At 65.5% G+C, this 56,841-nt stretch carries 54 protein-coding genes and 1 tRNA gene (2 of these 55 only partly in view); 20 read left to right on the top strand and 35 right to left on the bottom strand.

All coding sequences use genetic code 11. From position 1 onward, the window contains the following. The 4 genes in view from CH262_RS05200 to ssd are tightly spaced (each overlapping or abutting the next) and all read right to left on the bottom strand, a layout consistent with a single transcriptional unit that may run on beyond the window. On the bottom strand, window positions 1-292 hold the 5' portion of the coding sequence (locus tag CH262_RS05200) for a type II secretion system F family protein (protein WP_032369312.1). The gene continues 281 nt to the left of window position 1, outside the view; only the first 292 of its 573 coding nucleotides appear in the window; its start codon is at window positions 290-292; its stop codon lies beyond the left edge, outside the window. Beyond that, complete coding sequence (locus CH262_RS05195) at window positions 289-1,068, bottom strand: type II secretion system F family protein (RefSeq protein WP_032386014.1); 780 nt, start codon at window positions 1,066-1,068, stop codon at window positions 289-291. The genes CH262_RS05200 and CH262_RS05195 overlap by 4 nt, the downstream gene beginning before the upstream one ends. Then, window positions 1,065-2,249, bottom strand: coding sequence for a TadA family conjugal transfer-associated ATPase (locus CH262_RS05190; protein WP_179274914.1), 1,185 nt, complete (start codon window positions 2,247-2,249; stop codon window positions 1,065-1,067). The genes CH262_RS05195 and CH262_RS05190 overlap by 4 nt, the downstream gene beginning before the upstream one ends. After that, complete coding sequence (gene ssd / locus CH262_RS05185) at window positions 2,246-3,361, bottom strand: septum site-determining protein Ssd (protein ID WP_080731879.1); 1,116 nt, start codon at window positions 3,359-3,361, stop codon at window positions 2,246-2,248. Before ssd ends, CH262_RS05190 begins: the two co-directional genes overlap by 4 nt. Window positions 3,362-3,697: 336 nt before the next feature. Between ssd and CH262_RS05180 the strand changes: the two genes are divergently transcribed. Continuing rightward, a complete protein-coding gene (locus tag CH262_RS05180; protein ID WP_205914341.1) occupies window positions 3,698-4,543 on the top strand; it encodes an HAD-IB family hydrolase in 846 nt (281 codons plus the stop codon). Between the two features lie 365 nt (window positions 4,544-4,908). On the opposite strand, the gene CH262_RS05175 is transcribed toward CH262_RS05180, so the two are convergent. The 5 genes from CH262_RS05175 to CH262_RS05155 form a co-directional block, all read right to left on the bottom strand. After that, window positions 4,909-5,655 carry a hypothetical protein gene (locus tag CH262_RS05175; RefSeq protein WP_032386607.1) on the bottom strand — a complete coding sequence of 249 codons (747 nt, stop codon included), beginning with the start codon at window positions 5,653-5,655 and terminating at the stop codon, window positions 4,909-4,911. A gap of 32 nt (window positions 5,656-5,687) precedes the next feature. Next, complete coding sequence (locus tag CH262_RS05170) at window positions 5,688-7,409, bottom strand: dipeptide ABC transporter ATP-binding protein (RefSeq protein ID WP_027494481.1); 1,722 nt, start codon at window positions 7,407-7,409, stop codon at window positions 5,688-5,690. Further along, on the bottom strand, window positions 7,406-8,377 hold the full coding sequence (locus CH262_RS05165; protein ID WP_032386012.1) for an ABC transporter permease: 972 nt from the start codon (window positions 8,375-8,377) through the stop codon (window positions 7,406-7,408). Before CH262_RS05165 ends, CH262_RS05170 begins: the two co-directional genes overlap by 4 nt. Continuing rightward, window positions 8,370-9,296 carry an ABC transporter permease gene (locus CH262_RS05160; protein ID WP_027494483.1) on the bottom strand — a complete coding sequence of 309 codons (927 nt, stop codon included), beginning with the start codon at window positions 9,294-9,296 and terminating at the stop codon, window positions 8,370-8,372. The genes CH262_RS05165 and CH262_RS05160 overlap by 8 nt, the downstream gene beginning before the upstream one ends. A gap of 164 nt (window positions 9,297-9,460) precedes the next feature. Continuing rightward, the gene (locus tag CH262_RS05155; RefSeq protein WP_027494484.1) at window positions 9,461-11,089 is read right to left on the bottom strand and encodes a peptide ABC transporter substrate-binding protein; all 1,629 of its coding nucleotides are present in this window, start codon (window positions 11,087-11,089) and stop codon (window positions 9,461-9,463) included. A 444-nt stretch (window positions 11,090-11,533) separates the two neighbouring features. Between CH262_RS05155 and acs the strand changes: the two genes are divergently transcribed. After that, window positions 11,534-13,477 (top strand): acetate--CoA ligase, encoded by a 1,944-nt coding sequence (gene acs / locus CH262_RS05150; protein WP_094717138.1) that lies wholly within the window; start codon window positions 11,534-11,536, stop codon window positions 13,475-13,477. A gap of 60 nt (window positions 13,478-13,537) precedes the next feature. Here the strand turns inward: acs and CH262_RS05145 are convergent, their stop codons facing one another. Then, a complete protein-coding gene (locus tag CH262_RS05145; RefSeq protein WP_027494486.1) occupies window positions 13,538-14,908 on the bottom strand; it encodes an MFS transporter in 1,371 nt (456 codons plus the stop codon). A 267-nt stretch (window positions 14,909-15,175) separates the two neighbouring features. On the opposite strand from CH262_RS05145, the gene CH262_RS05140 reads away from it, so the two are divergent. Both CH262_RS05140 and CH262_RS05135 read left to right on the top strand, forming a co-directional pair. Next, the gene (locus tag CH262_RS05140) at window positions 15,176-15,670 is read left to right on the top strand and encodes a phage holin family protein (RefSeq protein ID WP_027494487.1); all 495 of its coding nucleotides are present in this window, start codon (window positions 15,176-15,178) and stop codon (window positions 15,668-15,670) included. Window positions 15,671-15,694: 24 nt separating this feature from the next. Beyond that, the gene (locus CH262_RS05135) at window positions 15,695-16,627 is read left to right on the top strand and encodes an alpha/beta fold hydrolase (RefSeq protein WP_094717136.1); all 933 of its coding nucleotides are present in this window, start codon (window positions 15,695-15,697) and stop codon (window positions 16,625-16,627) included. Window positions 16,628-16,637: 10 nt separating this feature from the next. On the opposite strand, the gene marP is transcribed toward CH262_RS05135, so the two are convergent. From marP to nth, 4 genes are read right to left on the bottom strand one after another with little or no spacing between them, the layout of a single operon-like run. Beyond that, window positions 16,638-17,828, bottom strand: coding sequence for an acid resistance serine protease MarP (marP, locus tag CH262_RS05130; RefSeq protein ID WP_094717134.1), 1,191 nt, complete (start codon window positions 17,826-17,828; stop codon window positions 16,638-16,640). Continuing rightward, window positions 17,825-18,511, bottom strand: a complete 687-nt coding sequence (locus CH262_RS05125; protein WP_094716401.1) for an NUDIX hydrolase — start codon at window positions 18,509-18,511, stop codon at window positions 17,825-17,827. Before CH262_RS05125 ends, marP begins: the two co-directional genes overlap by 4 nt. 23 nt (window positions 18,512-18,534) lie before the next feature. Beyond that, window positions 18,535-19,143, bottom strand: a complete 609-nt coding sequence (locus tag CH262_RS05120; RefSeq protein WP_051365293.1) for a TlpA family protein disulfide reductase — start codon at window positions 19,141-19,143, stop codon at window positions 18,535-18,537. Between the two features lie 50 nt (window positions 19,144-19,193). Continuing rightward, the gene (gene nth, locus CH262_RS05115; protein WP_205912677.1) at window positions 19,194-19,880 is read right to left on the bottom strand and encodes an endonuclease III; all 687 of its coding nucleotides are present in this window, start codon (window positions 19,878-19,880) and stop codon (window positions 19,194-19,196) included. A 173-nt stretch (window positions 19,881-20,053) separates the two neighbouring features. Between nth and CH262_RS05110 the strand changes: the two genes are divergently transcribed. Further along, window positions 20,054-20,323: a hypothetical protein gene (locus CH262_RS05110; protein WP_027494493.1), complete on the top strand. Its 270-nt coding sequence runs from the start codon at window positions 20,054-20,056 to the stop codon at window positions 20,321-20,323. Between the two features lie 255 nt (window positions 20,324-20,578). Beyond that, the gene (locus tag CH262_RS05105; RefSeq protein ID WP_027494494.1) at window positions 20,579-21,253 is read left to right on the top strand and encodes a Crp/Fnr family transcriptional regulator; all 675 of its coding nucleotides are present in this window, start codon (window positions 20,579-20,581) and stop codon (window positions 21,251-21,253) included. Here the strand turns inward: CH262_RS05105 and CH262_RS05100 are convergent, their stop codons facing one another. Beyond that, the gene (locus CH262_RS05100; RefSeq protein ID WP_032392776.1) at window positions 21,254-22,045 is read right to left on the bottom strand and encodes an MBL fold metallo-hydrolase; all 792 of its coding nucleotides are present in this window, start codon (window positions 22,043-22,045) and stop codon (window positions 21,254-21,256) included. 71 nt (window positions 22,046-22,116) lie between these two features. Between CH262_RS05100 and CH262_RS05095 the strand changes: the two genes are divergently transcribed. Together CH262_RS05095 and CH262_RS05090 are read left to right on the top strand one after the other, a co-directional pair. Then, window positions 22,117-22,977, top strand: a complete 861-nt coding sequence (locus tag CH262_RS05095; RefSeq protein WP_094717132.1) for a Gfo/Idh/MocA family protein — start codon at window positions 22,117-22,119, stop codon at window positions 22,975-22,977. Between the two features lie 13 nt (window positions 22,978-22,990). After that, window positions 22,991-24,379 carry a wax ester/triacylglycerol synthase domain-containing protein gene (locus tag CH262_RS05090; RefSeq protein WP_256988734.1) on the top strand — a complete coding sequence of 463 codons (1,389 nt, stop codon included), beginning with the start codon at window positions 22,991-22,993 and terminating at the stop codon, window positions 24,377-24,379. Here CH262_RS05090 and CH262_RS05085 read toward each other — a convergent pair. Both CH262_RS05085 and CH262_RS05080 read right to left on the bottom strand, forming a co-directional pair. Next, entirely contained in the window at window positions 24,360-24,818 is a 459-nt protein-coding gene (locus CH262_RS05085) for a RidA family protein (protein ID WP_027494498.1), read from the bottom strand. The genes CH262_RS05090 and CH262_RS05085 overlap by 20 nt on opposite strands. Window positions 24,819-24,822: 4 nt before the next feature. Continuing rightward, window positions 24,823-24,990: a DUF4177 domain-containing protein gene (locus CH262_RS05080; RefSeq protein ID WP_072691993.1), complete on the bottom strand. Its 168-nt coding sequence runs from the start codon at window positions 24,988-24,990 to the stop codon at window positions 24,823-24,825. Between the two features lie 105 nt (window positions 24,991-25,095). Between CH262_RS05080 and CH262_RS05075 the strand changes: the two genes are divergently transcribed. Beyond that, window positions 25,096-26,103 (top strand): ArsA-related P-loop ATPase, encoded by a 1,008-nt coding sequence (locus tag CH262_RS05075; RefSeq protein WP_027494499.1) that lies wholly within the window; start codon window positions 25,096-25,098, stop codon window positions 26,101-26,103. Then, window positions 26,100-27,230 (top strand): ArsA family ATPase, encoded by a 1,131-nt coding sequence (locus CH262_RS05070; RefSeq protein WP_027494500.1) that lies wholly within the window; start codon window positions 26,100-26,102, stop codon window positions 27,228-27,230. Before CH262_RS05075 ends, CH262_RS05070 begins: the two co-directional genes overlap by 4 nt. Before the next feature lie 20 nt (window positions 27,231-27,250). Here the strand turns inward: CH262_RS05070 and CH262_RS05065 are convergent, their stop codons facing one another. Further along, on the bottom strand, window positions 27,251-27,574 hold the full coding sequence (locus CH262_RS05065; RefSeq protein ID WP_008712729.1) for a WhiB family transcriptional regulator: 324 nt from the start codon (window positions 27,572-27,574) through the stop codon (window positions 27,251-27,253). A gap of 293 nt (window positions 27,575-27,867) precedes the next feature. Here CH262_RS05065 and CH262_RS05060 point away from each other — a divergent pair, with 293 nt between their 5' ends. Next, entirely contained in the window at window positions 27,868-30,219 is a 2,352-nt protein-coding gene (locus tag CH262_RS05060; protein WP_032373793.1) for a penicillin-binding protein, read from the top strand. Between the two features lie 63 nt (window positions 30,220-30,282). Here CH262_RS05060 and CH262_RS05055 read toward each other — a convergent pair whose 3' ends face one another. Continuing rightward, window positions 30,283-30,747, bottom strand: coding sequence for a GatB/YqeY domain-containing protein (locus CH262_RS05055; RefSeq protein ID WP_027494503.1), 465 nt, complete (start codon window positions 30,745-30,747; stop codon window positions 30,283-30,285). Between the two features lie 218 nt (window positions 30,748-30,965). Between CH262_RS05055 and CH262_RS05050 the strand changes: the two genes are divergently transcribed. From CH262_RS05050 to CH262_RS05040, 3 genes are all read left to right on the top strand, one after another. Then, entirely contained in the window at window positions 30,966-31,892 is a 927-nt protein-coding gene (locus CH262_RS05050) for a metallophosphoesterase (RefSeq protein WP_228139376.1), read from the top strand. 17 nt (window positions 31,893-31,909) lie between these two features. Beyond that, window positions 31,910-31,983 (top strand) — tRNA-Pro (locus tag CH262_RS05045). A gap of 80 nt (window positions 31,984-32,063) precedes the next feature. Continuing rightward, window positions 32,064-32,489, top strand: coding sequence for an SRPBCC family protein (locus CH262_RS05040; RefSeq protein ID WP_027494505.1), 426 nt, complete (start codon window positions 32,064-32,066; stop codon window positions 32,487-32,489). A 61-nt stretch (window positions 32,490-32,550) separates the two neighbouring features. Here the strand turns inward: CH262_RS05040 and CH262_RS05035 are convergent, their stop codons facing one another. The 11 genes from CH262_RS05035 to CH262_RS04985 form a co-directional block, all read right to left on the bottom strand. Beyond that, window positions 32,551-33,522 (bottom strand): LLM class F420-dependent oxidoreductase, encoded by a 972-nt coding sequence (locus CH262_RS05035; RefSeq protein WP_027494506.1) that lies wholly within the window; start codon window positions 33,520-33,522, stop codon window positions 32,551-32,553. Window positions 33,523-33,531: 9 nt separating this feature from the next. Further along, a complete protein-coding gene (locus CH262_RS05030; protein WP_027494507.1) occupies window positions 33,532-34,332 on the bottom strand; it encodes an SDR family NAD(P)-dependent oxidoreductase in 801 nt (266 codons plus the stop codon). A 30-nt stretch (window positions 34,333-34,362) separates the two neighbouring features. Continuing rightward, entirely contained in the window at window positions 34,363-36,162 is a 1,800-nt protein-coding gene (locus CH262_RS05025) for a glycoside hydrolase family 15 protein (protein WP_094717125.1), read from the bottom strand. Further along, the gene (locus CH262_RS05020; RefSeq protein WP_032364559.1) at window positions 36,159-36,848 is read right to left on the bottom strand and encodes an HAD family hydrolase; all 690 of its coding nucleotides are present in this window, start codon (window positions 36,846-36,848) and stop codon (window positions 36,159-36,161) included. The genes CH262_RS05025 and CH262_RS05020 overlap by 4 nt, the downstream gene beginning before the upstream one ends. Before the next feature lie 83 nt (window positions 36,849-36,931). Beyond that, window positions 36,932-37,405: a Dps family protein gene (locus CH262_RS05015; protein ID WP_027494510.1), complete on the bottom strand. Its 474-nt coding sequence runs from the start codon at window positions 37,403-37,405 to the stop codon at window positions 36,932-36,934. Window positions 37,406-37,544: 139 nt separating this feature from the next. Further along, window positions 37,545-39,077, bottom strand: coding sequence for a catalase (locus CH262_RS05010; protein ID WP_027494511.1), 1,533 nt, complete (start codon window positions 39,075-39,077; stop codon window positions 37,545-37,547). A gap of 174 nt (window positions 39,078-39,251) precedes the next feature. Next, window positions 39,252-39,887: a hypothetical protein gene (locus CH262_RS05005; RefSeq protein ID WP_094717123.1), complete on the bottom strand. Its 636-nt coding sequence runs from the start codon at window positions 39,885-39,887 to the stop codon at window positions 39,252-39,254. Further along, window positions 39,887-41,578: a GMC oxidoreductase gene (locus CH262_RS05000; protein ID WP_032373786.1), complete on the bottom strand. Its 1,692-nt coding sequence runs from the start codon at window positions 41,576-41,578 to the stop codon at window positions 39,887-39,889. The genes CH262_RS05005 and CH262_RS05000 overlap by 1 nt, the downstream gene beginning before the upstream one ends. Then, a complete protein-coding gene (locus CH262_RS04995; RefSeq protein ID WP_256988714.1) occupies window positions 41,575-43,083 on the bottom strand; it encodes a flavin-containing monooxygenase in 1,509 nt (502 codons plus the stop codon). The genes CH262_RS05000 and CH262_RS04995 overlap by 4 nt, the downstream gene beginning before the upstream one ends. After that, on the bottom strand, window positions 43,080-43,685 hold the full coding sequence (locus tag CH262_RS04990; protein WP_373453763.1) for a TetR/AcrR family transcriptional regulator: 606 nt from the start codon (window positions 43,683-43,685) through the stop codon (window positions 43,080-43,082). Before CH262_RS04990 ends, CH262_RS04995 begins: the two co-directional genes overlap by 4 nt. A 35-nt stretch (window positions 43,686-43,720) precedes the next feature. Beyond that, window positions 43,721-44,899, bottom strand: a complete 1,179-nt coding sequence (locus CH262_RS04985; protein WP_094717365.1) for an epoxide hydrolase family protein — start codon at window positions 44,897-44,899, stop codon at window positions 43,721-43,723. 84 nt (window positions 44,900-44,983) lie between these two features. Here CH262_RS04985 and CH262_RS04980 point away from each other — a divergent pair, with 84 nt between their 5' ends. Genes CH262_RS04980 through CH262_RS04970 form a run of 3 tightly spaced genes read left to right on the top strand, consistent with a single transcriptional unit; the run spans window position 44,984 to window position 46,810 of the window. Beyond that, complete coding sequence (locus tag CH262_RS04980; RefSeq protein WP_032385997.1) at window positions 44,984-45,553, top strand: CGNR zinc finger domain-containing protein; 570 nt, start codon at window positions 44,984-44,986, stop codon at window positions 45,551-45,553. Window positions 45,554-45,602: 49 nt separating this feature from the next. Beyond that, the gene (locus CH262_RS04975; protein WP_032385996.1) at window positions 45,603-45,881 is read left to right on the top strand and encodes a hypothetical protein; all 279 of its coding nucleotides are present in this window, start codon (window positions 45,603-45,605) and stop codon (window positions 45,879-45,881) included. 41 nt (window positions 45,882-45,922) lie between these two features. Further along, window positions 45,923-46,810, top strand: coding sequence for a polysaccharide deacetylase family protein (locus CH262_RS04970; RefSeq protein WP_094714859.1), 888 nt, complete (start codon window positions 45,923-45,925; stop codon window positions 46,808-46,810). Between the two features lie 27 nt (window positions 46,811-46,837). Here the strand turns inward: CH262_RS04970 and CH262_RS28080 are convergent, their stop codons facing one another. The 3 genes from CH262_RS28080 to CH262_RS04955 form a co-directional block, all read right to left on the bottom strand. After that, a complete protein-coding gene (locus CH262_RS28080) occupies window positions 46,838-48,580 on the bottom strand; it encodes an HNH endonuclease signature motif containing protein (RefSeq protein WP_230591107.1) in 1,743 nt (580 codons plus the stop codon). 48 nt (window positions 48,581-48,628) lie between these two features. Then, window positions 48,629-49,030, bottom strand: a complete 402-nt coding sequence (locus CH262_RS04960; protein ID WP_032385994.1) for a DUF6855 family protein — start codon at window positions 49,028-49,030, stop codon at window positions 48,629-48,631. A 149-nt stretch (window positions 49,031-49,179) separates the two neighbouring features. After that, window positions 49,180-51,012 carry a multicopper oxidase family protein gene (locus CH262_RS04955; protein WP_094717120.1) on the bottom strand — a complete coding sequence of 611 codons (1,833 nt, stop codon included), beginning with the start codon at window positions 51,010-51,012 and terminating at the stop codon, window positions 49,180-49,182. 117 nt (window positions 51,013-51,129) lie between these two features. Between CH262_RS04955 and CH262_RS04950 the strand changes: the two genes are divergently transcribed. Then, window positions 51,130-52,200 (top strand): ABC transporter ATP-binding protein, encoded by a 1,071-nt coding sequence (locus CH262_RS04950; protein WP_032364567.1) that lies wholly within the window; start codon window positions 51,130-51,132, stop codon window positions 52,198-52,200. Between the two features lie 49 nt (window positions 52,201-52,249). Here the strand turns inward: CH262_RS04950 and CH262_RS04945 are convergent, their stop codons facing one another. Together CH262_RS04945 and CH262_RS04940 are read right to left on the bottom strand one after the other, a co-directional pair. Then, window positions 52,250-53,272: an aspartate-semialdehyde dehydrogenase gene (locus tag CH262_RS04945; protein ID WP_027494522.1), complete on the bottom strand. Its 1,023-nt coding sequence runs from the start codon at window positions 53,270-53,272 to the stop codon at window positions 52,250-52,252. Between the two features lie 2 nt (window positions 53,273-53,274). Further along, a complete protein-coding gene (locus CH262_RS04940; protein WP_027494523.1) occupies window positions 53,275-54,540 on the bottom strand; it encodes an aspartate kinase in 1,266 nt (421 codons plus the stop codon). 136 nt (window positions 54,541-54,676) lie between these two features. Between CH262_RS04940 and CH262_RS04935 the strand changes: the two genes are divergently transcribed. Both CH262_RS04935 and leuA read left to right on the top strand, forming a co-directional pair. Then, window positions 54,677-56,365, top strand: a complete 1,689-nt coding sequence (locus CH262_RS04935; RefSeq protein ID WP_143547068.1) for an FUSC family protein — start codon at window positions 54,677-54,679, stop codon at window positions 56,363-56,365. 152 nt (window positions 56,366-56,517) lie between these two features. Next, on the top strand, window positions 56,518-56,841 hold the 5' end (the start) of the coding sequence (gene leuA / locus CH262_RS04930; RefSeq protein ID WP_032364570.1) for a 2-isopropylmalate synthase. It continues 1,488 nt past the right edge of the window; only the first 324 of its 1,812 coding nucleotides appear in the window; its start codon is at window positions 56,518-56,520; its stop codon lies beyond the right edge, outside the window.

The raw sequence follows: 56,841 nt of genomic DNA, 5'->3' as shown, positions 1-56,841 counted from the left end.
TCGCTGCATCGGCCCCCAGCTCGAGCAGATCGGCAGCCTTGCGTAGAGCGATACCGAATGCGGGCGGAGCGGAGTGGGCTGCGGCCGCCGCGGCAGTCGAGATCGGGAGTCCGGAACGCAGACACGCTGCGAGAAGGTCGAACGTCGTCGCCACCGCGAGCGGATCGGGTCCGGAGTCGTCGACGGCTTCTGCCGTCGAAAGCCCTGCAACCTCTACTCGCGCCAAACCGCCACGGGCAGCGGGGACGACGATCAAAGCCGTTGCCAGACAGAGCGTGATCGCCCACGTCATGTCGTCACCTTGCCGGTGATCGCATCGGTCCACAGCAGACCTGCGCAGCCGAGAGCGGTGCCGATGAGGAGTAGGATTCCGCCCAGTCCGCCGCCCAGCAATATGGGCAGCGGATCGGCCCCCATCAGTTGCCCGAGCGCGACCCCGAGGACGGGCAGTCCAGCCAACACCAATGCAGTAGCGCGGGCCCCTGCCAGCGACGCCTCGGTGCGTTCCCGGAATCGCCGACGTCCGAGCAGATCCTCGCGCACGGCGTCGAGCAACTCGGCGAGTGCGAGGCCGTGTTCGTCGGCCACCCGCCATGCCGCGGCCAAGCGGTCCAGTTCGGGGTTCAACAGTGGATCCGACGCGGCTATCCCGTCGGCAGCGCGTCCACCGAGCCGCGATCTGGACGCAGCACCGCGCAGCGCCTCCGAGGCGATACCGCCGCACTCGTCGGCAGCCACCTCGCCGGCAGTCGCCGGGTGAGCACCGACGCGCAATTCACCGATGACCACTTCGACTCCGGTTGCCAACCAATCCAATTCGGCCGTCCGACGGGCGCGCACTGTGCGACGGCCATGTCGGTGCCATCCGGTACCGCCCGCCACGAACAGAGCCGCCGCGCCCCACGGACCGCCGATCCAGAACATGCCCACGGCCGACGCCGCGGCAACAGCGACAGGGAGCGCCCACCCAGGAACGCCGACGGCAACTCGACCGCGGCGCGATAGTCGGCGAGAGCGGCTGGGCCACAGCGTAAATGCAGCGGCCAGAACGCACAGAGCGGCCGTCATCGCATCTCGCCACAGCGCCGAGCGAGCAGTTCGTGCAGCCCGCGCTGCCCGGGCACGGCGCCGGAATCAGCGGACCACGCCGGCACAATGTGGACACGGCCTGTCGAATCCACCTCCACCAATCCGATCTCCCGCAATCGCCGCGTACCGTCGGCGCTCCGGTGGACGTGCAGGACGACCTGCACGGCCGCCGCAAGTTGACTGTGCAGGGCGTCGCGACCCATTCCGCCCAGTGCGGCAAGAGCTTCGAGGCGAGCGGGAACTTCCGAGGGCGAATTGGCATGGATGGTTCCGGCGCCGCCGTCGTGCCCGGTGTTGAGAGCCGTCATCAGGTCGATCACCTCGGCCCCGCGCACCTCACCGACGACGAGACGATCGGGTCGCATCCGCAGTGCCTGGCGAACCAATTGCCGAACCGACACCTCGCCCACACCTTCGACGTTCGGAGCACGGGCCACCAGACGCACCACATGGGGATGCGCCGGAGCCAACTCGGCGGCATCCTCCACACAGACGATTCGTTCGGCTGGGTCGACCTCGCCCAGCAGAGCAGCCAGAAGGGTGGTCTTCCCGGCACCGGTACCTCCGACGACCAGAAACGCCAAGCGCGCGAGCACAATCCGCGCGAGCAGATCGTAGCCCTCCTCGGTCACCGCACCGGACGCCCGGAGCGCGGTGAGTCCCTGGGTGGCCGGGCGAAGCACTCGCAACGACAGGCAGGTTCCACCGCTCGCCACCGGTGCCAGCACCGCGTGCAGACGGACCCCGAACGCTCCCTGTCCGACGCCGGGTAATCGGCCGTCGACCCACGGCTGCGCATCGTCCAATCGCCGACCGGCCGAGAGAGCGAGCCGTTGCGCCAGCCGCCTGACCGCGGCTTCGTCGGCGAACTGGACTCCGGTGCGTTCCAGGCCTCTACCGCGATCGATCCACACCTGATCCGGCGCCGTGACCAGGACATCGGTCACCCCTGGCTCGGACAGGAGCGGCTCCAACGGTCCTGCTCCGGTGAGCTCGGTCTGCAGAATACGCAGTGCCGCAAGCATATCGGTGTCACCGATGACTCCCCCGGCCTCGGTGCGGATTGCTGCGGCAACGGTGGCGGGCACCGGAGACTGTGCCGAAGCAGCCAGCCGATCTCGTACGCGGTCGAGCAATTCGGCGGTGACGACTGCGCTCATGCGGCCCACCGCTGACCACCGGGCTTGTGCGCGAACGTATCGAGGACCACAGTGGCCGCCGCCGCCAGCGGTGATCGGCGTCCGAGAGCAAGCCCGCCACGCTCGAGACGCTCGGCCAACCCCGGCTCGGCCCGCATGGACGTCAGCAGCGACAGGTCGAGGGCGGCGGCGATGTCCGCGGCCCGCAGTCCCCCGGGTGCTGGCCCACGAACGACCAATCCGACGTTCGGATTGCGACTCGAGATCTCGTCCGCTACTGCTTCTGCCGACGTCACGGCCCGCAATTCCGCAGGCAGCACCAGTACGACGAGGTCGGCTGCGGCGTACAGGGCGTCCGAGAGGTCATCGGAGTGACGCGGGGCGTCGCACACCACGAGATCGCCTCCAGCGCGCCCTGCGTCGAGCACAGCCGCCGCGGCGACGGCCGAGAGTCCGGTTCGCCGGTCGTCGGTTCGCCCGAGTGCCAGCACCGACAATCCGTTCTTCGATGGCAGCGCGCCGTGGAGTGCGTCGCCGGATACTCGCCCGCCCTCGACGACGAGGCCGGACCATCGCAAACCTGGGGCGTTCTCCCAGCCGAGCAGCAGATCGAGGCCGCTGCCGTACCGGTCGGCTTCGACCATGAGTGTGCGTTGCCCCGTGCGACTGCTGCACAGGCCCAGCGCCGCCGCAAACGTGGAGGCACCCGCACCTCCGCGGGCACCGACGACCACGATGACGCCACCGCCGCCCGGCGATGTGGCGACGGGTTCACCGAGGATGCGAACGAGCGTGTCCTCGTCCGAGGGCAACGACACCACGTGTTCGGCACCGAGCGCTGTGGCCGTCCGCCAATCGTCGAGTGTCGGCGAGGCGGCCGTGACCAGAACGACGCCGGGCCGTCGCGGAAACCCGGCTGCGAGTGCCGACTCGGCAGAAGAAAAATCGATCAAAATTATTCCGGGGAATTCCCAAATCGGGCGCGCCGATCCGATACCGACCAGTAAGTTCTGCTCTTCCACAACACAATCCGCGGCTGCCGCGATTCGGTACACGTCCTGACGCAGTCCGTGATGGTCGATCGACATCGACGCGTACGCGTTCGTCCGCCGTGAAATCGGATCCGTTTTCATGGGCCCAAGCGTGCGTGAGAATTAGCTAGAGCGGCGCGCGACTTGGGGAAATGTGGATAGATCGGGCCCTGTGGATGAATACCGGTACCGCGGTACCAGTTTTCGGCCTACCCCGAAAAAGAGGACGACCCTCGCCAGGGGGGGGAGGAGGCGAGGGTCGTCTGGTTCAGCCCCGGGGGGTCGGGCTGAACACCGCCCGGAATGAACCGGGCTCGTGGAAAATACTACACCCGTGGACGTCCTTGTTTGCAAGTTCAACCGTCTCAATTTGTGGACTTGTTCGGAGCGAGTCGAGAAGAGAAGTTGCGCGACATCCACCGGTCACCACCGGCCACTATGGTGACAATCGTGACCCTCAGCGCAGACACCGACGACGCCCCCGCCGGCCGACGCGCAGCGCGCGTCGCCGCCTTCTTCGACCTCGACAAAACGATCATCGCGAAGTCCAGCACTCTGGCCTTCAGCAAGCCGTTCTTCGACCAAGGTCTGATCAACCGGCGAGCGGTACTCAAGAGCAGCTATGCGCAGTTCTTGTTCCTGCTCTCCGGTGCCGATCACGACCAGATGGAACGCATGCGCGCACACATCGCCGGCATGACCGCCGGGTGGGACGTCGAACAGGTGCGAGCAGTGGTGGCCGAAACCCTGCACGACATCGTCGATCCCCTCGTCTTCGCCGAAGCGGCCGATCTGATCGCGGACCACAAGCTTCGCGGACACGACGTGGTGGTCGTCTCGGCGTCGGGCGACGAGATCGTGCACCCCATCGCCGAACTGCTGGGCGCCGACCACAGCATGGCCACGACCATGGTGACCGTCGACGGCAAGTACATCGGCGAGGTCGACTTCTACTGCTACGGCGAGGGCAAGGTCGACGCCATGAAGTCCCTGGCGGCACAACATGATTACGACCTATCCAAGAGCTACGCCTACTCGGATTCGATCACCGACGTGCCGATGCTGCGGGCGGTCGGCCACCCCACCGCCGTCAATCCAGACCGCGCACTCCGCAAAGAGGCCTCGTCCCTCGGCTGGCCGATTCTGACATTCTCGAACCCCGTTTCGCTGCGCTCCCGCATTCCGAATCCGTCCGGAAAGACCGTAGTAGCCAGTGCTGCAGCAGGTTTCAGCGCCATAGCGGCCGGCGCGATCACCTACGGACTGCTCCGCAGAAAACGATGAGCCCAAACCCTTGATGTGAGCGGCGTCACGGGGTACAAATGACGTACGGAAGAACGGAAGGCCAAGAACGAACCGGAAGAGAAGGTTCGCTTCTCCCGACCGCGATTCCCAGCACGGACACCGGCACCCACGCGGAGCTTGCCACCTAATGGCAGAAGCGCTGTGGGCCTGCGATATTCGTGGGTGATCAGCAAGAACCCTGCACCGGTTGCAGGGATGACCTCATCACCGTCGAGTTCTCGCCGAGGCCACGTGGTAGTCCATCACAGCCCACCTGTGCACGCTTGGTAACCAGGCGCTCCGTGCTAACGGGCGGCGACGTCGACGCAAGTCGGCATCGCCGCCCTTTTACGTGTGCACAACTCCTACTGTGCAGCTTCGGCAATCGAAGTCGCTTCTGCCGCACCAGCTTCGAATGCTCCGAGGCAGAGGATCACCCAACTACCGACGCCCGTTGCCGTGCCCTCGGCGAACCCGGCGGCTCCATCCCGGTACGCGTTCGCTCGACGCATCCAGCTCACCTCGGGCACGCCCAGGTTGTGCGGATCGAATCCCGACGATGCGGCCACCAACCTCGATGCAGCACGCGCGACGATGCCGTCGGCAGTTCCGAAAGGCCGCAGCGTCACCAGTTCACCGTGCACAACTGCGGCGATCACCGGAGCCGGCGCGGAGGTTCCACCCGTCACCAACTGCGCAAGGAGATCGAGCCGCTCGCCGATGCCCGCGTCCGTGCGCGGTCGACCGAGCGAGGACGCGTCGTCGACGAGATCGGCGGCGGCCAACAGATGTAGGCGGGCCAGCGTCTGCAGTGGTGCGCGCTTCCATGTCGACAACGTGTTCTGCAGGGCGTCACCGTCGAGAGCAGCGGCCACTCGCAGCGCACCCGCCAGAAGCGGGTCGCCCTCCTCGCCTTCGCGAGGGAAATCCATCGAACCGCCCTCGAGCGCGGAGGACGAACGAGCTGCCCGGACAGCGGCCTCGGCCGCGGTCGCCGGCCACCCACGACGATTGGCCTTGTGCCGATGCACGGCACCGAGGGCATCGCGTGCCCGTTCGGCGGAATCGACAACTCCGGGCAATTCCAGCAGCGGGGCGAGGGGGTCCGTCACGACAGACGACGGTACCCCCTCACCCACCGCGGCTATGCGCCCAGCTGCACCGAGCCACCCGGAATGGCGGCGAGCAGCTTCTGGGTGTACTCCTGCTGCGGGTTGTCGAAGACGGCATCGGTCGACGCCGCCTCGACGATCTCGCCGCTGCGCATCACGAGCACGTCGTCAGCAATCTGACGGACCACCGCGAGGTCGTGCGTGATGAACAGGTACGTCAACCCGAGCTCGGCCTGAAGGTCGTTGAGCAGGGACAGGATCTGCGCCTGCACCAACACGTCCAAAGCCGACACTGCCTCGTCGCAGATGACCATTTCGGGCTCGAGGGCCAACGCACGAGCGATTGCGACACGTTGCCGCTGGCCGCCGGACAGCTCGTTGGGGAACCTGCGCATCACCGACGACGGCAGTGCCACCTTGTCCAACAGATCACGGACTCTGGCTTCCCGCTCGGACTTCGACCCCACCTTGTGGGTGCGCAGAGGCTCCTCGATGGTGCTGAAGATCGAATACATCGGGTCCAGCGTCCCGTACGGATTCTGGAAGATCGGCTGCACTCGACGACGAAATGCGAACGCGTCCTTGTTGTTCAACCCCGCCACGTCGCGCCCGTCGAACTTCACCGAACCCGCAGTGGGCTCGAGAAGTCCCAGAACCATCTGTGCCACAGTCGACTTGCCAGAACCCGATTCGCCGACGATCGCAGTGGTGGTACCGCGTGCGACTCCGAACGACACATCCTTGACGGCCGTGAACACGGACGACTTGAACGGGTTGCCGCCCCGGAGCTTGAATTCCTTGGTCAGCCCCTCGACCACGAGCACAGTGTCCGCGGCCGGCTCGAATGCCGAGTCGGTCTCCTCGGTGACGGCCTCGACCGCCACCTGCTTGGCATGCTCGACGATGTCCTTGCGCACCACCGACGACTTCAGTCGCTGCGACGCGAGAGACGGCGCGGCGGAGACGAGCTTGCGCGTGTACGGATGCTGAGGGTCCTGCAGGATCTCCAGTGCCGGTCCGGATTCCACGATCCGCCCCTTGCTCATGACGACGAGGTGCTCGGCTCGTTCGGCAGCCAGGCCGAGATCGTGGGTGATCAGCAGAACCGCGGTTCCGAGTTCCTTCGTCAAACCTTCGAGATGATCGAGAATCTGACGCTGCACGGTCACGTCGAGAGCGGACGTCGGCTCGTCGGCAATCAGTAGTTTCGGTCGTGCCGAAAGCCCGATCGCGATGAGCGCGCGCTGACGCATACCGCCCGAGAACTCGTGCGGGTACTGATTGACCCGCTTCTCCGAATCGCTGAGACCCGCTTCCTCGAGCAGCTCGGCTGCCCGAACCCGAGCCGCCTTGCCCTTGGCGATGCCGTTTGCAGCGAGGGCCTCCTCGATCTGGAAGCCGATCTTCCACACCGGGTTCAAGTTGGACATCGGGTCCTGAGGAACCAGGCCGATCTGGCTGCCGCGGATGTCGACGAAATCCTTCTCCTTGGCCTGCGCCAAGTCACGGCCCTCGAACAGGATGCGCCCCGCCGTCACCGTGCCGGTTCCGGGAAGCAGGTTGATGATCGAGTGCGCGGTGGTCGACTTACCGGAACCGGATTCGCCCACGATCGCAACGGTTTGCCCCGGGTAGACCGTCAGCGATACTCCGCGAACAGCCGGGACCGCACCGGAGTTGGACCGGAACGAGACCTCGAGATCTTGGATGTCGAGCAGCGGCTGCTCCACTGCGATGCGTGCTGGATCCGTCATCGCTTCCTCGCCTTCGGGTCGAGGGCGTCGCGCAGGGCGTCACCCATCATGATGAAGCCGAGCACCGTGATTGCCAGCGCTGCAGCAGGATAGAAGAGAATGGTCGAGCCCTGTCGCAGGGTGACCTGAGCGGCACTGATGTCGCCGCCCCAGGAGACCTCGGTGGGAGGCAGTCCGATGCCGAGGAACGACAGCGTCGCCTCGGCCACGATGAACGTACCGAGTGAAATCGTCGTGATGACGATGATCGGTGCCATCGCGTTCGGCAGTACGTGCCTCATCAGAGTTCGCAGTCGCGTCAAACCCAAAGCCTGCGAGGCCATTACGTAGTCGTTGCCCTTCGCCGACAGCACTGCACCGCGAGTGATGCGAGCCATCTGAGGCCAGCCGAACAACGCCAACACCAGAATCACCGTGAAGATCGTGCGATCGGTGAACAGCTGCATGAGGACGATGGCCGCCAGAATCAGCGGAACGCCGAAGAAGATGTCGGTGATCCGTGAGAGCAACGAGTCCGCGATGCCGCCGTAGAAGCCGGCCAGAGCACCGAACACGACGCCGATGACCAGCACGAGGAACGTGACCCCGACTCCGGTCAGCACGGACGCCCGAGCACCGAACAGCACCCGGGAGTAGATGTCGCAGCCCTGTCGGTCGTAACCGAACCAGTGTCCGGATCCCGGGCCCTGCATGCTGAACTGCAGATCGCAGAAGCGCGGATCGGTACTGGTGAACAGGCCAGGCACGGCTGCGACCACGATGACGGCCAGGATGATGATGGCCGAGACGATGAACATCGGACGCGTGCGCAGGTTCCGCCACGCATCCGACCAGATGCTGGCGGGTGCGTCGTCGATGACGACAGCGTCGGTCTGCGACACGTCGATGACCTCGTCGGCCTCGACGAAACGTGCTTGGCGAGTAGCGCGATCGGCGTCGACGCTCTTCGGGGTGATGGGATCAGACATAGCGAATCCTCGGGTCGAGCGCGGCATAGAGAAGGTCGACAATGAGATTGGCGACCAGATAGACGACGATCAGCACGGTCACGAAAGACACGACGGTCGGTGCCTCACCGCGGATGACGGCTTGGTAGATGGTGCCGCCGACTCCGTTGATGTTGAAGATTCCTTCGGTGATGATCGCGCCGCCCATGAGGCTGGCCAGATCTGCACCGAGGAACGTCACGACGGGAATCAGCGAGTTACGCAACACGTGCACGTTGACGACACGGTTACGCGAGAGCCCCTTGGCCGTCGCCGTCCGCACGAAGTCCGCACTGAGATTCTCGGCCACCGACGTGCGCGTCAACCGCACCACGTAGGCGAACGAGACGGCTCCGAGTACGAATGCCGGCAGCAACAGGTTGGTAAAGCTGGTGTTGCCTCCCACTGTCGGCGGCACCCAACCCCACTTGATACCGATGAAGAACTGCGCGAGAAAGCCGATGACGAAGATCGGCACGGCAATGATGACGAGGCTGACGACGAGGACCGTCGAGTCGAACAGCTTGCCCTTGCGCAGACCCGCGATGAGACCGAAGCCGATACCGAACACGGCCTCGATCACGAGGGCCATCGAGGCGAGCTTGGCCGTGATCGGAAACGCTTGTACGAGAACTTCACTGACCGGGCGGCCCGAGAAGGACATGCCGAAGTCGAACGTGAAAATGCCCTTGAGGTACAGCAGGTACTGCACGATGAACGGCTGGTCGAGGTTGTAGCGGGCGCGCAGTTGGTCGGCGACGGCGGGACTGATCGCCTTGTCTCCGGCCAATGCCGCGATGGGGTCTCCTGGCAGCAAGAAGACCATGGCATAGATCAAGAATGTCGCCCCGATGAACACGGGGATCATCTGAAGTAATCGGCGTCCGATGTACCAGAGCATCGGATCACCTCCTTTGGAGGAAGGTGGACGTCACCGCAGAGGCGCAAGGATCAGCTGCAGCGGGGCGTCGAACGTAGATACGGGAGTGAGCGAGCACACGAGAAGGGCGGTAGGTGGAAGACCTACCGCCCTTCTCGGTCTCTACAGCAGTGGAGCGAACGTGATCAGTTCTTCTCGATCTGGTTGTAGATGGGGATTCCGTCCCAACCGATCTTGACGTTGGTGACGTTCTCCGACCAACCACTCGCTGCGTTGCGGTACCAGGTCGGCACTGCGGGCAGGTCGTTGAGCAGGATTTCCTGAGCCTGGTTGGTCAGCTCCTGCGCCTTGGTCTTGTCGGTCTCACCTGCGGACTCGCGGAGCAGACGGTCGAACTCGGGGTTGGAGTACTCACCGTCGTTGGAGCTGCCACCGGTCTGGTAGTTCTGTGCCAGGAAGCCGTACTGCTGCGGGTAGTCACCCTGCCAGCCCGACCGGAAGGCGGTCGCGATGGTGCGGTTGGTGGCTTCGGTACGCAGCTGAGCGAACGTCGGGTACGGCGCACCCTGCGCCTCGATGCCGAGCGTGTTGCGGATGCTGTTGCTGACCGCATCCACCCATTCCTGGTGTCCACCGTCGGAGTTGTACGCGATGGAGAACGTTCCGGACCACGGCGCGATGGCGTCGGCCTGGGCCCACAGAGCCTTGGCACCCTCGGGGTCGTACTCGACGTTTCCGACGTCGGAGAGGTCGCCGGTCCAGCCGTCGATGGCCGGGCTGGTGAAGTCCTTGGCCGGGGTACGGGTCTTGTTGAAGATCTGCTCGGTGATCTGGTCGCGGTTGATCGCCTTGGAGATCGCCTGACGACGCAGCACACCCTCTTCGCCACCGAAGTGCGCGAGGCGGCCCGGAATCGTGAACGTCTCGATCGACGCGGACGGCTGGTTCACCGTGCGGTCGGGAAGATCGGACTCGAAGGTGGTGACGGCCGAGGCCGGAACGTTGTCGAGAACGTCGACGTTGTTCGACAGCAGGTCCGTGTATGCGGTGTCGAGGTTGCTGTACAGAATGAAGCTCACGCCGCCGTTGGCGGGCTTGCGGTTACCGGCGTAGTCGGGGTTTGTGACCAGGTCGATCCGCACGTTGTGCTGCCAAGCGCCCTCCTGGGCGAACTTGTACGGGCCGTTGCCGATCGGGTTCTCGCCGAACGCGGCGATGTCCTGGTACGCAACCTCGGGCAGCGGGTAGTACGCGGCGAAGCCGAGACGATCGGGGAACGCTGCCTCGGGCTGCTTGAGCTCGATGGTGAACGTCTTGTCGTCGACGACCTTGAGACCGGACATGGTCTGCACCGTCGGGTTCTCGGCTGCGACCTCGTCGTAGCCCTGAATCGGATCGAAGAACGATCCCTGCAGCTGCGCATTGGTCGACAGTGCGCCGTAGTTCCAGGCATCGACGAATGACTTGGCCGTGACCGGCGTGCCGTCGGTGAACTGCCAGCCGTCCTTCAACGTGACGGTGTAGTTCTGGCCGTCGGTGGTATCGATCGAGTCCGCGACCTCGTTCTCGACACCGCCCTCGGGGGTGTAGGACACCAAGCCGGCGAAGATCGAGTCGACGACACGTCCGCCGGTGTTCTCGCTCGTATTGGTGGGCACCAAGGGGTTCTGCGGCTCACCGCTCCAGGCGTTGATGATGCCGGAGCCGTCTCCTGACCCTCCGCCGCCGGTCGAATCGCTCGAAGAGCACGCCGTCACCAGCGCCGCTCCGACGACAACTGCGATTGCAGCTGACGCGATGCGTGTTTTACGCAAGGAAATCCTCCATCCAGATGTGAACACGGGGTCGTCCGTGCTCAGTTCCTCGGGCGCGACGCCCGGGGATTCGTGGGCGACCGCAAGACACGGCCTGTGAGCCGTACCAACGATCTGATGGAACGAACTTTAGACACATCCTGAAACGAACATGTGAACTCCCCCGGGTTTTGTTGACCGGCGAGTAAGTCGGAAACATGATCGAAACGTTTCGGCAAGTCGATTTCCCACAGTGCGGGCAGAGCCGCCGAGACAGCCTCCCGCCGACGACGGCGATGACCGTCCATCGTGCGGAAACAACCGATCACCGCAGATCAAGGGGTTGCAGCCGATTGCAACGGTGCGATCGCCATCACATGTGACTACCCTCACTAGGGGCTCGAGACCGGCTAGTGAGTGCCGTTTCATGGGCGAAAAGCATCGGACGAAAGAGAGCTATTCGAGATGACGACCAGTACCTCCGGCAGCGACGAGACCGCGGTTGCCTCCTACGCACCCTCGGCCGAGTTCGCGGCGCAGGCGAACGCTCAGGCAGATCTGTACGCCGCCGCGGAGAAGGACCGGCTCGCCTTCTGGGCGGAGCAGGCCCGCCGGCTGCACTGGCACACCCCGTTCACCGAGGTACTCGACTGGTCCGACGCCCCCGTCGCGAAATGGTTCGCCGACGGCGAGCTCAACGTCGCCTACAACTGCGTCGACCGCCACGTCCTCGGCGGCCACGGCGACCAGGTCGCCATCCACTGGGAAGGCGAACCCGGCGACAGCCGCGACATCACCTACTCCGATTTGCTCGCCGACGTCAGCCAGGCCGCCAACACCCTGACCGAACTCGGCCTCGTCTCCGGCGACCGCGTCGCTATCTACATGCCGATGATCCCCGAGGCCATCGTCTCGATCCTCGCCTGTGCACGCCTCGGCCTGACCCATTCGGTCGTCTTCGCCGGGTTCTCGGCCACCGCACTGCGCTCGCGCATCGACGACGCCGAAGCCAAACTCGTCATCACCACCGACGGCCAGTGGCGACGCGGCAAGCCAGCCCCCATCAAGGACACCGTCGACGAAGCCGTCGACGGAGCCGCCTCCATCCGGAACGTTCTGGTCGTCAAGCGCACCGACTCCGACGTCGCCTGGACCGAGGGACGCGACCTGTGGTGGCACGAGACCGTCGCGAAAGCGTCGAAAGAGCATGAGGCGCAGCCGTTCCCGGCCGAGCACCCGCTGTTCATCCTCTACACCTCGGGTACGACGGGTAAGCCCAAGGGCATCATCCACACCTCCGGTGGCTACCTGACGCAGACCTCGTACACCCACCACAACGTCTTCGACCACAAGGCGGGCACGGACGTCTACTGGTGCACCGCCGACATCGGCTGGGTCACCGGGCACTCCTACATCGTCTACGGACCGCTCTCCAACCGCGCCACGCAGGTCGTCTACGAGGGCACGCCCAATTCGCCCGACGAGCACCGGCACTGGAACGTCATCGAAAAGTACAAGGTGTCGATCTACTACACCTCCCCCACCCTGGTGCGCACGTTCATGAAGTGGGGCAAGGAGATTCCCGAGGCACACGATCTGTCCTCGATCCGCCTGCTCGGGTCCGTCGGCGAGCCCATCAACCCCGAGGCTTGGCGCTGGTTCCGCGACGTCGTCGGCGGCGGCAGCGCACCGATCGTCGACACCTGGTGGCAGACCGAGACCGGCGCGATCATGATTTCTCCGCTCCCCGGCGTCACATCCACCAAGCCCGGCTCGGCCATGACTCCGCTGCCCGGTATCTCGGCCAAGATCGTCGACGACGACGCCAAGCCACTGGGCAACGGCGGCAACGGATACCTCGTTCTCTCCGAGCCGTGGCCGGCGATGCTCCGCGGGATCTGGGGCGACATGGACCGCTACAAGGACACCTACTGGTCCCGCTACGCCGAAGAAGGCTGGTACTTCGCCGGTGACGGTGCCAAGTACGACGAGGACGGCGCCCTGTGGGTCCTCGGCCGCGTCGACGACGTCATGAACGTCTCGGGCCACCGCATCTCCACGTCGGAAGTGGAGTCGGCACTGGTCAGTCATCACAGTGTCGCCGAGGCTGCCGTCGTCGGTGCCGCCGACGAGACCACCGGTCAGGGCATCGTCGCGTTCGTCATCCTGCGGGGTGGCGAGGAGAACACCGGCGACGCATTGATCGCCGAACTCAAAGCTCAGGTCTCCAAAGAGATTTCGCCGATCGCGCGGCCACGGGAAATCTCGATCGTGCCGGAGTTGCCGAAGACCAGGTCCGGCAAGATCATGCGCCGCCTGCTCCGTGACGTGGCCGAGGGCCGCGAACTCGGTGACGTCTCCACCCTCGTCGACCCGAAGGTGTTCGAGGCGATCAAGAAGGGCCGCTAGCGGCCAGTGGTGTGGATATGCGCCCTATGAGGCACATATCCACACCACTGCCGAAGGCACCTAGACGCTGTCGAGCGACTGGTCTCGCGTTTCCTTCATGATGATCAGCGAGATCAGGGTCAGCGCAGCCGCGATGGCGAGATAGACGCCCACCCAGCCGACGCCGTAGGAACTCACCAGCCAGGTTGCGATGAACGGAGCCACTGCAGCTCCGAGGATCGACGCGGTGTTGTACGAGATTCCCGAGCCCGTGTAGCGCACGTTCGTCGGAAACAGTTCCGGCAGAACGGCACTCATGGGCCCGAACGTCAGACCCATCAGTCCCAGGCCGACGCACATGAACACCAGCATCTTGCCTGCCGACGCGGACGACGGGTCGGCGAACCAGTGGAACGACAGACCGAACAGCACGATCGCCGCGGTGATGACGATGAGCGTGGGGCGGCGGCCGTACTTGTCGGCGAGCAGCCCGGCAACCGGGATCAGCGCCGCGAAGAACAGCACCGCGATGAGCTGGAGCTCCAGGAAGTCCGTGTACGGGATCGCGAGCTTGGGCCCGTTGACGTCGGCCACCTTGCCTGTTCCGTAACTGACCACCCACGTCGTCATGATGTAGAAGAGCGTGTACGTGGCGAGCATGACGAACGTGCCGATGATCAGTTGACGCCAGCTCGTCTTGAACACCTGGGCCAACGGGGTCTTTACCTTCTGGCCGCGCTCGACTGCCAGCTTGAACACCGGCGTCTCCTCGAGCTTGAGGCGGACGTACAGGCCGATGATCACCATGATCGCGCTGAGCAGGAACGGGATGCGCCAGCCCCACGTGAGGAACGCATGGTCGGTGCCGGAGTTCGCGGAGTCGTAGCCGGTCGCGATGACGATGAGCAGGAAGATGCCGTTGGCGAAGAAGAAGCCGATCGGCGCGCCCAGCTGCGGGTACATCGCCGCCCAGGCTCGCTTGCCCGGCTTCGCGGTTTCGGTGGCCAGCAACGCCGCACCACTCCATTCGCCGCCGAGGCCGACGCCCTGAGTGAAGCGCATGAGCGCCAGCAGAGCCGGTGCCCACAGACCCGCCGCGGCGTACGTCGGCAGCAGGCCGATCGCGAACGTCGCGACACCCATCGTCAGCAGGGACCCGACGAGGGTGGCCTTGCGTCCGATCCGATCACCGAAGTGGCCGAACAGAATCGAGCCGATGGGCCGCGCGACGAACGCCAAACCGAACGTCGCGAACGACGCCAGCAGCGCGGTCGTGTCGTTGCCCGCGGGGAAGAACAGGCGGGGGAAGACGAGCACTGCGGCCGTTGCATAGATATAGAAGTCGAAGAACTCGATGGACGTACCGACCATCGAGGCGATGACGATTCGGGACCGAGGCACCTGAGGTGCGGGAATTGCGCCGTCGTCCGTGACGGCGTGTGGTGAACTCACGAGTGCTCCTGAAGGGGAAAGTTCCCTGAAAATTACCTGATGAACACCTGAGAATTTCACGCCCCCGGGCCGTTCGTTGCCGATTCGTGCAACATTCCCGTGTTTGTCGCGACGGGCGGAGAGGTAACCGACGACGGGCCGAGCGTCGCTCGGCCGCCGCGGGACAGATAATCTGCTACTTAGGCACTACTGTCGATACGATCTTCCGCAACACCGAGCAGAGCGATCACCGCAATACCGAGCACAGCGATTACAAGGGGTCGAGAGTTGAGCGTCAGCAATGACAAGGGATACGGCAACGGCGTCCCGAACACGATTTCGTCGATACCTCTCACCGATGTCGATGCCCGCACACCCGGTAGCGCGAGCATCGGAAACCTCGTCAAGGACGCCACGACTCAGGTCTCGACCCTCGTGCGTGCCGAGGTGGCCCTCGCCAAGGCCGAGGTCACCGGCGAGGTCAAGAAGGGTCTGCAGGGCAGCGTCTTCTTCATCGTCGCGCTGACGGTGCTGCTGTTCAGCTCGTTCTTCTTCTTCTTCTTCGCCGCCGAACTCCTCGACGTGTGGCTCTACCGATGGGCCTCGTTCCTCATCGTCTTCGTGTTCATGGTGCTGGTTGCCGGCCTGTTCGGGTTCCTCGGCTACCGCAGGGTCAAGAAACTGCGCAAGCCCGAGAAGACCATCGACTCCCTCAAGCAGGCGTCGACCGTGCTGCCCAACCAGCACGACAGCATTCCCGGAATCCCCGGCTACAAGAAGTAGACGACGCCCGGCGAGTCGAGCAGTATGAATCATCCCGATCCGTCCACGGTCCGTTACCCAGGACAGTGGATCCATCGCGACATCCATGCCAATGGAATTCGGTTCCACACCGTGGAGGTCGGCGAGCACAGTCCCGACGCTCCGCTGGTGGTGCTGCTGCACGGCTTCGCCGACTTCTGGTACTCCTGGCATCACCAGCTCGACGCGCTCGCGAGTTCCGGAGTGCGAGCGGTCGCAGTCGACCTCCGCGGCTACGGCGACTCCGACAAGCCCCCACGTGGTTACGACGGATGGACCCTGGCCGGCGACATCGTCGGTCTCGTTCGCGCGCTGGGTTACCCGCACGCGACGTTCGTCGGCCATGCGGACGGCGGCCTGGTGTGCTGGGCTAGCTCGGCTCTGCATCCGCGAATGGTCCGCTCGATGGTCCTGATCAATGCACCGCACCCGATCTCGTTGCGCCGCGCCGTGCTGAAGGATTCCGAACAGCGCGGTGCTCTGCTGCCGCACTTCGTTCGGTATCAAGTTCCGCTGCGCCCCGAGAAGCTGCTCACGCGCCGAGGGGGCGCGGCAGTGGAGGAGTTGATGCGCAGTCGCGCCGGGTCGCAGTGGCAGCGCACCGACGATTTCGCCGATACCGCAGGCAAGATGCGCTCGGCCATCCGAATTCCCGGGGCCGCGCACAGCGCACTCGAATACCAGCGCTGGGCGTTCCGTAGCCAGTTCCGCGCCGAGGGCCGACGATTCATGGACGCCGTCGACGTGAAGACCTCGATCCCCGTCGCGCAGATCAGCGGTGACCTCGATCCGTACGTCCTACCCACCACCCTCGATCGCGATCGGCACTGGGCACCGGGGCTGACGCGTCGAACAGTGCGGGACGTCGGGCACTACGTGCACCAGGAAGCCCCCGACGTCGTGTCCGAGGAAATCCTGCGCGTCGCGCTCGAAAGCTGACGTCCCGCCGTCAGACGATGCAGTCGCCGGTACCCACACTGACCGGCGCATCGAAGCTGCGGGCAAGCTCGTCCGAGATCTCGGTTGCGGTCAAGACGAATCCGGTATCGGGGTCGTCGACGGCAGCACCGAACACCACACCGAGTACCTCACCGTTCGAATTGACCAGTGGCCCACCGGAATTGCCCTGCCGCACCGATCCGCGAACCGTGTAGACCTCGCGTTGAACAGTTCCGGTGCGGTAGATGTCCGGTCCGCTGAGGTTGATGATCTCGCGAATGCGCGCTGGGCTCGCCGTGTACGGACCGCCGCCCGGGTAGCCCAGCACGATGGCGTCGGATCCGGATTCGGCCGGGTTCGGCGCGAACGGCAACACCGGAGCTTGCAGCTGCGAAACACGAAGCACTGCAACATCTTCTTCGGGATCGAACAGGACGACGTCGGCGTCGAGAGGGCCGTCCGGAGAATCGACGGTCACCTCGGAGGTACCGGCCACCACGTGGGCGTTGGTCATCACCAGATCCGGCCCGACGACGAAACCCGAACCCTCGAGCGCCTTCTGGCAACTCGGGGCAATTCCGTTGATCTTGATGACGCTCGCCTGCAACGCTATCGGGACGGGGCCTGCGGCGATCCCGGAGTCGGGAGCGGCGACCTCGGCGACCGGAGTGCGTCCGAACGGACCGATGACGTCCGGCAGCCCGGACGTGTCGAGCAGCGCCGAAAATTCCTTGGGCACCTGACGCAGCCACTCGGGTGCCACCTCGTCGACCTTGCCCAGGACCGTCGAGCCACGCACGGCACTGGCCACCTCGGGCTGCGACGAGGACGTCAGCGGAATGGCGAGCAACCATGCGGCAGCGAGCACGGCCGCGGCCTGCAGACCGGCCCCGATCGTGCTGTCGACCGATCTTGCTGAGCGCGAATGTATTCCGCTGCGCAACGCACGACCCAGAACCATGCCGGCCACCTCACCGACGATCACCAACACCACGATCAACGCGATACCGACGAACACCCTCGTGCGTGATCCGTCGACGTGTTCGAGCACGTGCGGTGCCACCAGAATTCCGGCGACGGCGCCCAGAACGACTCCCAGAAACGCCAGCGCCGACGCCACCGCCCCCTGTCGCCATCCCGACGTCGCCGCCAGCAGCGCGACGGCGAGCACCGCGATATCGACCCACCCTGAACCCGTCACCGATCGAGCCTCGCTCCTACCGCAGTCAAGCTGGCCTCCAGATCGCGTATATCCCCCGTGTCCCATTCGGACTCCCAGCCCGACACAGCGAGCAGGCCCGCCAGAATACCGCCCGTGAATCCCCACACCAGCATTCCCTGCACCGAGAAGGCCGGGCCCTGGTAGCCGGCGGGGTGACGCACCTGGAATCGGTTGGCCGGATCGAGCAACTCGCGCAGGGGAACTCGCACCACGCGCTCGGTTTCGCCGGCGTCGACCACGCGGACCGGGGTTGGACTCCGCCAGTACGAGAGCACGGGAACCACATCGAATCGAGACGGCGGCACGTAGATGCCGGGCATCGTCGCGAGCGGTACGACGCCGGCCGGGTCGAGACCGGTCTCTTCCTGGGCCTCGCGCAGCGCCGTTCCGATGGGCCCGTCGTCACCCGGGTCGGTGGCACCGCCGGGGAAGGCGATCTGCCCACTGTGGTCGCGCAAGGTCGACGCCCGCTGGGTCAGCAGTACGTCGGCCTCGGCGGGTAGCCCACCGGGCGCGGTCGGATCGGCGGCAGCCGGACCGCCGAACAGCACCAACACCGCCGCCGAGCGGGTTCGATCGGCCGGCTGCGCCTGCCGTTGCAGCACCGGGTTGATGCCGGTGGTGTCGGTCAGTCCGCTTTCGCTGCCGGCGACGTCGAGCATGCGCCCGAGCCACTCGGGTGCGCTCACGACGCGACTCCGAGGTTCTCGCGGACTGCGTCGGCGATGTCGTCGACGCTTGTGAAGGGTTCGGTCAGCACCTTGGCGACAGTGCCATCCGCAGATATCAAAACGGATACGGGCAGCACGTTCGGCGCTTCCGCCGCCGCGGCGACGCGTCCGGCACCGTCCTGAACGCCGGGCAGCGTGACGCCGTACTCGGCCAGACGGGTCAGCCCGTTGGACTCGTTGGCATCGTTGTGGACGGTCAACACCGTGACTGCATCACCCGCCCGCTGCGCGTATTGCTGCAGGTAAGGCAACTCCTTCGCGCACGGGCCGCACCAATAGGCCCAGATGTTGAGCAGTGCGGGTCGCCCGGCCAGAGCCTGGCCGAGGTCGATCGACGAGCCGTCGCCGATGCATTCGAGGGTGATGCCCGTCAACGGTCCTGCTGCAGCGCCCGACGGCGTCGGACATGCGTCGAGACCGGCGGTCTGCCGCAGCGGTGCCAGAGCCTCGGGAGTATCGGCGGCCCGACGCTCGGCCGTCGACGGTCCTTGCTGCCCCAGACCGGGACCATCGGCGCGCTGCGTTGCCGGAGATTCATTGCGTGGCCAGAGGGCATAGACCATCCCGACGACGAGAATGAGCGCGACCAGAGACCAGCGGAGTGCGGCCTTGTTCACGACACGATTCCGGCGAGAGCGAGCAGATGATCGGTCTCGGGACCTCTCACCAGGGCTGCAGCGGTCGCCGGATCGGTCGGGCCGAGGCCGAACGACGGGCAGTCCTTGGCGAGGACGCACACCCCGCACGCCGGCGTGCGGGAGTGGCAGACGCGTCGACCGTGAAAGATGACGCGATGGGAGAGCACGGTCCACTCCTTCCGCTCGATCAGCGCGCCGACGGCGTGCTCCACCTTGACCGGGTCCTCTTCTTCGGTCCACTGCCAGCGCCGTACCAACCGACCGAAGTGGGTGTCGACGGTGATGCCGGGAACGTCGAACGCGTTGCCGAGCACGACGTTGGCCGTCTTCCGGCCGATGCCGGGCAACGTCACCAGATCCTTCAACGATGCGGGGACTTCGCCGTCGAAGTTCTCGAGCAACTTCTGACCCAGCCCGATCAGCGAGTTGGCCTTGTTGCGGTAGAAGCCGGTGGTTCGGATGAACTCTTCGAGTTCGGTTCGGTCGGCTTCGGCGTAGTCGCGAGCTGTGCGGTATCTCACGAACAGGGCCGGAGTCACCATGTTGACGCGCTTGTCGGTGCACTGCGCCGAGAGGATGGTCGCGACGGCGAGTTCGAGGGGCGTGGTGAAGTCGAGTTCGCAGTAGACGTGCGGAAACGCGACCCCGAGCGTTCGGTTCATCCGCCGGGCCCGCCGCACGAGGCCGAGTCGCGTCTCCTCGCGTTTGCGCACGTCGGGGCGTTTCGGGGCTGTCGATTCCACGCCACAACTGTACGGACAAGAATGCGTAACGAACTATGCGAGCGCGCCGAGCTGTGTTTGTATCGAGACCTTTTCGGTGTTAACTGGCCGGTATGCAAGGACTCGCCGTGGTGCTCTTTCCGGTACTACTCATGCTCTTCGCACTCGCGATGGAGCGCGTCGAGTTCCGGCTCAGCAAGCTCGGCGTCCGGGAGCACGAAGTAGAGGAATTCCTCGATCAGGCGAGCAAGTCCGAGGTCGCCACACTGGCGAACGAGGGCTTCCCCCACGCCCTGGCTCGGTTCAACACCCGCAAGCGTCACCAGACTCCTCCGCGCACGATCGACACGCGCGACGGCATGGTCGACCAACGGGCCAGTTGAGCACCCATTTGTCCGCATTCGGATGAATTTACGGTGAACGCGAACAGACGTGCCGTTCCTCTGGCAACCTGTGGTGGCGTCGATCACTCGGTTTCGGCCGAGTCGAAGTAGACTCCCCTGAGGTAATTGTTGTGTTTGAACATTGCATCGGCATCGACGCCTGAATCGCAGCGCGATTCGGTGGTGAGACGAGTGTGTACAGACGCCTTCGGGGGTGCGGGTCACCGCATCGCCGACATCCCAAAAGGAGCGCAAGTGGACGACGTCCTGGCACGGGCCGGCATCTTCCAAGGAGTCGAACCCTCTGCGGTTGCGGCACTGACGAAGCAGCTGCAGCCTGTCGATTTCCCCCGGGGACACGTGGTGTTCAACGAGGGTGAGCCCGGAGACCGGCTCTACATCATCGTTTCCGGCAAGATCAAGCTCGGGCGACGCTCCCCCGACGGCCGCGAGAACTTGCTGACGATCATGGGACCATCGGACATGTTCGGCGAGCTCTCCATCTTCGACCCCGGCCCTCGCACGTCCTCGGCCACCACGGTCACCGAGGTGCGCGCAGTCAGCATGGACCGCGCGGCCCTCAAGGACTGGATCGATCAGCGCCCCGAGATCGCCGAGCAGCTGCTGCGCGTCCTGGCTCGCCGGTTGCGTCGCACCAACAACAACCTGGCCGACCTCATCTTCACCGACGTCCCCGGACGCGTGGCCAAGGCGCTGCTGCAGCTCGCCCAGCGCTTCGGCACCCAGGAAGCGGGATCGCTGCGCGTCACCCACGACCTGACGCAGGAAGAGATCGCTCAGCTCGTCGGAGCGTCGCGCGAGACCGTCAACAAAGCACTGGCCGACTTCGCACACCGCGGATGGCTGCGCCTCGAGGGCAAGTCCGTACTGATCTCGGACTCCGAGCGCCTGGCTCGCCGAGCTCGCTAGCTAGTTCTCCCTGAGGTAGGCCAGCTGCGTCTTGACCGACATCCGCGCAGCCGGCCACAACTTCTTGTCCACGTCCGAATAGACGTGGCGTACCACCTGCATCGGTTTGGCGTCGTCTCCGATCTCGGCCAACGCCGCCCGCACCTGATCCAGCCGCTGCCGACGGTGAGCGCGATACAGTCGCGCCACCTCGGCGGTGTCCGGTAGATCGGCCCCGTGCCCCGGCAACACCGTCTTGCCCGCACCGGCGGCCTCGAGTCGATCGAGCGAATTCAGATAATCCGCGAGCGAGCCGTCCTTCGGGTCGAGCACCGTGGTGCCGCGGCCGAGGATCGTATCTCCCGTCAGGACCGCGTCGTCGAGCACGAAGCTCACCGAATCCGCCGTGTGGCCGGGCGTGTGGAGCACCCGGATCCGTAGACCCGCCGCATCGATGACCTCGCCGTCGGCCAACCGCTCACCGCCGCCGTGCAGGAACTTCTCCCCCACCGCCCGCACCGGTGCACCTGTCTTGCGGTGAAACCGCTTCAACCCCGCCGTGTGATCGGCATGGCGATGGGTCACCAGCGTCAGAACCACCGTGCCCGACGCGGCGACGGCGTCGAGATGGGCCTTGTCCTTCGGCCCCGGGTCGACGACGATGCACTCCTCGGAACCCGGTGCCCGGAGAATCCACGTGTTCGTTCCGTCGAGCGTCATCTTGCCCGGGTTCTCCGCGAGCAGAACCGACGCCGTGGGCGTCACGTGCCGGACCAGTCCGTAGGCGGGATGCGTCAAGTTCGAGTCGGCCATTGAAACACTGTAGGACGCCCACTGTTCTCGAGGTGGAACAGGACCGGTGACGACGACTAACGTCGACGCATATGAAGATCGGACTCGTCGGAGCCGGCCCCTGGGCCCGCAAGACTCAGGCCCCCTCGCTGCTCGCTCATCCGGAAGTGGACTTCACCGGAGTGTGGGCCCGCAGACCGGACGCCGCGGCCGAATTGGGTGCACCCGTCTGCGAGTCCTTCGACGCCCTGCTCGATGCCGTCGACGCGGTGGCGTTCGCGGTTCCACCGGCTGTGCAAGCCGGGTTCGCGCTCCGCGCCGCGCGAGCAGGCAAACATGTGTTGCTGGACAAGCCCATTGCCGCAACCGTGGCAGAGGCCGAGGAACTGGCCGAGGCCGTCACCACCGCCGGAGTTCGTTCGATGGTGACTCTGACACTCCGATTCGCCCCGGAGACAAGGCAATTCCTCGCCTCGACAGCGGGCCGCCCCTGGGCAGGCGGCTCCGGAACCTGGTTCTCCGGCGCCACTCTCGGCGGGGCGTACTCGGAATCGCAGTGGCGACACGACGACGGAGCGATCCTCGACATCGGGCCACACGTGTTCGACCTCCTCGACGCGGCACTGGGAACCATTGCGCGCGTTGCCTACTCGCACCGCGAGGTGGCGTCGGACAGTTGGACCGTTCTGCTCGAACACGAGGGCGGCGCGCGTAGCACCGTCCAATTGTCGCTGCGGACACCGGTCATGCCGTCGCTCATGCGGATCGAGCTGTCCGGACCCGCCGGAGTCGACACCTTCACCGACCGATCCACGTCGTCGACCGACTGTTACGCCGTACTGCTGGACGAGTTCCTCGAGTCGGTGGAATCGGGTGTCGACCACGAATGCTCGGTACACCGAGGACTGCACTTGCAGAGGGTGATTGATCGGGCGCGGGAGTGGGCACCCTGATCGTGTGACCACCATGGACGTCAAAGATGCGATGTTCCACTACACCTCGGCCCCGCATCGCTCGATGGACCAGTACACGACGTTCGTCTTCGACTCGGGGGACCACGAGCCACCGACGTTCGACGACGTCGTGGCCCACGTCGAGAGACGCGCTCGATTCGTTCCGAGACTGCAGATTCGCATCGGCGATGCGGTGGGTCTGTTGGAGTACCCCCGATGGATCAGGGACCCGACGCCGCCTCGTGACCACGTGGTCGACCACGATCTCTCCGACGGTCGTCACACGCTGAATTCGTTTCTGGCCGAACGCGCGTGCGTTCCGGTCGATGCGACGACGCGGGCATGGACCGTGCACGTCGGCCGGGGCCTGTCGGGCGTCGACGGTATCCGCGGTGCGGCCACTGTCGTGATCGTTCAGGTCAGCCACGCATTGTCCGACGGGTCGGTCGGTACCCGCATCGTTCGCGCTCTCTTCGGACCGGACGAGCCGACCGACAACGTCACGTTCCCCGACGACCCTGCCGTCTCGCGTCCACGTCGCGTGCGAGATGCGGTTATTGCGACGGCGCTCCTGCCCTACCGCTGGGCGCGGTCGCAGCGGCGGATGGGGCGGGCACAGCAGACGTATCTTGACGCAGTGCGGACCGGGGAGCTGGTTGCTCCCGCTCCGGTCGAACCCACGCGCGTCAACGCCCATCCCGACGAAACGAGAGCGGTGCACGTCCTGCAGTTCCCGAAGTCGCAGTGGACGGGCGGGCCGGCCACCGTCACGGCTACCGCGCTCACCGCCGTCGGGGCGGCGTTGTCGACGTATCTCGCTGCGCACGGGGAGAGGGTCGGCACCCGCATCCGCGCCACGGTGCCCACCGCGATCGGCACATCGGCGGCCTGGCCTGCCGTCAACCGAACCGTCCCCGCTGCCGTCGATCTGCATCCCGAGCTCACCGACGCGTCCGACCGAGCATCGGCAGTGGTACACGCGCTGAACCTGCAGCGTGAACGCGTGAACGATCGCCGCCACATCGACGCCACCCGGTCGGCCGAGCTCTACCCCGCCGCTTTACTGCTCGGCTTCGGTCGCCGCGCCCGGCTCGTCGCCCCTCGCACCGGTACGCCCGAGCGTGTCACCAGCCATACCGTGGTGACGAGCGTCAACCGAACCGGTCTGGACCTCGAGTTGGGGTCGAGCCGGGCCACCCTGTGCGCGGGGGTCGCGTCGCTGAGCCCGGGCTGCAGCATCACCCACGCCGTGTACGGATACGGGGACGTCGTCACCGTCTGTGTGACGGCCTGCCCGACGACGGTCCCCGATCACGCCGTGTATGCCGACCTGCTGCGTTCCGCAGTCGACGAGACCTGCGGTGCACTTCATGGGACGTCGACTACTGCAGTTCGACGATGAGCTCCACTTCCACCGACGCACCGAGCGGAAGTTCCGCGACGCCGACGGCCGAGCGGGCGTGCTTGCCTGCGTCACCGAAAATCTCGCCGATGACGTTCGAGGCTCCGTTGACGACACCCGGCTGACCGGTGAAGCCCTCCGCGGAGGCGACGAAGCCGACGGCCTTGATCACGCGTGCGACCGAGTCGATACCGACCAACGCATGCACCGCGGCCAGCGCGTTCAACGCACAGATCCGCGCAGCTGCCGTGGCGTCCTCGGCCGACACGTCGGCACCCACCTTGCCGACGGAGGTCAGGTTTCCGTCCACGATCGGCAGTTGACCGGAGGTGTAGACGAGCGAACCCACCTGTACAGCGGGGACGTACGCGGCCAGCGGCGGAACGACGTCGGGCAGCTCGATGCCCAGCTCGGAGAGGCGTTCGCTCCAGTTCGCCACGGCGTCAGCCCTTCGGACGCTTGAAGTACGCGACCAGTGTGTCGCCGCCGTTCGGTCCCGCCATGATCGTCACGAGCTCCCAGCCCTCGGAGCCGTAGTTGTCGAGAATCTGCTTGGTGGCGTGAATCAGCACCGGTGCGGTGAAGTACTCCCAGATGATCTTTTCGCTCATGACTCGAAGCCTATCGCCCACCGGAGTACGAGGGGTGCGTCACTGCGATCGGGTGATTATCGGTTCTGTCGGACGACCGGCATCGCGTCTCTATATGGTCGAGGCGTGGGTACATCGAAGCAAGAGGGATGGCCGGCGAAGGCGGATGCCGCGCGGCTGCATTTCGTGTCCGGCAAGGGCGGTACCGGTAAGTCGACGGTCGCTGCCGCGCTGGCGTTGGCGCTGGCCGCGGGTGGCCGGCGAGTGTTGTTGGTGGAGGTCGAGGGCAGGCAGGGCATCGCGCAGCTGTTCGACGTGCCGCAGCTCCCGCCGGTGGAGACCCGCGTCGCCTCGGCGGACGGCGGCGGCGAGGTCTACGCGCTGGCGATCGACATCGAGACCGCGTTCCTCGAGTATCTCGACATGTTCTACAACCTCGGTTTCGCCGGCCGCGCGATGCGCAAGATCGGTGCCATCGAGTTCGCGACGACCATCGCGCCCGGCCTGCGTGACGTACTGCTGACCGGAAAGGTCAAGGAGTGCGTGGTGCGGACCGACAAGAAGGGCAACCGCGCGTACGACGAGGTGGTCGTCGATTCGCCGCCCACCGGCCGCATCGGAAACTTCCTCGACGTCACCAAGGCCATGGCCGACCTGGCGAAGGGCGGCCCGGTCCGCTCGCAGAGCGAGGGCGTGGTGCGGTTGCTGCATTCGTCGGACACCGTCGTGCACCTGGTCACCCTGCTCGAAGCATTGCCGGTGCAGGAGACGGCAGATGCGGTACGCGAGCTCGAAGCAGCCGACCTCCGCCTGGGCACGGTGATCGTCAACCGCACCGAGCCGACGTACCTGCCTGCCGACTCCCTCGAACCCATCGCCGAGGGCGAGATCGATGCCGTCGCAATTCAGGAGGGTCTGGCCAAGACCGGAATCACGTTGTCCGAGGCCGATTTCGCGGGTCTCCTGACCGAATCGATCGAGCACGCGTCGACGCTGTCCGCTCAGGTGGAGAGCGCAACACAACTCGACGAACTCGACGTTGCACGCATGACGCTGCCGATGTTGGCCGACGGCGTCGACCTCGGCGGCTTGTACGAGCTCGCCGCCACGCTCGCAGAACAGGGTGTCCGATGACTCGACCAGCCGCAACCGAACTCGACGTCGACCGCATCCTCACCGACCCCGCGTCACGAATCGTCGTGGTGTGCGGCGCAGGCGGTGTCGGGAAGACGACCACCGCAGCGGCGATGGCTCTGCGTGCCGCCGAGCAGGGCAGGCGCGTCGTCGTGCTGACCATCGATCCGGCTCGCCGACTGGCTCAGGCCCTCGGGCTCGGCGACCTCGACAACAGCCCGCAGCCGGTGAAATTGGGTGCCGACGCCAAGGGCGAACTGCACGCGATGATGCTGAACATGCGGCGCACGTTCGACGAGATGGTCATCGAACATTCGACGCCGGAAAAGGCGGCGCAGGTTCTGGCCAACCCGTTCTATCAGACTGTGGCGTCGTCCTTTTCGGGCACGCAGGAGTACATGGCGATGGAGAAGCTGGGCCAGCTGTCCCTCGACGCGTCGTGGGATCTGATCGTCGTGGACACTCCGCCGTCGCGCAACGCGTTGGATTTCCTCGACGCTCCGCAACGGCTCGGGTCGTTTCTCGACGGTCGTTTCATCCGGCTGCTGACCGCTCCCGGACGAGGAATCACCCGCGTCGTCACCAGCGCGATGAGCCTGGCGATGCGCGGCGTCTCGACCGTCATCGGCAGCCAAATGCTCTCCGACGCTTCGGCTTTCGTACAATCACTGGATTCGATGTTCGGCGGTTTCCGCGAACGCGCTACGCGCACATACCAATTGCTCCGCGAGGACGGCACCAGTTTCCTCGTCGTCGCTGCCGCCGAGCCCGACGCATTGCGCGAGGCCGCGTTCTTCGTCGAGCGACTCTCCGCCGAGAACATGCCGCTGGCCGGACTGGTGGTGAACCGGACGCATCCGACGTTGTCGTCGGTGCAGGCCGATCACGCCGCCACTGCCGCCGATCTCCTGGACCGAATCGACGACCCCGGTGCCGAACTGACTGCTGCGGTGCTGCGTATCCACGCTCAACGCGCAGTGACCGCGGCGCGCGAGGTGCGGTTGCTCAAACGCTTCACCGGCGCGCACCCCCGCGTGCCCATCGTCGGTGTTCCGTCCCTGCCGTTCGAGGTCTCCGACCTCGCCGCACTACGCGCGGTGGCCGACCAGCTGACCCGCAGAGGCTGATCGGCCGTACCGGCAGGCGGTCAGATCGCCGCCTGCTGCTGACGCTGGGTCTCGAAGAATTCGGACCAGGAGTCGACCTCGGGGTGCTGCTTGAGCAGTGCCCTGCGCTGACGCTCCGTCATGCCACCCCACACACCGAACTCGACGCGATTGTCGAGCGCATCCGCACCGCACTGCATCAGAACCGGGCAGTGCCGGCAGATGGTCGCGGCCTTGCGCTGCGCTGCACCCCGGACGAACAGCTGGTCCGGATCCGTGCCCTTGCACCGAGCGTGTGACACCCAAGCGATACGTGCTTCTGCTTCCTCTACATCGAGTCGCGTCGGCGCGGTTGTCGTGTGCATGGCGGATCCCCTTTACGTCTCGGTCGCCCTCACTGGGCGTCCTGGAGGCTCCGAGCAGTTTGTACCTCGGTGTCGAAGCACAAATTCTAGGAGCTGCCCCACATTCATTATCAAGTGTTATGCGAATCACACTGTGCTCATAATTTAGGTAAACCCGGCCCCGAATGCAAGACGGTGAGGTCACATTTCTGGTACGGGCGTCCCGAGCAGGGGCGCAGCGCACAACGCATGCGGGGCACTGCCGATCCGAACGAGGCACACGTACGCTGTGCTCTGTGTCAGTTGGAAAAACCGTGGCGAAGCTCGCCGGATGTTCAGCACTCGCCGGTGCATTGCTCGCCGGCGTGATGTTCCCCTTGGCCGGTGGGTTCGGGTTCGCGTCCAACCGCGCCGCCGATACCGTCGACAACGTCTCGGCCGAGTTGGTCGAGGGTGCCGTACCGGCTGTTTCGACGATGACCGACGTCAACGGCAACCCGATCGCGTGGCTGTACGAGCAGCGCCGCTTCGAGGTACCGAGCGACAAGATCTCCAACGAGATGAAGCTGGCCATCGTCTCCATCGAGGACCGGCGCTTCGCGGAGCACCAGGGCGTCGACTGGCAGGGCACGCTGCGCGCGTTCCTGACCAACACCACCAGCGGCCAGGTCCAGCAGGGTGCATCGACCATCGACCAGCAGTACGTGAAGAACTACCAGCTGCTGGTCGTGGCGAAGACCGACGCCGAGCGACGCGCCGCCATCGAAACGACGCCCGCCCGCAAGATCCGCGAGATCCGGATGGCGTTGACGCTCGACAAGGAACTGACCAAGGACGAGATCCTCACCCGTTACCTCAACCTGGTGCCGTTCGGTAATGCCTCGTTCGGCATCCAGGACGCGGCTCAGACGTACTTCGGTATCGATGCCAGCCAGCTCAGCGCCGTCCAGGCCGCGATGCTCGCCGGCATGGTCCAGTCCAGCTCCGCCCTCAACCCGTACACCAACGAAGAGGGTGTGATCGAGCGCAGGAACACCGTGCTCGACACGATGATCCAGAACCTCCCCGAGCGTGCGGCCGAGCTCACCGCACTCAAGGCCGAGCCCCTCGGCGTGCTACCGGTCCCCCAGACCCTGCCCCGCGGCTGTATCGCGGCAGGAGACCGAGGATTCTTCTGCGACTACGCGTTGCAGTACCTCGCTCAGGCCGGAATCAGCCAGGAGCAGATCGACAAGGGCGGGTACCTCATCCGCACGACGCTCGACCCCGCGGTCCAGAACTCCACCAAGTCCGCCCTGGTCAGCAACACCAGCCCCTCGCTCGACGGCGTGGCGACGGTGATGAACGTCGTCGCCCCGGGCCAGGACCAGCACCGCGTCCTGGCGATGGGCAGCAGCCGCACCTACGGCCTCAACGCCGACGCCGACGAGACCGTGCAGCCGCAACCGCACTCCCTCGTGGGTAACGGAGCCGGCTCCATTTTCAAGATCTTCACCACGGCCGCCGCCATGGAACGCGGACTGGGCACCAGCGCAACGCTGCAGGTCCCCAAGCGCGTGGAGGTCAAGGGCGTCGGCGACGGTGGTGCTCGTAACTGCCCGGCCTCCACCTACTGCGTGGAGAACGCGGGCAACTACCCACCCGCGCTGTCCATCACCGACGCGTTGGCTCAGTCCCCCAACACGGCCTTCGTCAAGCTGATCGAGTCCGTCGGCGTCACGCCGACGGTCGACATGGCCGTCCGTCTCGGCCTGCGCTCGTACACCGACCCAGGTTCCTCGGGTGCCGAGCAGTCGATGGCCGATTTCCAGAAGAGTCAGAACCTCGGCTCGTTCACCCTCGGACCCACCTGGGTGAACCCGCTGGAGCTGTCCAACGTGGCCGCGACCTTGGCTTCCGGTGGCAAATGGTGCCCGCCGACCCCGATCGACTCGATCTTCGACCGCGACGGCAAGCCCGTTCCCGTCGCTCACCAGGCCTGCGAGCAGGTCGTCGAACCCGGTCTGGCGAACACCCTCGCCAACGCTATGAGCAAGGACGACCAGGCAGGTGGCACGTCCGCGTCCGCCGCTGCCTCGGCCGGCTGGAACCTGCCGATGTCCGGCAAGACCGGTACCACCGAGTCGAACCGATCCTCGGGCTTCCTCGGGTTCACCAACAATTACGCCGCCGCCGTGTACACCTACGGCGACTCACCGACGCCCAGCGAGATCTGCTCGTTCCCGCTGCGGCCCTGCGGTTCGGGAAACCTGTACGGCGGTAACGAACCCGCGAGAACCTGGTTCGACGCGATGAGCCCGATCGCCACCAACTACGGGCCCGTCCAACTTCCACCCGTCGACCAGAAGTACGTCCGCGGTTCGGCCAACGGACAGGTTCCCGACGTCACCGGCCAGAGCCAGTCGTCCGCGACGTCCACGCTGCAGGGTGCGGGCTTCCAGGTGACAGCGGTGACGACGGCCGATCAGGCTGCGCGCGGAACCGTGGTGTCGACGTCACCGTCGGGCAGTGCGGTTCCCGGATCGAACATCACGATCTACGTCAGTGACGGATCGGTTCGCCCGGCACCGGCTCCGGCCCCTGCCCTGCCGCCGGGTATCCAGATACCGGACCTGCCGCCGGGTATCCAGATACCGGCGATCCCGGGGCTCACTGCTCCTCGCTGAGCGGCTTCGCCGCATGTGAGTGGAACTTCGTAGTGGACTACGAGGTTCCACTCACATTCGTGGTCACAAACGGTCTTTGACGGCCTTCGACAGGCGGGATCCATCGGCCTTACCTGCGGCGAGGCCCGACGCGATCTTCATGACCTGACCCATCTGCTTCATGGCCGGTCGCTCGCCCAATTCCTCGGCGACCTGGGCGATGGCGGTGTCGACGATGGTGGCCAGTTCCTCGTCCGTCAGCGGAGTGGGCAGGTACTCGTTGATGATCTGCGCCTCGGCGTGCTCGTTGGCGGCGAGCTCGCCGCGACCGTTCTGCGTGTAGATCTCGGCCGATTCGCCGCGCTTCTTCGATTCCTTCGCCAGCACCTTCAGAACGTCGTCGTCGGTCAGTTCGTGGGCCTCCTTGCCGGAGACCTCCTCGGTCTGAATGGCGGCGAGGATCATGCGCAGCGTTGCCAGCCGGAGCTTGTCCTTCGCTTTCATCGCTGTGGTCAGGTCGGTTCGGATACGGGCCTTGAGTTCGGACATGGCAGAAACGCTACGCGGCCCAGCCGTCGGCTCGCGCGTCCATATCGGCTTGCTGCCGTATCGTGGACTGGGTGGCCGTTCACTTCAGTTCCTCGTTACTGCCAACCTCGGCGCAACTGCGCAGCGCTTCCACGCAACTACGCGGTGCCTCCACGCAACTGCGGTCGGTTGCCGAGCACACGCGCGACGTCGTCAGAGCGGCACCGCTCAAGAGCTCGGTGATCGGGACGGCGGGTGCTGCGGCCTTGGGCATCGGCTACGCCACCCTCGTCGAGCGCAACGCGTTCACGCTCCGTGAGACGTCGATGGCGGTGCTCGAACCCGGCTCCGCGACGCTGCGAGTACTGCACATCAGCGACCTGCACATGATGCCGGGCCAGCGGATGAAGCAGAACTGGCTCCGCGAACTGGACCGCCTCGAACCCGACCTCGTGGTCAACACCGGCGACAATCTGTCGCACCAACGCGCTGTCCCCAGCGTCGTGCAGGCCCTCGGGCCGCTGCTGTCGCGTCCAGGGCTGTTCGTGTTCGGCAGCAACGACTACTTCGCGCCCAAGCCGAAGAACCCCTTCAAGTACTTCGACAAGAACCACAAGCGCACGACGGGCGAGTCGCTGCCATGGCGTGACCTGCGGGCTGCGTTCTCCGAACGCGGCTGGCTCGACGTGACGCATGTGCGCCGCGAACTCGAAGTCGCCGGCGTCCGGATCGCATCGGCGGGCGTCGACGATCCGCACCTGAAGCGCGATCGTTACGACACCATCGCCGGCCAGCCGAACCCGTTGGCAGACTTGCGCCTCGGCATCACCCACTCCCCCGAGCCCCGGGTGTTGGACAAGTTCGCGCAGGACGGTTACGACCTCGTCCTCGCCGGGCACACCCACGGCGGCCAGCTGTGCCTGCCGTTCTACGGTGCGCTGGTGACGAACTGCGAGATCGATCGTTCCCGGGTCAAAGGTCCGTCCAAGTGGGGCGCGCACACTCAGCTCCACGTGTCGGCCGGTCTCGGGACGTCGCCGTACGCGCCTGCCCGCTTCTGCTGCCGCCCCGAAGCAACCCTGATCACGCTCACTCCTGCCCCCAGAAAGGGCCCGAAGGACGTCTCCGACGAGGGCGTTTCGCGTTCTGAGGCAGTCGTGAGTTAGACTTCTACAGCGGTACACGGGGTGTGGCGCAGCTTGGTAGCGCGCTTCGTTCGGGACGAAGAGGTCGTGGGTTCGAATCCCGCCACCCCGACAGTTGGACCACGAAAAGGGACCCACTCGATTCAGTCGAGAGGGTCCCTTTTCTTTGCCTGATCGGCGCTACTGTGAGGCATGCCGACCCCCACCCGCGTTCATGTCACCCATCGGTTCGCTTCGTCTCCCGACGTCGTCTTCGCGGCGCTGTCCGAACACGAGAACCTCGGCCCGTTGTTCCTGGCCAAGATCCGCCGGGTGCGCGACGGAGACACCTCCCGCAACGGCGTCGGATCGGCTCGTAGCCTGAAGCTGGGGCCACTCCCCGCGTTCGAGGAGACCACAACCGTCTCCGAGCCGAACACCCTCATCGAGTACCGCATCACCAAAGGTGGCCCGCTACGCGGTCATTGGGGTGTGCAGAAGCTGACCCCCACCACTGACGGCGGTACCGAACTCGACTACACAATTGGATTCGACGCCCCGATCCCCGGTCTCGCCGCGATCGTCGGCAAAGCACTGACGTCGAGCATCTCGAAGAACCTGCCGCGCTTGGCTCGGTAGCACTGCCGCACAACGAAAAGACCCCGATCGATGGTCTCGATCGGGGTCTCGTCGTGTGTGCTCAGCTGGACGCAGCGCGCAGCTTCTCCAACAGCGGGCCTGCGGCCTCGGCGAGGAAGCGCTCCTGAGTTTCGTCGCCCACCTGGACCAGCGCGATGTCGGTGTAACCGGCCTCCCAGTACGGCTTCACGGCCTCGACGATGGCGTCCAGGTCCGGTCCACACGGGATCGTGTCGGCCACATCCTCTTTCCGGACGAACTTCGTCGCACCGGCGAAACCGGCCGTCGTCGGCAGATCCGCGTTGACGGCCCAGCCACCGGCGAACCAGCGGAAACGGTCGTGTGCGCGATCGATGGCTGCGTCCTTGTCGGGATCCCACGAAATGGGGATCTGTCCGATGGAACGCGCCGGGCCCTCGTGGTTGTCCGACCACGCCTTGACGAGATCAGCATCCGGCTCGGTGGCGATGAGGTGATCGCCGTACTCGGCGAACCGCGCCACTGCCTTCTCGCCGCCGGCGGCGATACCGATCGGGACGCCGCCCTCGGGTAGGTCCCAGATCCGAGCCGAGTCGACGCGAAAGTGCTTGCCCTCGTAGGTGACCAGGCCACCGGCGTGCAGTGCGCGGATGATCTCGAGTGCCTCGACGAACATGTCCTGACGCTTGTCGATGGAGGGCCAGCCTTCACCGACGACGTGCTCGTTGAGGTTCTCGCCGCTGCCGAGTCCCAAGGTGAAGCGTCCGTCGGCCAAGATCTGCAATGTCGCGGCCTTCTGGGCGACGACGGCCGGGTGGTACCGAATGATCGGGCACGTCACGTACGTCATCAGCTCGACGCGCTCGGTGGCCTGCGCGACCGCACCCAAAGTGGTCCACGCGTAAGGAGAGTGGCCCATGGACGAGAGCCACGGCGAGTAGTGGTCACTGCTGACCTCGAAGTCGAAGCCGACCTTCTCGGCTCCGACGGCGTACTTCACCAGCTCTTTGGGACCGCTCTGCTCGGTCATCAACGTGTATCCGAAATTGGTCATGCTGTTCTCCTAAATTGTTGCGACGGAACCGGCGTCGACTCGGTAGTTGGATCCGTTGACGAAGGACGCGCGGTCCGAGCACAGGAACGTGATCACCGAGGCCACTTCCTCGGGTTCGCCGCGGCGTCCCAGTTCCATGTACGGGCGCTCCTCGTCGAGGAAGCTCTCGATGGCACCGTCTCTGTCGGTGCCCTTCTCTTCGGCTCGCTTGTCCATCATCGCGTCGGTCATCGGGGTGTGAATGAATGCCGGGGAGACCGCGTTGACCAGCAGGCCCTCCGACGCATAGCTGCGCGAAAGCCCCTTGGCCAGAGCCAGAACTCCGGCTTTGGCCGAGCAGTAGGGCAATTCGTCGTCGTACGGCTGCACGGCGTCCTCGGACGTTAACAGCACGATGCGCCCCCATCCACCGCGCCGGAGGGCGGGGAGAAACGCGCGCAGTAGGCGGACCGGGCCCATGAGGTCGATGTCGAGGGTGGAGCGCCACCCTTCCTCGTCGATCTCGTGGAACAGCCCCTGCGCGCCGGTGACACCGGAGGACTGCACCAGAATGTCGATGTCGCCCACGGCCTGCTGCGTGCGCACTGCCAGGTTCTCGACGGCCTCGGTGTCGGTCACGTCCGCGGCGAACGCGAACAGCTGTCCTTCCGCTGCACCGAGTTTCGCTGCGGCTTCGTCCAGCGAACTCTGGTCCTTGTCGCTGACGACCACACGGACGCCTTCGGCCAGCAGCAGCTTCGCAGTGTGCCACCCGATGCCGGAGTCGGCTCCGGTCACCAGTGCGGCTCTACCGTCGATTCCCAAATCCATTCGATCCCACTTTGCGCTAGAGGTCGGTTGTCAGGCTGTGGCGTCGTGCGAACGCGCGATGGTCAACGCCGCATTCACCAGGGCCAGGTGGCTCAAGCCCTGCGGGAAGTTACCCAGAAACGACCCATCCGAAGCATCGATCATCTCGCTGTACAGCCCGACGTCGTTGGACATTTCCACCAACTGGTCCATCAGGGCCGTGGCCTCGTCGTCTCGGCCGACGCACGAGAGCGCCGACACTCGCCAGAACGCGCAGGCCACGAACGTGACCTCTTCCTCGGACACTCCGCTGTAGCGGTACATCAACGGCCCGGCACCGAGCTCCTCACCGAGCGCATCGATCGTGGCCGAAATACGTTCTCCGCGATCGAAATTCATCTCGGCTGCCAACAGCACCGACGCGTCGAGCCCGTCGGCACCCGGGTACGCGAGGTAGGTCTGCCGCTCCTCGGACCAGCACTCGGTTTCGATATACCGCCGTATGCACTCCTTCTCGGCCTTCCACCGATCCGGTATGCCCGGGATCTCCCCGGCTTCGGCCAGGTGCACCGCGCAGTCCAGCGCCTGCCAGCACCCGAGCTTGGAGCTCGTGTAGTGCTGCTCCACCTCGAGCTCCCAGATACCGGCATCCTTGCGCTGCCACGAGTCGCAGGCCTCGTCCGCGATGGTCGCCAACAGCCGGCCGGTTTGCGCGTCGAGGATGTTGCCCGCGTCCACGTACTGCCGAATGATCGAGAAGAGGTCTCCGAAGATCATCAGCTGGAGTTGGTCCGCCGCGGCGTTACCGTTGACCACCGGTCCGATGCCGCGCCAGCCGGGCACGTCGGGCTGCTCTGTGCCGCCCGGCAATTCGCCGCCGAGGGTGTAGAACACGTTCACCAACGGATCGTTGACTCGAATGACCTTCAGCAGCCACGCGACCGCCGCATGGATTTCCTCACGCAGACCGAACCGTTGCAGCGCCCGAATGGTGTACGCGGCGTCGCGAACCCAGGCGTACCGGTAGTCCCAGTTCTTGCCACCGGTGCGATTCTCGGGCAGTGACGTGGTCGCTGCCGCCGCGATAGCACCGGATGGGCTGTGCAGCAACAGCTTCAACGCCAACGCGCTACGAGCGACGTGCTTCGCCCACGGGCCCTCGTACGAGAACTCGTCCGACCAGACGCGCCAATTGTCGATGGTCCGGTCGATGCCCTCGTCGAGGTGTTGAGGATCCGGCAGCGGCAGTGGCTCGTTCTCGGTTCCGACCACACCGATGACGTGACGCGAACCCGAGCGCGTGGTGAAGACGCCGCTGATGTCGCGATCCGCGAGCTGCACGTCTTCGATCCCCAAAGTCCGGACTGCCAGCGTCAATCCGTCGACGCGCAGGACGGTTCCGTGCTCGGTGTCGTACGCCCACGGCGACGCGATACCGAGCATCGTGCCCGGTGCGACGGACCACGTCATGTCCACTGTTCCGTCCAGTCCGTCGATACGGCGCGCCAACTCCACCCACGGCAATCGACCGGCCACACCGGTGTTGAGCGAGTCGGTGATTCGGACGGTACCGCCGTCGGTGCGGAACGTGGTGGTCAGAACGTTTGTGCCGGGCACGAATTCGCGCTCGACGGTGAACTCGCCTCTGGGCGTCAGTTCGATGTACCCACCGTGCGGGGCGTCGAGCAGCGAGGCGAACGGCGGTGGCGAATCGAGATTCGGTACCGGGAACCAATCGATGCGGCCGTCGTCGGCGATCATCGCGACGGTTCGGCCGTCACCGATCGCGCCGTAACTTTCGATGGGGACGTACCCGTCGACCCTCGGACAAGGCTTTCGGAAGTTGCTCAAGCACTTGCCTTGTCGGCAAGGATCGGGCTCTCGGCGAGGTGTTCCAGCAGATCGGCCGGGTCGTCGAACACTGCCACCGCACCCGCGTCGAGCAGCTCTGCGCGTGAGATACCGCCGCTCAACACGCCGATGGCCCGCACCCCTGCCCGGCCCGCGGATTCGATGTCCCACACGCTGTCTCCCACCATGATCGCGTGTTCGGCGTCGACGCCGGCGCGCTCGAGCGCAACACCGATGATGTCGGGCTCCGGCTTCGCCACCTCGGCGTCCTCGCCGGACGTCACCACCGCTACCGAATCCTCGACCTCGAGCAGATCACGCAACGTCGACAGCTCGGACTCCGGCGCGGACGTCGCGAGCACCACGGTGACCTCGCGAGTACTCAGCTCTGCCAACAGCTCCCGTGCACCCGGCAGAATTTCCAAGGTCTTCGACGCGGCCGCGTAGTACTCCCCGTGCAGGGTTTTCGCTTCCTGCGCGAGCGCGCTGTCGGACGAACCGACCAACGCCTCCAGCAACTTCGACCCGTCCATCCCGATACTGCGATGAATGCGCCACGACGACACCTCGTGCCCGGCATCGCGGAACGCGCGGGACCACGCGTCGACATGGACGTAATTGGAATCGACGAGCGTGCCGTCGATATCGAACAACACCGCGTCGACCTTCGGAGCACTTTCAGACATGGGCGTACGAATACCCATGGGCTGTACACGCAAACAAAACGGGCCCCTCACCACCGGTGAGGGGCCCGCATCGAATTCAGGTTTCAGCTGGCCTGGGCCTGCCACATCCAGTGCAGCTGCTCGAGCCGAGCAGTGATGGCGATGAGCAGGTCCTGCGTCACCGGGTCAGCTTCCGCGGTATCGGCGACGCGTCCACGCAGCCGGTCGACGACGGCAGCGATGTTGTCGACGATGGCCGGCACCACTTCGCTGTCCTGGGTCCACCCGGCACCGAAGCCCTTGGTTCCGGCCGTCGAGGAGACGGTGGCTGCCCGGCCGTCCGGGCTGACACCGATCGCGGTGGCGCGCTCGGCCGCCTGATCGGTGAATTCACGTGCAGCAGTGACCAGTTCGTCGAGTTCGAGGTGCACGGACCGGAAGTTCTTGCCGATCACGTTCCAGTGCGCCTGCTTCGCGATGAGCGAGAGATCGATCAGGTCGACGACGGTGCCCTGCAGAGCGTCGCCCGCGATCTTCTGCTGACCTGCGTCGAGGGTGCTGGTGATGGGGTTCGTCATGATGTGGCCTCCCTGCCGTTGTACGACGGTGTGCATCGCACGCCATTATTGTGCTTCCGTCTGTATTGCACAACGGCGGCACTGCGCCGGTTGTTCCGGGATCGGCGTCGTTGTGACGCCGATCCCAGGAACGTGCGGATCAGACCTTGGCGGCCTCGTCGGCAGGATCGTCGATCGCGCCGGCACCGGTGGTGGGAGCGGTCTCGTTCTGCTGCGACCGAACACCTTCCTCGACCTTCTTGCCGAGCTCGGGGTCGACGTTGGTCCAGTACTCGAACACCCGGCTCAGAACCGGCTCGCTGACGCCGTTGAGGACGTGTCCGACGATGTTCCCGACCAGGCGCTCGCGCTGCGCGTCGTCCATGACCTCACGGACCAGGGCTCCCGCTTGCACGAAGTCGCCGTCCTCGGGGTGCTCGATGTAGCCGGTGCGGACGAAGCGAGGCTCGAAGTCCCACGCTCCGTCGTCGCCGTACTTGTTCGTGTCCGCCGACGGACCGCCGAAGGAGTTCGGCGCGTAGACGGGCGTCTCCGGAGAGTTGAACGAGTACCGCATGTTGCCGTCCTTGGAGTACGAGTTGACCTCGGACTTCGGGGCGTTGACCGGCAGCTGCGCGTAGTTCGCTCCGATGCGGTAACGGTGCGCGTCCGCGTAGGAGAACACGCGGCCGAGCAGCATCTTGTCGGGGCTGAAGCCGATCCCGGGCACGGTGTTGGACGGCTCGAACGAGCTCTGCTCGATCTGCGCGAAGAAGTTCTCCGGGTTGCGGTTCAAGGTCATCTTGCCGACCTCGATGAGCGGGTAATCCTTCTGCGACCAGACCTTCGTGAGGTCGAACGGGTTGTACTTGTAGTTCTCGGCCTCGTCGTACGGCATGAGCTGGACCTTGAGGGTCCAACTGGGGAAGTCGCCGTTCTTGATGGACCCGAACAGGTCCTGACGGTGGTGGTCGGGTGACGTACCCGCAACCTCGTCGGCCTTGTCCTGCGTCAGGAAGTCGATGCCCTGATCGGTCTTGAAGTGGAACTTCACCCAGGTCTTCGTGCCGTCCTCGGCGATGAGCTGGTACGTGTGCGAACCGAAACCGTCCATGTGGCGGAACGACTTCGGGATGCCGCGGTCACCCATGAGCCACGTGACCTGGTGCGCCGACTCGGGCGAGAGGGTCCAGAAGTCCCACTGCATGTTGTTGTCGCGCAGACCGGAGTCGGGCATGCGCTTCTGGCTGCGGATGAAGTCCTGGAACTTGATCGGATCCTTGACGAAGAAGATCGGCGTGTTGTTGCCGACGAGGTCCCAGTTGCCTTCCTCGGTGTAGAACTTCAGCGAGAAGCCGCGCGGATCACGCCAGGTGTCGGGGCTACCCTGCTCGCCGGCGACGGTGGAGAACCGTGCCAACATCTCGGTCTTCGCGCCGGGCTGCAACGCCTTTGCCTTGGTGTACTTGCTGATATCTCCGGTGATCTCGAGCTCGCCGAACGCGCCCGCGCCCTTGGCATGCACGACGCGCTCCGGGACCCGCTCGCGGTTGAACTGCGCCATCTTTTCGATCAGGTAGTGATCGTGCAGCAGGATCGGGCCCTGCGCGCCGGCGGTGAGCGACTGATCGTCGCTGGCTACGGGGATTCCCGAGTTACTGGTGGTGGGCTTGCTGGTGGTCGGCTTGGTCATACGAAGCCTCCTGATGGCTGTAGAGAGTCCGAGAGGGCTGTCCCGGACGAAATCTGTGCGGCCGAGGGCGCGGCCGGATTCTCATGGGGAATGCCCGTACTCACGCGGCATAAACCCTCGAGCTCGACCACCAGCATGCCATCAATCTGTACTAAGTCAAGAAAAGGACTGTCGTCAGGGCACCAGCCGCGCCTCACCCGTCCGCATCGAACCCGACACGATCTGCAACCCGAAATACGTGCCCGACGACATCCAGCGATCGAGCGTCGGGCCTGACGCATCCACCTGCACCCGAGCCAACCTGGCTTTCCCCTTCAAACTTGCGACGCCGAGAGCCGATCCGCCGGGCACCGGCTGCGCGAACCCGATCGATCCGCGCATCGGAAATGCGGGCCCGAAGCCGCGGGAGCCGGTCCGCACCGACCAGTCCCCACCGCTGACCCCGGCCTTGTTCAGCACGTCGCCGTCGAACTCGGCCAGCACCTTGGGCAGATGCCAGTTGGTCCTGCCGCCGTGCACCGACGTCGCGGAATCGACGGCAATGAACGGCACCGACATGCGCGGAATCTTTCCGACGTCCCGGCGCAACACCGGGCTCGCCAGTATCTCGCGGTAGGGACCGACGGGTGACGTCATGTAGTCGACGACCATGCACATCGTGATCGGCAGCGTCTTCGCGCCGGCGGGAGCGAAATCCGACGACCGGGCGCGATGCCACCAGATCGTGGCCCGGACGTTCGCCGGCCACGGCGCAGCGGGGCTGACCGGCCAATCGGTGCGCTCGGTCTCCGACTCGGCGACGCTCCACATCAGGAGTCCCTCCCCACGACGGTCAGCGGCAGGCGCAGCGCGCCCGGCGCGGTCACCGGCACCACCGGGTTGGACGGCTGAACCGGTGCCACCTCGACATAACCCGAGCCGACGGCAGGCCTACGGTCCGGCTCACCCTTGTTGGGCCACAACGCCATTGCCCGCTCGGCCTGCGCGGTGATGGTCAGAGACGGATTGACACCGAGGTTGGCGCTGACGGCAGAACCGTCGAGCACGTGCAAGCCCTCGTACCCGTACACCCGCTGGTAGCCGTCGATCACACCGGTGTTCGGTGAATCACCGATGGCGCAGCCGCCGAGGAAGTGCGCGGTCATCGGAATGTTGACGATCTCGGCGATCGACCCGCCCGGATCGCCGCCGATCTTGTCGGCGAGCAACCTGATAGCCGTGTGCCCCTGCGGAATCCACTGCGGCGGCGGATCGCCCGCCCCGGGCCGACTCGTCAGACGGCGCCCGAACGGCCCCTTCTTCGAGCCGAGTTCGAGGGAGTTGTCGTCGGTCTGCATCACCAGAGCGATGACGGTGCGTTCGGACCACCTGTGGACCGACAGACTGCGGGCCGCCGCGCCGGGGTGACGCAGCGCCACTCCGAGCGTCTTGAGAATCCGCGGCACCTTGCCGCCGCCGTCGCTGAGAACGGTTTGCAGCAGCCCGATTGCGTTGCTGCCCTTGCCGTATCGCACGGGTTCGATGTGCGTGTGATCGTCCGGATGGAACGACGAGGTGATCGCCACTCCCTCGTGGTAATCGACCTCGCGTCCGCGCGCCGTTGCGGCCAGCACGGCCTCGGAGTTGGTACGTACCAACGAACCGATCTTGTTCGACAGCCGTGGCAAAGAGCCCTTCTCCTTGGCGGCGAGCATGAGCTTCTGCGTTCCATAGGTGCCCGCCGAGAAGACCACCTGATCGGCGGTGATCGTCTTCTCCTTGCGGCGCAGCTTGCCCCCGGTCCTGCGCGTCACGACGTCGTAGCCGCTGCCGTTCGGGCGGACGTCCACGACGGTCGTCAGCGGAAGGATGTGTGCGCCTGCACGTTCGGCGAGATAGAGGTAATTCTTGACGAGGGTGTTCTTCGCGCCGACGCGGCAACCCGTCATGCACGAACCACACTCGGTGCACCCGGTCCGCTCGGGACCGGCACCACCGAAGAACGGGTCGGGTGCGGTCTTGCCGCGGTCACCGAAGTAGACGCCCACGGGAGTCGAGGTGAACGTGTCGCCCACGCCCATGTCCTCGGCGACCTCCTTCATGACCTTGTCCGAGGCAGTGATCGTCGGGTTCGTCTCGACCCCGAGCATCCGACGCGCCTGGTCGTAGTACGGATTCAGTTCACGCTTCCAGTCCGTGATGGCGCCCCACTGCGGGTCCTCGAAGAACTTCGTCGGCGGCTGGTACAGCGTGTTGGCGTAGTTGAGCGAGCCTCCGCCGACGCCTGCCCCCGCCATCACCAGCACGTCGGGCAACAGGTGAATACGTTGGACGCCGTAGCAGCCGAGCGCCGGAGCCCACAGGTACTTACGCAAACGCCAACTGGTCTTGGGCAATTCGTGATCGGCGAACCGTCGGCCGGATTCCAACACCGCCACCCGGTAGCCCTTCTCGACGGCCCGCAGCGCGGCAACGCTCCCGCCGAACCCGGAGCCGATGATCAGTACGTCGTAGTCGCTCATGCGGAAACCGCCTTCTTGTCTGATTCACGGGTGTCGGAGACGAGTCGGTAATTCGAGGTGTCGAACGTTCGCGTCTTGTTGCGGAACCGGAACGTGTACGTGGGCCACATCGTCGAGTTGCGTCCGTTGGCGTCGAGGTACCAGCTCGAGCAGCCGCCTGCATTCCAGACTGTGCCGTCGAGAGAAGAGTCGACCCACGAGTTGTGCTGCTGCTGAGCGGATTCGGACACCTCGACGGCGGTCGCATGATGGTCCCGCATCTCACTGAGCGCCGAGACGACGTAATTGGCCTGCGACTCGAGCATGTAGACGATCGAACTGTGCCCGAGATTGGTATTGGGGCCGTACATCAGGAAGAGGTTCGGGAACCCGGCGACGGTGGTGCCCAGGTGGGCCTGCGGGCTACCGCCCCAGCGCTCCGCGAGCGTACGACCATCGCTGCCGCGCAACAGATGCGACACCGGCGGTTCGGTCGGGGTGAACCCCGTCGCGAAGATGATGGTGTCCACCTCGTAGTTGCGGCCCGACGCGTCGACGACGCCGTTCTCGGTCACCGACGTCAGGCCCGATGTCACCAAGTCGACGTCTTGTCGATCCAGCGTCCGCAGCCAATCATTGGACAGCAGAAGACGTTTGCAGCCGGGTGCGTAGTCGGGTGTGAGGGCCGCCCTCTTCGTCGGGTTCTTGACCTGACGCTTCAGATTGGCCTTCGCGAATGCCTTGACGGCGGGCAACATCCACGGGTTGTCGGCCAGCACGGTCACGTATGCCTCGCGGTACCCGTAGATGATGCCGCGAACCGCGCGATGAGCCGCGGGGACCTTCTCGTACAGAGTCCGCTCGACCCGGCCGATGGTGCGGTCCAGACGTGGGATCACCCAGGCGGGTGTGCGCTGAAAGACGGTGAGCCGCTGGGCCTTGTCGACGATCTCGGGCACGAACTGCACCGCCGACGCTCCGGTGCCGATCACGGCGACGCGCTCCCCGGTGAGATCGTGCTCGTGGTTCCACGTCGCGGAGTGGAACACCGTTCCCTGGAATGTGTCGATGCCCGGGACGTCCGGGATCTTCGGCGTCGACAGTGCGCCGGTGGCAGCTATGAGAACTCTGACGCTCGCCGCACCCTTCGAGGTCTGCACGGTCCACCGCTGGTCCGTGTCACTCCAATCGGCCGACAGCAGTTCGCAATCGGTGACGATGCGATCCCGTAGGTTCAGTCGATCGACCACCGATTGGAGGTAGTCGAACAGCTCCGGTTGGCGCGCGAAGGTGTGACTCCACTTCGGGCTCGGCGCGAACGAGAACGAGTACAGCGACGTCGGAACATCGCACGCACACCCGGGGTAAGTGTTGTCCCGCCATGTGCCGCCCACCTCCGACGCTCGCTCGATGACGGTCACGTCGGCACTCGGATCAGCAGCGAGGATCTTCGCCACCGCGGCGAGGCCGGCGAAACCGGCTCCGACGACGAGCACGTCGAGTTGTTGGGGCAGTGCAGAATTCACGAGTCCATCACCTTTTCGGACCAGACAGGGAGGAGCCGTCCGCGCAGCAGCGCGTCGGCTTCGGGGGTACGGAACAGAGCCGATACAGCGAGCCCGCGTGCCAGCTCGACGCTGAGCTCGATGGACTCGGTGGACATGCGGCTACCCATGACGATCTGAGCGCCGCTCTGGATGGCCTCGGCGACGCGTCGTTCGAGCGGAACCATCGCCTCGTGCAGAGCCGGATCGGTACGGGCCGCGACCCACAGCTCGAGCGCGGCATAGAACAGCGGGCCCGAGAACGCGTCGACGAGGATCTCGGGTCCACGTTCCGGATCGGGTTCGGCTTCCAAGATTTCGGACAGGCGGCGGTCGACGAGATGCTCGACGGCAGCGGTCACCAACGTCTCCTTGGTCGGGAAGTGGTGCAGCTGCGCTCCGCGGGACACACCGGCACGCCGCGCGATCTCCTGCGTGCTGGTCTTCGAGAAACCCAGCTCGACGAGGCACTCGATGGCTGCATCGAGCAACTTTGCGCGGGTCCCCGCGGTGCGTTCGGCCTGCGTGCGGCGCGGGGTAGGCGCGCCGTCGCTGAGCTCTGTGTCGGTAGTCACACTTCGCACAGTAGCGTCAAAACAACAAACAGTCCAGCCTGACTTTAAGTTTTGTCACAACTGCGCTCATCCGCCTCCAGGACCGCTGACAGACCCGCGCGAAGGTCCCGGACGAAGTAGTCGCGCCGTTCGAGTGAAGGGAAGTGACCGCCGGCGTCGGGTGCCCGCCATCGAACGATGCGCCGGTACCTCTGCTGGGCCCATGGCAGCGGGCACTTCGCAATGTCCCGTGGATATGTCGTGATCGCGGCCGGGACATCGACGCGGAGGTCCGGGTCGAGTGAGTGGTGGCTTTCGTAGTAGATGCGGGCTGACGACGCCCCGCTACGTGTCAACCAGTACAGGGTGACGTTGTCGAAAAAGTCCGTGCGAGAGATCGTCTCGAACGGAGTGCCCTCGGTGTCCGTCCACTCCGCGAACTTGTCGAGAATCCAGGCCAACAGCCCGACCGGGGAATCGACGAGTGAATACCCGATCGTCTGCGGCTGCGTCGCCTGCAGTGTCGCGTAGGCGATGCGATCACGGTCGAACTCTCTGGTGTGCTGAACCCAGCCGAGCTCCTCGGCCGTCAGTCCGTCCGTCGACAACCCGGGCGGCGCTTCGGCGTAGGTCGTGTGGATTCCGATGACCTGCTCGGGGAATCGGCCGCCCAGGATCGTGGTGACGACACCTCCCCAATCGCCCCCGTGGGCGAGGAACCGGTCGTAGCCGAGACGGCCCATCAGCTCGACCCACGCGGCCGCGATCTTCTCGGTGTCCCACCCGGTCGTCGCAGGTTTGTCGCTGAACCCGAAGCCAGGAAGAGACGGGACCACGACGTGGAATGCACGTGCCGAGAGGTCCGACGGATCGGCCAGTTCGTCGATGATGTCGAGGAATTCGACAACGCTGCCCGGCCAGCCGTGCGTCACGATCAACGGGGCTGCGTCACCCCGCGGAGAACGACGGTGCAGGAAATGAATCCCCACGCCGTCGATGGTCGTGCAGAACTGCCCGACTCGGTCGAGCCTCGACTCGAGCGATCGCCAGTCGTAGTCGGTGCGCCAGAACTCGATCGCGTCCGTGAGCTCCGTGAGCGGTACCCCCTGCTCCCATCTGCGCGCGCCGGCCACGGTCTCGGATTCGGGCAGGCGAGCCGCGTCGAGCCGTGCGACCAGATCGGCGAGGTCGGCGTCGGTTGCGCGCCACTCGAACGGGCGGACATCGGGCTTGTCGACGCGCATCATGAAGGCTCCTTTGTTTACTTGAACCGGCTAAGGCAGTTCTAACAGTGCAGACGGCCCGGCGCAACCGGCTAAGGTGGTTCTATGGCAAGGAGCTTCCCCGATTTCCGACCCGGCAATGTCCTGTCGACGGCATTCACCGGAACCCTCACCGAGCGTCGCGGCGATGCCGTCGAACGAATCCCTGTGCCGGAACGGCTCGCCGACTGGTTGACTCTCCACGGACTCGCCGTCGAATCCTGCACCGACTCACAGCTCGACGCGGCTCGGGAGCTACGGGAAGCGATCCACCTCTGCGCTACTGCAGCCGCGACTGGAGATCGACTGCCCGCTTCCCCCGTTCGCGTTGTGAACGACCACAGCCTTCGGGGTCGGGCGTCGGCAATCCTGTCGCCGTCGGGCGTCCGGCAGTGGCAGTTGACGGCTACGACGGCGGTCGAAGACGCCCTCGGTGTCATCGCAGCCGACGCAATCGACATCGTCGCCGGTGAGCGAGACGGCACGGTGGCGTTGTGCGCATCCCCTACGTGCCGCGCGGCGTTCTTCGACACCAGCCAGAGCCGCAGTCGAAAATGGTGCGACATGAACACGTGTGGAAACCGTCAGAAGAAGGCCCGCATGGCGGCCAGCCGTGGCACCACATCGTCGCGCTGACGTCGACCACACTGGCATTCGTACGCTGCTTCGACGGAAGGAATACACAATGACCGGTCATTCCGTGCGCCCCGAGGACATACTTCCCGACGGAGCCGAGAGAGCCACGTTCGACGGTCACCCGATACGGAAAGGCACCGTGGCGGCGTTCGTCGCGAATGCGCGCGCGCTCCGCGACGTGGAACCCGGGACCGAGGCTCACGACGAACTGATCGCGACGCTGAAAGAGCTGGCACCGCAGCTGGCGGCAATCGGAGTGTTCGAGGTGTTCGAGCCACGGGACCCGCAGATCGCCCACCTGGTGGACGTCGCGACTCAGACCGACTGACCGACAGTTTGTGCCGACTCGCCGCGGGCAATACCCCGGCCATGGCTCTCCCCTCGCACGGCCGCTTCGAGTACTCCCCCATCGTCGATCGGCCTCGGTTCGAGTGGCCCGGCGGCGCGCGTCTCGCGGTGTATGTCGCGGTCAACTGCGAGCACTTTCCGTACGACGACGGGCAGCCCGGCCTCGGTTACACGCCTGCGATGGACCAACCCAACACGTACAACTGGGGCTGGCGCGAATACGGCAATCGCGTCGGCGGCTTCCGCATCGCAGAGACATTGCAGCAGTGCGGGATCCGGCCGACATTGCTGGTCAATACCGAGGTGTACGAGCACGCCCCGCAGCTGACCGCGGCGTTCCGAGCACTCGACGCCGAGGTCGTCGCACACGGCCGAACCAACGCCGTGCAACCGAACGATCAGGACGAGGACGCCGAACGTCGCTCCATCGAGGATGTCACCGCCGCGATCGAACGACACGAGGGAGCACCGCCCCGAGGATGGATGAGCCCCGGCGCCAACCCGAGCCGCGTCACCGAGGACCTCCTCGCGGAGCGCGGTTACCAGTACACCTTGGACTGGCCCGTCGACGACCAACCGGTGTGGCTACAGACCCGCGGCGGCCCGCTGCTCAGCGTCCCGTATCCCCACGAGATCAACGACTTGCCGATGTTCGTCCATCACCATCAGACCGCAGAAGCGTTCGAGCACAACATCATCGGAAGCTTCGACGAGCTGAAGGAGAACTCGGCAAGGCAACCGGTGGTGCTCGCGATCTCCGTGCACACCTTCCTGACGGGACAGCCCTACCGACTGCGACGGTTCCGTGCTGCACTCGAGCACCTGACCGCCAACAACGACGGCGTCTGGTTCACCACCCCCGGCGACATCGCGGCGCACTACCGCACGGTTGTACCTCCCGTCCGATAGATCTGCTGGACCGCTGTCGGCGTGGAGTCAGGCTGCTCGTTGTTTTCGTCGGTGGTAGCTGGGGAGGGGTTCCTGTCTGGGGTCGACGGATTCGGGTGGGATGGCGTAGGGGTGTCCGTCGTCGCCCATGATGAGCTGCCAGTCGCCGTGGTGGACGAGGCGGTGGCATTCTCCGCAGACGAGCGCGAGGTTGTTCAGGTCGGTGCGGCCGCCGTGTTCCCAGAATCTGATGTGGTGGGCTTGGCACCACTGTGCGGGGCGGCCGCACATGACGCAGCAGGTGTCGCGGATGGTCAGGGCGATGCGTTGGTCGTCGGAGGCGAGTCTGGTGGTTCGTCCGAGCGCGAGTGGTACGCCGTGGTGGTCGACGATGACGGGGGTCAGGTCGGCGTCGCAGGTGACGAGCTCGGCGAGGAAGCGACTGATGGGGCCGGTCCAATCGAAGTGGAACGGCCAGTCCGCGTCGCCCGGCTCGGGGACAGATTTCTGCCCGCCACCAGCACCATTGGCTGGAACATCACCAGCGACCGCCGCCTCTCCGTGCGCAGCTCTACTCCCTGGGCTGGAGGCAGACCTATGCCCGGCGCTACTACCACCGCCACCATGTCCGCCGGCTGACGCTTCGCCGCGAGAACCAGCGTCGCCCGGCTCGCGCACAGATTCTTGCCCGGCACCACCACATCCGGATGTCGCTTCGCCGCGAGCAGCGATATCCCCTCGAGCCACTCCATCCGGACGCGAGCCGTTGCTCTCGCCGCAGCTCGAGGAGCTCCCCGCGCCCGTACCGGTGTCGCCCGAATCCGCTGCAGTTCTGTCGGATTGCTTGTTGCCGCCGTGGGCGAGCAAGTCCCGCAGGGGGACGATCAGGTGTACCGACGCCCGCGACCCGCCCGCCGACCCCCGGGTGCCGCCGCGGAGGTGTCGGTCGAGGATCTGATCGAGTGCATCGGCCCGGCGCTTCGACGCACTCCGCGGGTCGCGCTCCCCGCCGGGCCCCGGCCGCGGTGCCGTCAACGGCGACAGAGCGGTCAGAAGCTTCTCGGCGAGCAACCGGTCCATATCGCCACCGAACTGAAAGCGGCCGTTGGCCAGGGGGTGCAGGTCGAATCGGTTCAGGTCCGGGTTTTCCGACACCGGTCGCGGTGCGGGTGTCGGCGGAACAGGCTCGGGCGCAGGCGGTTCCGGATCGGGAAGCCTGCCGGTAGAGGTCGCACCATCATCGCTGCGCCGCTCCTGATCGTGGCGTTCCTGTTCCCGCTGTTCTTGCTCTCGGCGTTGTTTCTCGGCTTTTTCGTGTCGTGCTCGGGCGTCGTCGGCGGCCGCATGCGCCAATGCCTGGGCGCGGGAGGTCACGTGGCCGGCGGTGTTGCGCATCGCGGTGTCGAGCAATTCGGCGACAATTCCGTCGCGGCGGTCCTTATTCAACGTCGGGTCGGCCAGCAGAACTACGTCGTATCCCTCGGCGATGGCGGCGGCGTGAGCGGCGTGAATGTCACCGCAGGCAAGGGCGTCGAGCACGGTGGGGTGATCGAACAGCCAGTACCCCAGTGCGTTCTGGCGGGCGGCGGATCCGTCGGTGATCCGTATCGATCGGGCGTACCAGCGGGTGACGGACGAGTGCCCGAGTTTCATCGCCAAGCCACGTCGGTCGATTTCCGCCAGCAGCGTCAATCGCTTTGCAGCCAAAGTGTTTTCGAGGGAGGTCACATCGGCGAGCTCGGAGACCAACTCCTGGTCCCCGAGCCCGAACACATCCCCCCATGTCTTCACCCCACGAAAGCTATACCTACCCACCGACAGACTTTTTCGATGACTCCGCTACAGCGCGCGCATGCTGTTGTTCCGCGCATTGTGGGTGAGCTCTGCAAGGCCGAGCTCTTCGAGTAGCGGTGGCAGATACATGCCGAAGCGGCCGCGGTATCCGTTCCTGAGCCCGTACCAACCACCGACCGGGTTGTCCGGCGAGCGCCCCCACGCTTCGACCGTGTCCGGCGCAGCCGGCTTCTTCTCGTCAGCGGCACCGAGCAATACCCAGTCGCCACGTTCGGTCAGCCAACCGTGCAGGTCTTCGATTGCCTCGATGCGGTATCGCAGAGTCGTCGACCCCACCTGGCACACGAGGGCAGGTGGCTCGTGGTCGGGATCGCGGTACATGGTGTACGCCGAGGTGCCGGGGGCGGTGGTGAGAGCCCACGGGTCGGATTTCGTTCCGCTGGTCATGGCCTGGGTCCGTTCCGTTGTCGCAGTCGGCCGACGGACAGAAAGATCGACCGAGCACGGTGATTGCCTTACACGGCACGGTCAGTGTGGGCCGACCTGACGGCGAGCACAACCAACTCCCGCCCCCTGGACAGGTTCGGGGTCGTACGTCACGGAGCGACGGTGCGGTACCGCAGCATCATCTCGTGGTCCTCGTGGTCGAGCATGTGGCAGTGCCACATGTACCCCTGCAATTCGGACGGACCCGCAGCCGGCATGTCGTGACCATTCATGTCGTGACCGCTCATATCGTGACCGCCGTGGTGTGCGGCCGGTCCCGCGAACGTGGCGTCGGGATCGAAGCCGAGTTCGTCGGCCGTCGGGAATCGAACGAGGATCTGGGTAACGGTGCCCGGGTACGTGTTGACGGTGTCTTTCCACCCGGCTTCCCAGGTGGCCGGCGGCACCGAGGGTCCGGTGAGGAACTTCTCCACCGGCGGAGCCCATTTGGCGCCGAACGTCGGCCGGGGGAAGTTGCGTTGGTACGCCGCGAGGTCGATGGGTATTCGCCCCAGCGTCCGGAAGTGCGCCAGGTGCAGGTGAATTGGGTGCGGCTCCACCGTCGTGTTGACGATGTTCCACATCTCCACGGTGCCCTGCTTGGGCATCTCGATGTCCGGGTCGGAGTACCGCAGGTTGTTCAAGTTCATCAGCGTCATGTCGAGGTTCAGCCCACCGGAGGGCTGGTTGACGGTGACGGTGCGCGTGAAGGTGGGTGTCGGCAACGCGGGCAACAGATCCGGCTGCCCCTTTCCCCCGCGCAGCAATGACGGCATCCCGCCCCGGAACCCCGCCGCGGACGCGACGCGGAACTGGCAGAACATCGGCATCGGGACGGCTCCGAGGGACGCGGCCTGCGCCGGCGGAGGCTCGTCGTTCAGCAGCTCGACGAGGGCACCTGCCTCGACGGCTCCGAAGTCGACGAGGATGTCGGCACGCTCGGCGGGCGCGAGCCGGATGCTGGTGGTCTCCACCGGCGCGTCGAGTAATCCACCGTCGTTTCCGATGACCCAGAATCGCAACTTGTTGGTGAAGAACAGGTTCCACACGCTGTACGACCCGGCGTTGACGAGCCGCAGCCGGTACATGCCCCGGGCCACTTCCATCGTCGGCCAGATCTTGCCGTTGACGACGCCGACGTCGCCGGTACCGCCGCCCTCCCACTTACCCTGCGGCACAGTGATATTCGAGCGGATACTCATGCTGCCGTCTGGATTCATGATCTTTTCCTGCAGCACCAACGGCAACTCGAATTCGCCCGAGGGCAGACCGAGGGCGTTGTCGGATGTGCCGGTGTCCCACCGATCACGGACGAGGTTCATCCCGAGCAGGCCCGCGTACACGTTGATACGTGTCATGGACATGGCGTGGTCGTGGTACCAGAGTCCGGCGGCGTCGTTCAGACCCGAGAAGTTGTGCGTCATCGACTCACCCGGGCGCACCAGCATCTCGGAGTGCCCGTCGCTCGCGGGTTCGGTGACGGCACCGTGCAGGTGCAGTGCCGTCGGCGTCATCGTGCGATCCATCTCGCTCATGCCGTGCAGCGAGGTGTCTACGTCGGCGGCGAGTGGGTTGCCTGCGGTGGTGTTGGAGTACTTCAGCGTCCACGGCTCGCCCTGCTGCGATTCGATGGTGGGCCCGAGGTAGTCGCACTGACCGTAGCCGAACGTAGGCCCGGGCCTGAGATCGGCGTGGAAAGAGTGGGTGGCGCTGTGCGCGTCGAGGGAGATCTCGGTACCGCTGATCAGCGGCAACCGCGGTAGCTCGTCACGGAACGGCGTCAGCTGCGGCGAATGGAACAGCAGTGGGCTCTGCCCTCGGAGGAAGTCGTCGGCCAGCGCTCGACGCGTCGTCGACGCCACGGGTATCGCGGCTGCTCCGGCTGCCACTGCGGCCGCCGCCAGCCCACGTAGGGCGGTGCGTCTGGACACGGAGCCGCTCACCCGGCCACCTTCCTCCTGGTTGTGATGGGGCCCATACTATGTGCTGGTCGGCTCCCGCCGTCACCCCACACTCGGATCGTCCGGCACGTTCCTGCCGGTGGAGGGATCTATTTCGTCATGGCAACAATTTCTTTCGAGCGCACGACCAGGCTTTTTCCCGGCTCCGACACCCCCGCGGTGAACGAGCTCGACCTGCACATCGAGGACGGTGAGTTCCTCGTTCTGGTCGGCCCCTCCGGGTGCGGCAAGTCGACGTCGCTCCGGATGCTCGCCGGGCTCGAGGAGGTCAACTCGGGACGCATCCTCATCGGCGGCAAGGACGTCACCAATTCCGAACCAAAGGATCGCGATATCGCGATGGTGTTCCAGAACTACGCGCTGTACCCCCACATGACCGTCGCCGAGAATATGGGGTTCGCGCTCAAGCTGGCGAAGGCGAACAAGGAGGACATTCGCACTCGCGTCGAGGAGGCCGCCAAGCTGCTCGACCTCGAGCCGTACCTGGACCGCAAGCCGAAGGCGCTCTCCGGCGGCCAGCGGCAGCGAGTTGCCATGGGGCGCGCCATCGTTCGGCAGCCCCAGGTGTTTTTGATGGACGAGCCGCTGTCCAATCTCGATGCCAAACTGAGGGTTCAGACGCGGACGCAGATCGCTCAGTTGCAGCGTCGGCTCGGCACGACAACGGTGTATGTCACGCACGATCAGGTCGAGGCCATGACGATGGGTGATCGCGTCGCTGTCCTGAAAGGTGGTGTGCTGCAACAGTGCGCCACCCCGCGTGAGCTCTACCGAACCCCGGTGAACGCATTCGTCGCCGGGTTCATGGGTTCACCGTCGATGAATCTGTTCCGCGCTCCGGTCACCGACGGCGGCGTCCGCCTGGCCGATCAGGTAGTCCCGGTCCCACGTCAGACCCTCGGTTCCGCGACCGAGGTGATGTTCGGCATTCGTCCCGAGCACATCGAAATCGCCGACAGCGGAATTGCTCTCGAGATCGACGTCGTCGAAGAACTCGGCTCCGAGGCCTTCGTGTTCGGCCGCGCGGACATCAACGGCCGGACCGAAACCATTGTCGCTCGGGCCGATTGGCGCAGCCCGCCCGAGAAGGGCGACCGCGTTCACGTCCGCATCGACGAGGCCCATGCGCACATCTTCGACGCCTCCGCCGAAGGTCACCGCCTGAACTGACCGTCGTGCGCGTTGTGCGTACCCCTGGGGACGCACAACGCGCACGACCTCAGACCAGCAGCTCGGCGATCTGAATGGTGTTGAGTGCGGCACCCTTACGCAGGTTGTCGCCCGAGACGAACAACGCGAGTCCGCGGCCCTCGGGGACGCCCGGATCCTGGCGGATGCGGCCGACGAGGGAGTCGTCCTTGCCTGCGGCTTCCAGCGGGGTCGGCACGTCGACCAGCGAGACACCCGGTGCGGAGGCCAGCAGTTCACGAGCGCGTTCCACCGACAGCGGTGAAGCGAACTCGGCGTTGATCGACAGCGAGTGCCCGGTGAAGACCGGAACGCGCACGCACGTTCCGCTGACCAGCAGGTCGGGCAGTCCGAGGATCTTGCGCGATTCGTTGCGCAGCTTCTGGTCCTCGTCGGTCTCGCCGGATCCGTCGTCGACCAACGCGCCGGCCAGCGGCAGGACGTTGAAAGCGATGGGCGCGACGTACTTGTTCGGGGCCGGGAAATCGACCGACGAACCGTCGTGCACCAGTTTTTCGACGTCGTCGATGACGGCGCGTGCCTGCGTGGCGAGCTCGTCGACGCCGGCGAGTCCGCTACCGGACACCGCCTGGTAACTCGAGACGATCAACCGCTGCAAGCCGGCTTCGTCGTGCAACACCTTGAGCACCGGCATGGCGGCCATGGTGGTGCAGTTGGGGTTGGCGATGATGCCGCGGGGCGGGTTCTTCGCGGCCTCGGGGTTGACCTCGCTGACAACCAGCGGCACATCGGAGTCCTTGCGGAACGCCGACGAGTTGTCGATGACGGTGGCGCCTGCGGCAGCGAATCGCGGTGCCTGCTCACGCGAAAGCGTGGCACCGGCCGAGAACAGTGCGATGTCGATACCGGTGAGGTCCGCGGTGGACGCGTCCTCGACGATGATCTCCTCGCCGCGGAACGGCAGCTTCTTGCCCGCCGAGCGTGCGGAGGCGAAGAATCGAACGGTGTCGGCGGGAAAGTTGCGCTCCTCCAACAGGGTTCGCATGACGGCACCGACCTGGCCGGTGGCTCCTACGACTGCAACTGTGGTCATGGCTATCGTCCTGTTCCTGCGTGCACGACGGCTTCTTCGTCGCCGCCGAGATCGAAGGCGGCGTGCAGTGCGCGCACGGCATCGTCGAGCTGAGTGTCGCTGCACAGCACCGAGATACGGATCTCGGAGGTGCTGATGAGATCGATGTTGATGCCGGCGTCGGCGAGGGCCTCACAGAACGTCGCGGTGACGCCGGGGTGGCTCTTCATACCGGCACCGACGAGCGAGACCTTGCCGATGTGGTCGTCGTAGAGCACCTGCGCGAAGCCGATATCGGCCTGCAGCTTGGTGAGCTTCTCCACGGCCGTCGGACCGTCGGCCTTGGGGCAGGTGAAGGTGATGTCGGTCTTGCCGGTGTCGATCTTGGAGACGTTCTGCAACACCATGTCGATGTTGATCTCGGAGTCGGCCACGGCGCGAAAGACCTTGGCGGCGTAGCCCGGTGTGTCGGGCAGACCGACGACGGTGACCTTCGCCTCGCTGCGATCGTGTGCGACGCCGGTGAGAATTGCTTCTTCCACTGGAATGTCCTCCATAGATCCGGAGACGATCGTTCCGGGTTTGGTGGTGTACGACGAGCGCACGTGAACGGGAACGTTGTAACGACGGGCATATTCGACGCAGCGCAGCATGAGCACCTTCGCCCCGCAGGCTGCCATTTCGAGCATCTCCTCGAACGAGACCGTCTCGAGGTGGCGTGCGTTGGGAACGATGCGCGGGTCTGCGGTGAAGATGCCGTCGACGTCGGTGTAGATCTCGCAGACGTCGGCGTTCAAGGCCGCGGCGAGCGCGACGGCGGTGGTGTCGGACCCACCACGACCGAGCGTCGTGACGTCCTTGCTGTCCTGGCTGACGCCCTGGAAGCCGGCGACGAGCACGATCGAGCCCTCGTCGAGTGCGCTGCGGACGCGGCCGGGGGTGACGTCGATGATCTTGGCGTTGCCGTGCACGCTGGTGGTGACGACGCCTGCCTGGGAACCGGTGAACGACCGTGCCTCGGCGCCGAGCGAGTGGATGGCCATCGCGACCAGTGCGTTGGAGATGCGTTCACCCGAGGTGAGCAGCATGTCCATCTCGCGAGCGGGCGGGGCCGGGCACACCTGCTGTGCCAGGTCGAGCAGTTCGTCGGTGGTGTCGCCCATCGCCGATACGACGACGACAACGTCGTTGCCCGCCTTCTTGGTCTCGACGATTCGTTCAGCGACGCGTCGGATACGTTCGGCGGTCCCCACCGACGATCCACCGTACTTCTGGACGATGAGAGCCACGCGTTTTACCTCCGCTGGATAGCCGACAATCGTTCGATTGTCCGCGGGTCACCTTACCGAGCGAATGCCCCGAGCAGTGGGCCGGGTAGCTCCGAGCTGGGACTTTAGGGCCTCTCGCCTGCCTTAACATGTTCGAGTGACCGTTCCCGAACATCTCCCACCACCGCCGGCTCGAGGCCTGAAGGTGCTCTTCGGGCTCCCCGCTGTCGGCCGGCGTTGGCCCGGTGGACTGCGTTCCGCCCTGGCGTTCGGTGTTCCGGCGATCCTGGCGTGGCTGCTCGGCTTCCACACCGAGGCACTGCTGGTGGTCTCGGGCAGTTTCGCGGTGATCTACGGCGAGGGCCGTCCCTACCGGTCGCGGTGGTGGGTGGTGCTGACCGCAGGGGCCGCCCTGGTGGCCTCGGTGTGGCTGGGCGCGACGGCCGGTCGGCTCGCCCTCGACTTCGGCGAGACCGGGTGGGCGCGGATGATCCCGGTGACTGTGTTGTCCGTTCTCGCTCTCGTCGCGGTCTACGTCGTGGCAGCGCTGCGACTCGGCCCGCCCGGAGCGTTCTTCTTCGTGCTGGTGTGCGCGGTGGCGTCGTACCTCCCTGCCGCCGACATCAGCGCGACCCGCGGTGCCGTGTGCGCGGCGATCGGGGTGGCGTCGGCGCTGGTGGTCGCGATGTCCGGGGTGGTGCGTGACCCGAGGGGTCCCGAACGGGCGGCCGTCGGTGCGGCCGTGGCGGCGATCGAGAAGTACACGACATCGCCGACGGCGTCCGTGGGCGATCGACATACCGCCGCCTCGCGTCTGCACGCGGCGTGGGCCGCGGTGTACGAGGCCGGGTCGACGCGCGGGACCTCGCGCCCCGCGCTGGTACAAACGCTGTTCGACGCCCATCTCGCGTTTGCGGCCGCCACGAGGGCGCGCGCCGGTGCAGTCCCGGATCCGGAAAGTGCGGTGGAATCGCCACGAGATCAGCTGCCGCTGGCGCGTCCGGGCATCGGGTATCGGTTGAAGCGGTCGTTGCATCGAGATTCGCACGCGGCGTCGACGGCGATCCGGGTGTTCTGCGCGGCGGCAGGTGCCGGCGGGATCAGTGTGGCGATGGGTTTGAGCAGGCCGGATTGGGCGATCCTCGGTGCCGTCCTGGTTCTCCAGCAGGGGCCGGATCGTGTGCACGGGACGTATCGCGGCATGCAGCGGCTCGGCGGAACGCTGGCCGGAGTGGTGCTGTTCTCGGCGATCTATCTTTCGCCGCTGACCGGTCTCGCGGTGATCGTGGTGTTGATGGTGTTGCAGTTCGCGATCGAGATCAGTGTGGCGCGCAATTACGGTCTCGCCGTCACGTTCATCACCCCACTCGCGTTACTGATGGGGACCATCTCGCATCCGGGCGCTCCACTCGGCGGCATCGTCGTCGATCGGGTGGTGGAGACCGCGGTGGGCGTCGCCCTTGCCTTCGCGGCGCTGTGGTTGTTGTTACCGGGCGCTTTTCGGCGCGCGCTGCTGTGGTCCGATCGGCGGGTTCTGGAGTTGACCGACCGATTGTTGACGGCCCTCCGAAGCGAAAACGCCTCGGCAGCAGCCACTATGGAGCTACGACGAGATATCCAGTTCGAGCTGGTCGGTGCCGCGCTCGCGGGAGCCGAAGCGGCGCACAACGATCGCCGCTGGGCGCATCGGATGTGGGACAAGCATGCAGAGGTCGATCATCTCGGATACGAACTGCTCGCACGGTGTTGGACCGCGGACGATGTCGGACGACCGAACGACATAGATCAGTGGCAGCGCAGGCACGACACCGTGACCGGAAAATTCGACTCCCGAACCCTGGGGTAGGCGGTCGGTCTGCGGTAGTACACTCACCCCATGCTGCGAGCTCTCCTTCTTAACAGCCGCGACGGGGTCTGAGACCAGACTGGCTTCCCGTCGCGGGGTTCGTTGCGCCGGTCGAACACCATTGCTCTGATCTGTACGGAGAGACGAAGACCATGTCACCAGCCGACGCATTCACCTCGGGATCCCGCACCATCACCCCGCCCTCGCGGCCCGCGCCCAGCGACCAGCCTGCGTGGAACACCCAGAAGAACTCCTCGATGCCCACGTTCCGTTATCGGCCGTTCGCCGAGGAAGTGGAGCCCGTCACCCTCCCCGACCGCACGTGGCCGGACAAGATCATCGACCGGACGCCGCAGTGGTGCGCAGTCGATCTGCGTGACGGCAACCAGGCGCTGATCGATCCGATGAGCCCCGCGCGCAAGCGCCGCATGTTCGACCTGCTCGTTCGGATGGGCTACAAGCAGATCGAGGTCGGC

Source organism: Rhodococcus sp. 05-2255-1e, from assembly GCF_002259025.1.
Classification (GTDB): domain Bacteria; phylum Actinomycetota; class Actinomycetes; order Mycobacteriales; family Mycobacteriaceae; genus Rhodococcoides; species Rhodococcoides fascians.
This window is presented reverse-complemented; position numbering and strand designations above follow the sequence as displayed.

Excerpts from the sequence above, each read along its gene's own strand:
- CH262_RS05195 (WP_032386014.1), bottom strand. The coding sequence starts at position 1,068 with ATGACGGCCGCTCTGTGCGTTCTGGCCGCTGCATTTACGCTGTGGCCC.
- CH262_RS05170 (WP_027494481.1), bottom strand. The coding sequence starts at position 7,409 with ATGACGGATCCAGCACGCATCGCAGTGGAGCAGCCGCTGCTCGACATC.
- CH262_RS05040 (WP_027494505.1), top strand. The coding sequence starts at position 32,064 with ATGCCGACCCCCACCCGCGTTCATGTCACCCATCGGTTCGCTTCGTCT.
- CH262_RS05035 (WP_027494506.1), bottom strand. The coding sequence starts at position 33,522 with ATGACCAATTTCGGATACACGTTGATGACCGAGCAGAGCGGTCCCAAA.
- CH262_RS05030 (WP_027494507.1), bottom strand. The coding sequence starts at position 34,332 with ATGGATTTGGGAATCGACGGTAGAGCCGCACTGGTGACCGGAGCCGAC.
- CH262_RS05000 (WP_032373786.1), bottom strand. The coding sequence starts at position 41,578 with ATGAGCGACTACGACGTACTGATCATCGGCTCCGGGTTCGGCGGGAGC.
- CH262_RS05090 (WP_256988734.1), top strand. The coding sequence starts at position 22,991 with ATGGACGTCAAAGATGCGATGTTCCACTACACCTCGGCCCCGCATCGC.
- CH262_RS05015 (WP_027494510.1), bottom strand. The coding sequence starts at position 37,405 with ATGACGAACCCCATCACCAGCACCCTCGACGCAGGTCAGCAGAAGATC.
- ssd (WP_080731879.1), bottom strand. The coding sequence starts at position 3,361 with ATGAAAACGGATCCGATTTCACGGCGGACGAACGCGTACGCGTCGATG.
- CH262_RS05020 (WP_032364559.1), bottom strand. The coding sequence starts at position 36,848 with ATGTCTGAAAGTGCTCCGAAGGTCGACGCGGTGTTGTTCGATATCGAC.
- CH262_RS04975 (WP_032385996.1), top strand. The coding sequence starts at position 45,603 with ATGACCGGTCATTCCGTGCGCCCCGAGGACATACTTCCCGACGGAGCC.
- CH262_RS05095 (WP_094717132.1), top strand. The coding sequence starts at position 22,117 with ATGAAGATCGGACTCGTCGGAGCCGGCCCCTGGGCCCGCAAGACTCAG.
- CH262_RS05160 (WP_027494483.1), bottom strand. The coding sequence starts at position 9,296 with ATGCTCTGGTACATCGGACGCCGATTACTTCAGATGATCCCCGTGTTC.
- CH262_RS04985 (WP_094717365.1), bottom strand. The coding sequence starts at position 44,899 with ATGCGCGTCGACAAGCCCGATGTCCGCCCGTTCGAGTGGCGCGCAACC.
- CH262_RS04960 (WP_032385994.1), bottom strand. The coding sequence starts at position 49,030 with ATGACCAGCGGAACGAAATCCGACCCGTGGGCTCTCACCACCGCCCCC.
- CH262_RS05125 (WP_094716401.1), bottom strand. The coding sequence starts at position 18,511 with ATGCTCGACGTCGCCGGCAGCGAAAGCGGACTGACCGACACCACCGGC.
- CH262_RS05135 (WP_094717136.1), top strand. The coding sequence starts at position 15,695 with ATGAATCATCCCGATCCGTCCACGGTCCGTTACCCAGGACAGTGGATC.
- CH262_RS04970 (WP_094714859.1), top strand. The coding sequence starts at position 45,923 with ATGGCTCTCCCCTCGCACGGCCGCTTCGAGTACTCCCCCATCGTCGAT.
- CH262_RS05180 (WP_205914341.1), top strand. The coding sequence starts at position 3,698 with ATGGTGACAATCGTGACCCTCAGCGCAGACACCGACGACGCCCCCGCC.
- CH262_RS05065 (WP_008712729.1), bottom strand. The coding sequence starts at position 27,574 with ATGCACACGACAACCGCGCCGACGCGACTCGATGTAGAGGAAGCAGAA.
- CH262_RS05070 (WP_027494500.1), top strand. The coding sequence starts at position 26,100 with ATGACTCGACCAGCCGCAACCGAACTCGACGTCGACCGCATCCTCACC.
- CH262_RS05100 (WP_032392776.1), bottom strand. The coding sequence starts at position 22,045 with ATGGCCGACTCGAACTTGACGCATCCCGCCTACGGACTGGTCCGGCAC.
- CH262_RS05005 (WP_094717123.1), bottom strand. The coding sequence starts at position 39,887 with ATGTGGAGCGTCGCCGAGTCGGAGACCGAGCGCACCGATTGGCCGGTC.
- CH262_RS05055 (WP_027494503.1), bottom strand. The coding sequence starts at position 30,747 with ATGTCCGAACTCAAGGCCCGTATCCGAACCGACCTGACCACAGCGATG.
- CH262_RS05165 (WP_032386012.1), bottom strand. The coding sequence starts at position 8,377 with ATGTCTGATCCCATCACCCCGAAGAGCGTCGACGCCGATCGCGCTACT.
- CH262_RS05080 (WP_072691993.1), bottom strand. The coding sequence starts at position 24,990 with ATGAGCGAAAAGATCATCTGGGAGTACTTCACCGCACCGGTGCTGATT.
- CH262_RS05190 (WP_179274914.1), bottom strand. The coding sequence starts at position 2,249 with ATGAGCGCAGTCGTCACCGCCGAATTGCTCGACCGCGTACGAGATCGG.
- CH262_RS04980 (WP_032385997.1), top strand. The coding sequence starts at position 44,984 with ATGGCAAGGAGCTTCCCCGATTTCCGACCCGGCAATGTCCTGTCGACG.
- CH262_RS05110 (WP_027494493.1), top strand. The coding sequence starts at position 20,054 with ATGCAAGGACTCGCCGTGGTGCTCTTTCCGGTACTACTCATGCTCTTC.
- CH262_RS04950 (WP_032364567.1), top strand. The coding sequence starts at position 51,130 with ATGGCAACAATTTCTTTCGAGCGCACGACCAGGCTTTTTCCCGGCTCC.
- nth (WP_205912677.1), bottom strand. The coding sequence starts at position 19,880 with ATGAACCGAACGCTCGGGGTCGCGTTTCCGCACGTCTACTGCGAACTC.
- CH262_RS05010 (WP_027494511.1), bottom strand. The coding sequence starts at position 39,077 with ATGACCAAGCCGACCACCAGCAAGCCCACCACCAGTAACTCGGGAATC.
- CH262_RS05120 (WP_051365293.1), bottom strand. The coding sequence starts at position 19,143 with ATGGTCTATGCCCTCTGGCCACGCAATGAATCTCCGGCAACGCAGCGC.
- CH262_RS04945 (WP_027494522.1), bottom strand. The coding sequence starts at position 53,272 with ATGACCACAGTTGCAGTCGTAGGAGCCACCGGCCAGGTCGGTGCCGTC.
- acs (WP_094717138.1), top strand. The coding sequence starts at position 11,534 with ATGACGACCAGTACCTCCGGCAGCGACGAGACCGCGGTTGCCTCCTAC.